This window comes from Pelorhabdus sp. sgz311001 (assembly GCF_055901755.1).
Window position 1 is genome coordinate 1,030,883 of the sequence record NZ_JBVXUT010000001.1, and the last position, 57,671, is coordinate 1,088,553.

A 57,671-nucleotide genomic window follows, 5' to 3' on the forward strand; every position below is an offset into this window, starting at 1 on the left:
CTAATGATTGTTTGTGACAGCTTTTCTTTGATGTTTACTGACGTGAAAATTGGCACAAGCGCAGCTGGATCAGTAGGCGCTATAATAGCAGCAAGCAAAAAAGCAACTGATAAATCGATGCCTAATAACCAATGCGCCGCATAACCTACAATTAAAATCATTATGAGTACAGATAAAGTTGCAGCCAAAACTAATGATCGCCATACTTGCTTTAAGATAGTAAATTGGACGCCAACGCCACCATGGAACAATAACACGGCAGCACCCAATGTTAAAAAAGCATGATTTAATGCGGAATCGGACGGAATCATTAGTAAATTTAAGCCCATCGGTCCTGTGAACATACCCATCAATAAATATAAGATAATATCGGGTAATTTTAATTTTTCAGCTACTTTAGCTGCTACAATACCAAGCAATAAAAGAAGTGCTATATTTACTAATGCTTGATTTGCTATTTCTAAAACTGTTTTTTCCATACCATATAAATCCTCCTAAAGATATTTATAAAACTAAAAATTCCCATAAAAAATCAGGAGGAGTCCTTGGTGCAGACTCCTCCTGATCAACTACTTACATCATATTCAAATTAAGTTTCTAAAATCATTTTCCGCATAAGACCTTATATAAAATATAATATAAGATCTTATGTTATAAGTAAAGAAAATTTTACAAATCTTACTGGGCAGCTACATCGCGAGTTGCCACAATATCAACACCCAAGTTAAGAATGTTTGAATAAACAATGTCGCCTTCTACGATTGGTGCTGTTACAGCAACAGTTGATAAGCAGCGTGCCGCAGCAATAACCTTATCTTTCGGTAAAGCTGGTTTTGAAATAACTGGCAAAAGATGCAATTCGCCGCCTGTTACTTTCACTGTAGTGGTTAAAGTTCTCTTTGGATCAGTAACCTCTTGTTTCGCATAGTTTACGCCCCGTTGGCAGGTAAATCCTACAACATCAATGATATTTTCATTATCAAAAATGACTTTTCCCTGACAGCTCATGGGGCAAACAATACAACTGATCGCTTGTTCTCTTTGACTCATTTGCTTGCCGCCTCCTTAATTTCAACAATTAATTCTTGAGCGTCAGCAGGAACCTTATTACTAGGTACCTGCATGATAATCATTTCGCCAGGTTTGGCAATCGCTAGCTTTTTGGAAGCAATGACTTCTTCCTGTATTTTCACTTCCAGAACCAATTGTCGTTTCGGCTCGCGCACACGCATAAAGAGTCGTAAAGGTTCAGACTCACCTGTTTCTTTGTGCACGGCGATTTGCTGCGGCACAACAGTTCTTACTTCGCCGACTGCTTTTACCTGAATCATATGGTCAGGCTTTTCCAAATTGTCTTTTACATAAAGCGCCGCATACCTTCCGGCAATTTCGCCTTCTTCAGAAACGAAGTCAACAAGATCATGAACGTGTACCACATTGCCTGCCGCAAAATAGCCTGGCCGACTTGTTTGGCGATGTTGATCCACGATCGGTCCCGAAGTAATGCGGTCAATAGCAACAAGATCACGAGATAGCTCATTTTCCGGAATTAAACCGACCGATAACAGTAGACAGTCACATTCAATATCAAACTCAGTGCCGGGAATCGGCTGCATTTTCGCATCAACACCCGCGCAAGTAACGCCAGTTACACGATCATGGCCATGAATCGCTACGACTGTATGGGCTAAATGCAGAGGAATATCAAAATCCTCTAGACACTGAACTACATTACGAGTTAAGCCGTTAGAATAGGGCATAATTTCTAGAACGCCTTCCACTTTAGCACCTTCTAGTGTTAGACGTCTAGCCATAATAAGACCGATATCGCCTGAGCCTAATATAACAATCTTTTTGCCAGGAATATAGCCTTCCATATTCGTCATACGTTGAGCTGCACCGGCGGTAAATACGCCAGCAGGTCGTTCCCCAGGAATACGAATTGCACCACGCGTTCTTTCGCGGCACCCCATTGTAAAAATAACAGCTTTAGCCGTAATTTGAAATAATCCAAGTGTAGGACTGATAGCGATGGCCGTCTTATGATCGCTAACCTCTAAAATCATCGTATCAAGCATAATATCGATGACGCTAGCATCTTCCTTTACCATTTGAATGAATCGTCGTGCATAACCAGGTCCGGTCAATTCCTCTTTGAAACGTTGCAAGCCAAATCCATTGTGGATACATTGCTGCAAAATACCACCAAGTTCTCTATCACGTTCCACAATAAGGATATTCTTGATTCCCTGGGCAGCAGCACTATGAGCAGCAGCAAGACCAGCTGGGCCGCCGCCAATAATTAAAATATCATACTCTTTGTTATTCATGATCAGCCACCTCGCAAGTTCCGGGAATTTTATCAAAAAACAGATAGGAATTTACCGTTTCCTTGCGAACCGCTGTAATCGGAATATTTAATTCCCTTGCTAAGATCGCTGTAACTCTCGGGCCGCAGAAACCGCCCTGACAACGCCCCATGCCAGCCCGTGTCCGGCGTTTTACAGCATCAACTGTTTTAGCACCGCAGGGAGAATGAATCGCATCAACAATCTCACCCTCGGTAATTGTTTCGCAGCGACAAATAACTCGTCCATAAAGCGGATTTTCAGCAATCGCTGCTTCCTTTTCTGGCAAAGAAAGCTCACGGAAAATTACTTTACGGGGATTACGCGCATTGAAATCTTCTTTTTTTACAAGCGTTACGCCTTGTTCAGAAAGAATTCTAGCAACTTCCTCCGCAATGGCTGGAGCTGATGTAAGACCTGGCGATTGAATTCCACCAGCATGAATTAATCCCTGTGCTGTTGAAGAAGGTCGAATTACAAAATCACCCACATCGGCGACGGCTCTTAAGCCGGAAAATTCAGTAATAGCCGCATTTAAAGGAAGACCTTCCAACAAGCGCTTTGCACCAGTAATGATTTCATTCATCCCTTCACTGGTGGTAGCCACATCTTCCTTATCAGCAATATTTTGTGCATTAGGACCAATAAAAATATTGCCATGAATCGTCGGTGCAATGAGAATACCTTTCGAGTCATTGCGAGGTACAGGGAAAATCACGGAGTTCACTAAATGACTGACGCTGCGATCAAACAGGATATACTCCCCTTTACGCGGTGTAATCTTAAAGCTAAGATCATCAGCCATCTTTGCTACATCATCGGCATGAATTCCTGCTGTATTAATAATATAGTCGGTTTGAATGATTCCCTGCGGGATGCTCACACTGACTACTTTACCATTTGTCATATTTATACCCATAACTGGCGACTCTGTAAATACTTTTACACCATTACGGACTGCATTTTCCGCAAAGGCAAGCGCAGCGCCAAAAGGAAGAAACACGCCAGCGGACGGTGCCCATAAAGCACCGCAAACCGTAGGATTTAAATGAGGTTCGCGTTCTAGCAATTCTTCTCTTGATAAAATTTCCAAACCAGGAACACCATTTTCTTTGCCGCGTTCATAAAGTGATTCCAGGGTTTTCATATCATCAGGCAAAGCTGCTACAACAAGAGAACCAGTCCATCGAATATCAAGATCCAATTCATCTTCCAACTGATGATACAACTCATTGCCTCGTACATTAAATTTAGCTTTTAACGTTCCAGGCGTAGCATCAAAACCAGCATGCAAGATGGCACTGTTCGCTTTTGTCGTCCCGACGCCGATATCGGTTTCCTTTTCTACTAATACTACATCAATTTTATATTTGGCAAGTTCTCTGGCAATAGCTGTGCCAACGATCCCTCCGCCAATTATAACGACATCAGTTTTTGCTATAACTTTATTTGGCATCCTATTCACATCCCATTGTTTTCAGTAATCAGGGGATGGGAAGAAATTAATCTTCCCAATCCATCGCGCGAGTTACGGCTTTGCGCCATTTCGTATACAATTTTGCTCTTTCAGCATCATCCATTTGGCATTCAAACCGTTGATTAAGCTGCCAGTTTTTCACTAGATCTTCTTTATTTTTCCACACTCCCACAGCCAATCCGGCTAAATAAGCTGCTCCTAAAGCTGTTGTTTCGGTAACTTGTGGCCGATCCACAGGAACTCCGAGCAGATCGCTTTGGAACTGCATCAAAAGGTTATTGCTTACTGCGCCGCCATCTACTTTTAAGGCCTGCAGAGTGATTCCTGAGTCTGCTTCCATGGCACTAAGAACATCTTTCGTCTGGTAGCACAAAGAATCCAGTGTCGCCCGAATGAGATGGGATTTGTTGGTTCCTCTAGTAAGACCTAAAATAGCACCTCTGGCCTTCATATCCCAATACGGAGCGCCAAGACCAGTAAAGGCAGGAACTACATACACACCGCCAGCATCAGGTACTTTTTGCGCAAAATATTCCGAATCAGCCGCTGTTTCAATCATTTTCAAACCGTCGCGCAACCATTGAATGGCAGCACCGGCAACAAAAATACTACCTTCAAGAGCATATTCTACTTTTCCATCAAGGCCCCAGGCAATTGTTGTCAATAACCCATTTTTAGAATCATAAAGATTAGAGCCCGTATTCATAAGCATAAAGCAACCAGTTCCATAGGTGTTTTTCGCCATACCAGGTTGGAAACAAGTTTGACCAAAAAGTGCTGCTTGTTGGTCGCCTGCAATACCTGCAATGGGCACCTCAACGCCATAGAAGAACTTGGCATCGGTATGACCATATACTTGACTTGATGGGCAAACCTGAGGCAGCATAGATTCTGGCACTGTTAATATATCTAAAAGCTCTTTATCCCACTTTAACGAACGGATATTGTACATTAATGTACGGGAAGCATTCGAATAATCAGTTACATGAGTTTTACCGGCTGTAAGTTTCCACACCAGCCACGTATCAATCGTGCCAAATAACAGATCACCTTTTTCTGCTTTTTCTCTGGCACCTTCCACGTGATCCAGTATCCATTTTACCTTTGTACCAGAAAAATATGCATCGACGACGAGACCGGTCTTTTCCCTAATCATAGGTTCTAAGCCACGTTTTTTTATATCGTCGCATATTTCAGCAGTTTGTCGGCTTTGCCAAACAATTGCATTATAAACTGGTTTTCCCGTATTCTTATCCCAAACAACCGTTGTTTCACGTTGGTTAGTGATCCCGATCGCAGCAATTTCATTAGGACTAATTCCGACTTTAGCAATAACTTCCGAGGCAACGCCCAGTTGTGTACTCCAGATTTCTTCTGCATCATGTTCTACCCAGCCTGGTTTAGGGAAAATCTGAGTGAATTCTTTCTGCGCTACCGTAACAATGTTTGATTCTTGGTCGAATAGAATAGCTCTTGAACTTGTTGTTCCTTGATCCAGTGCCAAAACATATTTTTTTGTCATGGTAAATTCACTTCCTATTCTTGTAATTTTGTTAGATTAGAGAGAATAACAAAAGCCCAATAAACACCCCTCCCCGATATGAAAGAATGCTTATTGGACTTCTCTATCACTCTCGTCCCCCCATATAAATTTGTATAATATTAGAAATTATACTTTTTTCACAGGAATCCTGCTTATTTAAAATATTATTTTGAATATTATTAAAAAATTATTGCCATAAAGCACGACAACTCGTACTTACAGCACAAATTCCTTTATTTGTTGCTGCTGTAATATCTTCCGGCAACGTTACAAGCCCACCAGCGAGAATCGGTAACCCCGTTTTTTTGATTAACTCTTTCACTACAAAATCGGGAACCGAAGCTGGTAAAACTTCAACTGCATCAGGTCTTGCTTTCGTTAAAAGGTGTAATCCCTGTTTTAATGCTTCTGAATCCATCACAAAAAGACGTTGAATAACTATCATACCTTCTTCTCTAGCCACTTTACCCAGATGACTTTTCGTTGTAATAATTGCCTTAATTCCCATGCGAGCGAGAAATCGTATTCCAGCCTCATCTTTGCCAATTCCCTGCAGCAAGTCTAAATGTGCCACAAGTCGTTTTTTATGTTGAAGCGAAAGCTGCAACAACTGAGGCAATACTAAAATATCACCAAATAAGACAAAAATACTTTCTGCCTGCGTTTGTTCTAAAGCATACTTAAAATCATCGAAGGTTCGAGCAGCTGGAATGACTGGTCCCGTTCCCAGCAATCGAAGAAAATCACTTTTTTCCATAACAGGTCTCCTTTTAATCCAATATATAATAATTTTCCACAAAATACAGATAAAATCCTGCCAATACGAACGAACGTTTGAAAAGAAGCAATTTCGTGCTATAATAGAGCAAGAAATATAGTTGGGGTGATAATCTGTGCATGGTCAAACAATTAAAGAAGGGTTATTGACGAATCGTCAAAAGTTAATCCTTTCTTATATACGGAAAAGTGTAAGAGAAAAGGGTTATCCTCCTTCAGTCAGGGAAATTGGCGAAGCTGTTGGCTTGAGTTCTAGTTCGACCGTTCACAGTCATTTGATTAAATTGCAAGAACTTGGTTTTATTCGTCGCGATCCTACAAAACCACGCGCCTTAGAATTAACGGAAGATAACAGTTGGCGACAAAAAAAAGTAATCCCAGTTCCACTGGTTGGCCGTGTTACTGCTGGTGAACCTATTTTTGCCGATGAAAACATTGAAGAGACTTATCCGATTCCCAATGCATTATTAAGAAACAACGAAAATGTTTTTATGCTTACCGTACAAGGCGAAAGCATGATTAATGCCGGTATTTTAGATGGTGATTACATTATTGTTCGCGAACAGTCCTTTGCTGACAATCATGATATCGTTGTCGCCTTGCTTGATGGCGAAGCGGCAACAGTAAAACGTTTTTTTAAAGAAAAAAACCGAATTCGCTTGCAACCAGAAAATGATGCAATGGAACCAATCTATGCTGACTCCGTACAAATTCTGGGCAAGGTGATTGGCGTGTATCGGCAAATCTAAAAAAAAACTTAAAAAAATCAGCCTGGATACTATTAAGTATTCGGCTGATTTTTATTTTATAACCAACTTGTCTTCACGATTGTCATCTATTTTGTTTTTCCTGCTGATTGCGTTCCCACGAGAATCACTCGATCTGTAGGTAAAAATTCATCCGTTGCCAAAAGTTCTCGGCTGATTTCCTGTTCATTTATTTTTTTGATGCGATAAGTAGATATTCGATAGCCGCGCTGCCCTGCTTCAAGAACCTTCTCAACACCAGAAGGCAATGAAGCATCTTGTTTCACAATGACATTTGGTTCAAGAATTTTTTTATTAGCTGATACAATTTCAATGGTCGGCGCCATCACATTTTTTTTACCGAAAACAGTGATTGTAAGAAAATTCCCATTCACTTCACTGGTAATATATATTGGCGTCGTCGAGGTGTTTTTAAAACGAAAATCTAATAAATTATCAGCTACTGTGGCATCAAGCCCTAAAGGAACATAGCTTGGCGGACTAAAATGAGTTGATCTTTCCACTACTGTCATATCAGCTAGGAGAATTGCATTATAAAGCGTGCTACTTACTTGGCATACGCCGCCACCAATATCAGGAACAAGTTTCCCCTCAACAAAAACGGGAGCTTCCTGAAAACCAAGTTCAGCTAACCGTGATCCTACTGCATCATTAAAGCTAAAAATACTGTCTGGTTTTACCAGAATACCGTTAATTTTAGCTGCCGCTAGTAATACATTTTGACTACGACCCCAGTCGGAGCTATTAAATTCGGTTTGATAAGAAGCTAAAATCCCATCTATCGACTGTAAATCAGTTGCTAAAATAGCTGGAGTTAAGGTATCGCAGACTAGCGCTGTTGTAACGTATCTATGCTTTTGCAGTTCCTCTTCCACCATATTAACTGTTTTATCAACATCAATCTTTTGACCCGTTTTTTCGGGTACAATACGAACTTCAGAGTTCTGCATAATAACAGTAGCATTTTTCGGTTCTTGATTCATTGCTTCAGCTGCCTTTTGTACAGCTAGCTGCAACTTATTTTGATTAAATTTTGCTGCCAAAAGAACCTCTTTGCCATAATTATTAGCAAGATAACGATCTTGCAGTTGCTGGAGAAAAGAGCCTTTACGGCCTACTGCATAGGCTTCATCAATAATCTGATCAATAGAAATGGAAAAATCAATTTCTTCAAGTGGAACTACAATACTTTTATCACCACTAACTAAAATAATGCCTTGAGGTAGTGTGGAATCGGACCAGACAGCTTCTAATTTATGACGGGCGGCTTGTTTTGACAAGCCGCCCAATTCAAGATGGTCCACTGTAACTCCTTGAAAAATCTCATCACTCACCCAAAAAGCAGTATTTGCAGCAGCAAAGCTTACAAGACTAAATAAGGAAATAATACTTAGAAAGAAAGCACCATAAACTACTCTTTGTCTTGAAAAAGATCTTTGCACAGTTTTCTGCACTTCCTTACTGGATGCTCATAGAAAGTTCAACGAATTTACCACCTAATTTAGCTTTTTGAATAACTTCTTCGGTAATTTCACCGCCTTGTTCTACAATAACTACCCCATTATCCATTTCAATGCGACGATTTGCTTTTTTCCCAAGCAAATATTTTCTTTGTCTTTCGTCAAACTTCTTTGAAGCTTCTTCAGAACGCGCATCTTTAGCAGGCTCTTTAGCTGCTGGAGCTTCTACTTTTGCTGGTTCTACTTTTACTGGCTCCGGCTCTGGTGTTGCTTTAACGACAGGCTCTGAGACTATGGCAGGTTCAACAATCGGTTCGACAATTGGTTCCGGTTCGGGAATAATTGTCGTAGGTTCTGTCTCAATCGAAGTGGGAACTGTTTCAACTGGAGTACTTACAGCCACAGCAGCTGTTCCGTCCGTAATAGTAACTTCCTTACCAAAAGTTACTACTTGTGCTGACGATATCGTTGTCATATTTCCATTCATATCCTCAACATCGCAAGTAACGATTTTTCCAGCCTCATCGACAATAATATCAACGACTTTACCTTGAATTTGGCCTGTTTTCGTCAAAATTTTAGATCCAATAATTTTAACATCAATATTTAATAATTCAAGTAATTCCGGAGAATCTAAAATGGAACTTACCGAATCGCCTTTTTCAATAGTAACGGCATATTGGCCAATTCCGCTGATCTGAGAAAAGGGAAATGTTTTTGCTCCCATAAACCATTTTACATCTTCAATTAATAGGGCTGTTACTTCTTTTGCTGTAGGATTAATAACTAAATCTTTTACAACGCCTAATTCGCGCCCTTCATCAATGCTAATGACAGGCAATCCAATAATTTCTACACTCTTTTTCATTCTTTACTGATCCTCCCAATTGTGGTGTGGCTTTAGTTTAAACTGTGCCATTGGCGAAAAGCTTCATCAATTTTATGCATAACATCGGAAGGAATTTGACCATAAGGCATGATTTCCAGCCGACTTGCTACCAAGTTTTCTTGAATAATGTTCATAAATGCAATCATTTGCTTAAATTGCTGCTGCATCATAATATCATCTGCAACTACAGCTAAAGTACAGCCCTGTTTCAATGTAGCGGCGGCTTCAGTATAGCGCCCAACAGATTTCAAAATATTACCTATCTCAAGGATAATGAACGGAGAATCATCTGTTTCTTTGTATAATTGTAAAGCTTTATGTAAAACTTGCAAAGCAGTTTCAAATTCAGCAGATTCTTTTAATTCAAAGGCATAATCAAGCAAATCATCTAATGAAACGAGCGAATCTAAATGTTCTGGCGCAACAACTGGTTCTCCAGTTGCTACTTCTTCAATAGCTGTTTCTTCAGATATTGATTCTTCAACTACTGCTTCCTCAGTTACTGCTTCCTCAGTTACTACTTCTTCAGTAACTACTTCTTCAGTAACTACTTCTTCAGTAACTACTTCTTCAGTAACTACTTCTTCAGATACTGCTTCTTCAACTACTGCTTCTTCAACTACTGCTTCTTCAACTACTGCTTCTGCAACTACCGCTTCTTCAGATACTGCTTCTTCAACTACTGCTTCTTCAATAGCTGTTTCTTCGACAACTGCTTCTTCAGTTGATGCTTCTTCAGTAACTGGTTCTTCAATAGCTATTTCTTCAATAGCTGCTTCTTCAATAACTGCTTCTTCAATAGCTGTTTCTTCGACAACTGCTTCTTCAGTTGATGCTTCTTCAGTAACTGGTTCTTCAATAGCTATTTCTTCAATAACTGTTTCTTCAATAACTGATTCTTCAATAACTGCTTCTTCAGTTGATGCTTCTTCAGTAACTGGTTCTTCAATAGCTATTTCTTCAATAACTGTTTCTTCAATAACTGATTCTTCAATAACTGATTCTTCAATAACTGCTTCTTCAGTTGCTGCTTCTTCAGTAACTGGTTCTTCAGCTACTGCTTCTTCAATAGCTGTTTCTTCAATAACTGCTTCTTCAACAACTGCATCTTCGACTACTTGCGAAATTTGGTTTTTCGCCCTCGCTTCTCTCTCTAACTCAAGTAAAGCAGCGCAAGTAGTTAGATCTGTTTGTACTGTTTCTAATGTAACAGGTAATAAAGAACTATCCGCTACATCTTGCATTTTTTTCGCAATAGACACATCGGGAAGGTCACTTGTCAGATCAGTAATAGCTTGTTTTTGCGGAAACTCTTCTAATAATTCATTAAAAGAAAAAGGTAACTGTGGCATTAATTCTTCGGGTTCTGGTGCTATTTCAGCCAAGCTAGACAATTCTTTTTCTTCTACTGGTTGTTGTATAGGTTCTGAAGAACATGGCAGGTCTTCTGCTGCCTCTTCAACAGGTAGTGCCATTTTTTCTTCTTCAATCGACGGACCTTGCATTCTAATCGAAGGTTCTATTAAAGAAAGCTCTTCATCAGCTACTGAAATGAGACCAGGGGAACAAGTGGCAGGCTGAGCTTTCGAAGCTTCCTCCCGCTCCACTTCTGTATGATAGGCCATAAAATACGAAAAAATCACAGCACAAACTGCCAAAATGCTAAGGGTTCCGGTAAGACCAGCAAAACCAACGATAAATCTTGGAATTACTACACTGATAAATAAAGAACAACAGGCACATAAAATCAGTGGTTTTATGTGAAGAGAAAAATGAAAGACCTTGTTAGCTACAATATAAATAAGATAAGTCGTGCTAGCAAGGGCAATTGTGGATATTAATAAATATTCCATAGTACCACCAATCACCGTCTTGTTGTAACATCAAGTTAATTTTATTCGACACAACCTACTCTTTTCCTGTCGTGAATTAAGTAATAGTTTTTATTTTGTCATTTTTTCTAATTCTTCTGCCGCTCCTAACGAACCAATAATGCAATGTTCAAAGGTAAGACCACCTTGCAAGTAGACAGCGTAAGGCGCTCGCATCGGTCCATCGGCACTTAATTCAATAGAAGATCCCTGAACAAAGGTACCACCAGCCATAATTACTGCATCAGGATACCCAGGCATAGCGCTTGGTTCAGGCCGAACATGGGCATCAACTGGCGAAAAAGACTGCAAGCCGCGACAGAAAGCAATCATAGCTTCCGGACTCCCCAGAGTAATTGCTTGAATAATATCGCTGCGCTTTTCTTCATACTTAGGGAATACATCATATCCCAGCGTGGAAAAGAAAGCTGCCGAAAAAATGGCGCCTTTAATGGCCTGTGCCGTTACATGAGGCGCTAAGAAAAGCCCCTGGTAAAAGAGCCGATTCCCTGCTAACGATGCTCCTAATTCTGCGCCCAACCCCGGTGAAGTAAGACGATAAGCAGCCAGATCCACATATTCTTGTTTACCGGCAATATAACCACCAGTAGGCGCAATTCCGCCGCCAGCATTCTTAATGAGAGAACCCGCCATGATATCAGCACCTACAGAAGTAGGCTCTAACGTTTCTACAAATTCACCATAGCAATTATCAACAAAGCAAATACAGTTAGGATTTACAGCATGAACAGCAGCACAAGCAGCCTCAATTTCTGCCACTGTTAACGTTTTTCTCAAGCTATAGCCGCGTGACCGTTGTAAAAGAACCATTTTTGTCTTATTTGTAATAATAGAGGGAATAGCACTTAGATCGATACCGCTGTCAATCATAGGTAGTTCTTTATAAGTAATCCCCCATTCCTTTAAAGAACCTGGCGTTTCTCTTTCCCAACCAATTAAAGTTTGCATTGTATCATAGGGTGAGCCCGTAATAGCGACAAGTTCGTCGCCTGGACGCAAAATTCCAAATAGAACACAAGATAAAGCATGCGTTCCGGAAACAAACTGTCCACGAAAAAGAGCCGCTTCGGCACCGCAAAGATCGGCCCAAATTGCATCCAGCTTATCACGTCCATTATCATCATAGGCATATCCTGTCGTTTGCTTAAAAGAATAATCAGAAACCTGATGTTGTCGAAAGCTTGCTAATATACGGCCCGTATTGATTGCTGCGACTTCGTCGATTTCTTTAAATAAAGGTTGTACGCTAGCCAAAGCTTCTTCTTTGGCAGCAAGAAGTTTTGACGAAAAATTTTGTTCCATCCAAGTTGTCATTTATTCATCTCCACAATATATTGACTGTACCGTTCCATATATTCTGACGGAATTGCCACGGTAACGACAATTCCTGTTTCTTCATAGGTCATAGATTCTACTTGGGCCACATCATGCAGTTTAGCAGCTTCACCGCCGGCACTATAAGGCAAACATAAAGTGCAACGCAAAAAATGCGTTGGTAGATGTTCTTCGATTAAATTTAAAAGCGGCGTAAGGCCAACAATAGGATCTGGGTTTAAAACAGATAAGGCAATACTATCAGGCAGTCTTGTCATTCGTTCGATCAAGTGCGGTTCAGTAATTTTGTCAATTTTATTAAATAAAGTTAGGGCTGGTTTTGTATCGCACTGGAGTTCTCGAAGAACTTGCCACACAGCTTCGCTTTGCTGTTCATACTGGGGATGGCTCGCATCAATGACATGAAGCAATAGATCAGCCTGAATGACTTCTTCTAAAGTCGCACGAAAAGCAGCTACCAGTTGATGGGGCAGTTTTTGAATAAATCCGACTGTATCAGTAAGTAAGATTTCGCGGCCGCTAGGAAGTGATATTTTTCGCGTCGTTGGGTCTAATGTGGCAAAAAGTTTATCTTCTGCTAAGACACCAGCTTCTGTCAGCTTATTGAGTAAGGTCGATTTACCAGCATTCGTATAGCCGATCAGTGCTACTGTTGATAATTTATTCTTATCGCGGCGTTCGCGGTGCAAAGAACGCTGTTTTTTTACTTTCTCCAATTCCCGTTCTACGTCAGTAATTCGCGAACGAATTCGACGCCTGTCTACTTCCAGTTTTGTTTCGCCAGGCCCCCTTGTGCCAATCCCACCGCCCAGACGAGATAAAACAAGCCCCTGGCCGCCTAGACGGGGAAGTCTGTAGCGAAGTTGGGCCAATTCTACTTGCAGCTTTCCTTCATACGTTCTAGCGCGTTGCGCAAAAATATCAAGAATAAGACCTGTTCTATCAATAATTTTTACACCAAGCATTTGTTCTAAATTTCTTTGTTGGGCCGGAGTTAATTCGTCATCAAAAATAATCAAATTAGCATTCAGTTCTTGTTTAGCAAGACTGATTTCCTGAACCTTGCCCTTGCCGATAAATAACGCAGCATCCGGTCGATCGCGTTTTTGCGAAAAGCCTCCTACGACAACAGCTCCTGCCGTAGCCGTCAGTTCAGCAAGCTCTTTTAAAGAATCTTCTACATTCCAACCTTTCGGCTGATCAAGGCCGACTAAAATAGCTCGTTCTTCTTCAATTAAAGCATGAGTCTTATCGCTTGCCGCCAAACGTCGTTCCAATAAACTGAGTAAATATACCAGATCAATTTGGCAGTTTTCAGAAATCGTCATCGGACCAATAATCTCGACCTGTTCTAAATCATCAATAAGACCTGTAATCATGCCAAAACTGATTTCAGCAGCTTCGCCATTTTTTACGCCGATTGCGGCCATAACATCAAAATGCATGTCCCGCAGGGACGCGGCATCGACCGAACTTAAACGACTATCGCCGCCGGGATGAGTATGGATACAACGAATTCCACTCAAACGATGTCTTGCTCGCCGCCCGGAAAATTCCGGCAGAGAAACGGTCTTTTGATCACCGACAGCTACAGCGGCAATTTGTCCGCGCCGATTTAGATATACTGCAATTTCACGATTTAGCACTTCTGTCAGCGCAGCCATAGAAGCGCTGAGTTCACTTGTAATCATCTGTCCATAAGGAACCGAAAATTCATAAAGAGCTTTTAATTCTTCCTGCCTATTTTGACGGATGCCTGTTAAATCACCCAGTACTTCTTTCACACCAAACACCTCTCTTGGCGAATGACAAAATAAGATAGAGACTAAATAGCCTCTATCTTATTTTATCTTTATTCATTAGAATTATCTCTATTTTACACTAGAAGAGACGACTTGGCAAAGAAATCTGCCTACTTACCAAAAGCTTGCAGAGTAACTTGTTCAGCAGCAAAGATTTCTGTGATCTTTTGGATCATTTCTACTGCGGAAGGAGTGTCGCCGTGTACACAAACTGTTTGAGCATTAATCGGAATGGTTTTACCATCAATCGTTTGGACCGTTCCATCCTTTACCATTTGCAATACTCGTTTAGCAACTTCATGAACATCATGAACTACCGATCCTTCTTGTTTGCGCGGTACAAGCTGTCCTTCTGCTGTATAGGCGCGATCCGCAAAGGCTTCTTCAACGTAAGGAATTCCTACTTCTTTTGCTGCTGTGACCATTAGCGAGTTAGCCAGACAAACCATGATTAAATTTTTATCAATGGCCGCCAAGGCTTCAGCAATCGCCTTGCCTACTGCTAAATCTTTTGCTGCTTGATTATAAAGGGCGCCATGGGCTTTAACATGCTGCAACGTAAGCCCCTCACTTTTACAAATACCAGCAAGAGCACCTACCTGATACATGACATCCGCTTTAATTTCCGCTGGGGAAGCCATGAGTACACGCCGCCCAAAACCAACTAGGTCCGGATATGACGGATGCGCACCAATCGCTACGCCATATTGTTTAGCCAACTTTACAGTTTTCACCATATTAACAGGGTCGGAAGCGTGAAAGCCACAGGCAACATTGATTGATGTTACATGAGGCATAGCTTGTTCATCATAGCCCAGCTTATAAGTGCCAAAACTTTCTCCCATGTCACAGTTTAAGTCCATTGTTTTCATGATAATCACCTCTCGCGAATTTGTACATTCATTTATATTAATTTAAAACTAGCAAGCAAGGCAAATATTTCACTTGAAACTGTGCTGTAAAAACTTTCCTTAATTATATCATACTTTCAGACTATAAACATAAATTATCATTTTGAAACTAATCTGCTCATTATTATCATGCCTAGTCTAGTTTCATTCTATATAAAAAGAAATATTTTCAAATTCAGAAAATAACATGGTAAAATAAGATGAATGAAAAAGGAGGGTAATTTCGACAAATCATGAAACGACTTTCAGACATTATTTTTTGGTCCCTTACAATTTTATGGTTATTTACCAGACAAACTACGGAAGATTCTACTTTAAAAACAGTCACTGATGTCGCTTTAACCATTGCAGCATCTATTTCGTTGTTCAATTATGGGCGACGCTATCGACAGAAGAAAGAAGAGCAGTTGCAAAAAAGTAGTTTACCAAAACGGACTACACCAAAAAGAAGTCCTAAAAAGAAAAAGCGTTCAACTAAACGCTAAAAATGAGTCAATAATATATTATAAAGACAAAAAGCTGCCTTTCAGCGAAGTGCCAACAAGCATATCGATGAAAAGTAGCTTTTTCATTATATCCTATAATACAGGGGCGTTTGGGGTAGTTGCGCCATACTAATTGTATGGATTTTTATTGCATTATGTAACCTCACAAATTTGTTGGCAACGCCATATTCTATAATTGTCAAGTGTAAATAAAATTCTGTACTACCTTTTCGTGGGGTGATTGCTGAAGAAAAAATAGGAGTGGGAGAAATTGAAAGATGAAAATTTCGTATCGAGTCCAATGACCAAACTGCCCGTTCTCTCAGATGAAGTAATCCGACAAAAAGCGCAAGGGCTATTTAAATATTTAGGGCCAGCTTTCATTGTGAGTGTGGCTTACATGGATCCTGGAAATTTCGGCACGAATATTAGTGGCGGATCGCAATTTGGCTATAACTTATTATGGGTCATATTATGGAGCAATTTTATGGCGATTTTTGTGCAAATTTTATCTGCTAAACTCGGTATTGCCACAGGAATGAATTTACCAGAACATTGCGGTAGATTTTTTTCCCGTAAAATGAACTGGATCTTTTGGTCAGTAGCAACAGTCGCAGCAATGGCCACGGATCTCGCTGAGTTTCTAGGAGGTGTTCTCGGCTTTAATTTGCTATTTGGCATCCCTTTAGTTTGGGCCGCAACCCTAACAGGCGTAATTACTTATTCAATTTGTCACTTACAAAAATATGGGCAAAAAATCATCGAACGAATCATCACGACAATGGTTGCTGTCATTAGTCTAGCTTATATTTGGGAAATGTTTATTGCCAAACCTGCTTGGAACGAGGTTTTCTATCATACAGCAGTTCCCTTCTTAAGTTCTGATAGTATCCTAGTAGCTGTAGGCATGCTGGGAGCCACCGTAATGCCTCATGTTATTTACCTGCACTCGCAGTTGGTACAAACGAGACGTAGAAATTGTCTGCAAGATTGTCTGCATCACTTCAAAATGGCTAAAATAGAAGTTTTCATTGCCATGAATATGGCTTTTATCGTAAATGCTGCCATGGTTATTGTTGCTTCCTCCGTGTTTAAAGGCAACGGCTTAGAAATCGGCGGAATAGAAGAAGCCTATCTTACCTTGCAGCCATTAATGGGAAATATGGCTGCTGGAGCCTTTGGCATTGCCCTATTAGCCTCGGGCCTCTCCTCTTCGACGGTTGGCACAATGGCCGGTGAAGTGATCTTAAAGGGCTTTCTTGGCTTTGATCTAAAGGCAAGTCTTCGTCGCCTTATTACAATGTTGCCAGCACTGGGAATCTTGATGTCTGGTATCAATCCTATGGAGGCGCTAGTCTATAGTCAAGTCATATTAAGCTTTGCTCTGCCTGCCGCGATTATTCCGCTTATGATTCTCACGAATCAAGCAAACATTATGGGAACCTTCAAAAATACATTCTTTACAAATGTGCTTGGTTGGATTGTGGTAACAGTCATTGTATTATTAAATATGATTCTCCTTTATCTTACTTTATCAAGTCGTTAACGTTAAATAATATCAATTAGGGTATCGCAAGGTATATGAGCAGTATAAAATTTGCTGCAACCCTTGCGATATTTCTTTGCATAAAATAAAGAGACCTTTACTTCCCTAACTGTAGATTGGGAAATAAAGGTCTCGCTATAGCAAATGTTCTGCCAAGTAGAACCGGGCTTGCGCCAGTATGTCGACTCTACTCACGGGTAATTCCCGCTAGCTACTCCCCTTTAGAATTATAAGGTTTTGATGCTATATTATATGTCTGAAAAACAAAAGTGATAATTTATTTTTCACTTGTTTCAACAATTTGCACATCATATCGATGATCATTTACTGTTATTACAAATTGTCTCGGTTTGCCGCTAGGCTCTTCTAAACTTTGTGTTGTAGCTACTTTCTCGGAACTAGCTAAAGGAAGTTCGTAAATCCGTTTTACTCGTTCGTCTTGCTCTGAATAAGCTTTTAAGGCGGTTTGTTCACTACAAACGGCAAATTTCACTTTATCGCCTGGTTTTAACTGCGCTAATTTCGTCCGATCGGCCCGAATAACCGTAGCCATCTTAGTATAACCGCCTGTTGTCTGACGATCAGCCATCATAATGATTGGACTGCCATGACCTGGAATTTGAATAGAGCCGAAAGCTAAAGCATCTGATACAATATCGGCACCAGAACAATGTTCGATTTTAGCGCCTTCAAAACGGAATCCCATACGGTCTGCTTCATTGGAAAGTGTATAGACCTCGCTTAAAAAAGTCTTAGTACCTTCTGGGGTAAATAAGTCATCCTGAGGTCCCAATAAAACACGAATTTCCGTAACCTCTTTATAAACCGGTAACCAGGTTTCAGGAACTTGGCGTACTTTTGCTTTTTTATCTTTACTGCAAGCCGAAAGTTGATCAGCAGCAGCTAAAGCACGTCCGCTTACACCACCAATTTTAGCTCTTGTATAAGTCGAGCGGCTTCCCATAACCAGAGGTACATCAAAGCCACCGGGCACCGCTAAATACGCACGGCAACCTTTTGTTACAGCGCCAAAAGAAAGGATCGAGTTCGCTGGTACAAGAAAACTAGACCAGTTTGCTACCGGACTGCCATTTAAAGAGGCTTGCATATCGGCACCGGCGATGGCAATACAAAGCTCCTCTTTGAATTCAAATTCACCACCGAAAAATGTCATTTCAAGCACTGCCGCATTGGCGTCATTATCTAACAGAGCATTTGCTGCTGCGGCGGCATAGTCATCCATTGCTCCTGCTACAGGCATACCGAAAGCTTGATAGCCAAAACGGCCTTTATCTTGAATCGTAGACAAAAGTCCCGGCTTACGTACTGTAATCATTTTTTCTCACCTGACTTTCTCAAATCCGCGATTTCTGCCGCTGTAAGTTCATCAATTTTAAGCTGATAAGATTTTTTTGTGACTTGATCAACAATCGCCTGATACTCTTGCTGCGAAACTGATTCAAAAAGCAGATAATCGCCTGCCGCTACCACAAATGGCTGCGACGATTCCGGCGCAAAAACGGGCAAAGGCGTACGTCCAATAAGTTGCCAGCCGCCAGGGCTTTCAATCGGATAAAAACCAGTCTGACTGCCCGCAATCCCCACGGATCCTGCCGGTATTGCCGTACGTGGTTTAGCCAGACGCGGTGTTGCGATTTTCTCGGACATACCGCCAAGATAAGGAAATCCCGGTGTAAAACCAAGCATATAGACAAGATACGGAACTGAAGTATGAATGGCGATTACTTCATCCTCCTTCATCTGATGATGCTCGGCTACAAAAGCAAGGTCAGGACCGTACTCACCACCATAGCATACAGGAAAGTGCAGCAAACGTACTTTCCCTGCCTGAGCCTCACCAGCCAGCTCCTCCTGCAAAGCTAGAACTGATTTTTGCAGGCTGTCTCTGGAAACAAGACTAGGATCAAAATCAATTAATAAAGATCGATAGGTAGGGATTAACTCTTTAACACCTGTTAGCGCTTTTGCCTGAAGCAATGCGGCTAATTTGTGCACTTGACGATTTGTCATTTCGTCAATTTCTTGACCAAATTCCACAACCAGCGAACATTCACCTGCTGTGAGAAAACGCATTTGATTCATATTATCAACTCCTGCTAGGAATAAAGTGCTTTTTTCTACTTCGCTGTAAAAGAATAATGTCCTGCCCCATCAGCTGTATAAAATTGCAAGTTCTTGTCCAAGTTTTATACTTTTTTGATTTCTAAAAAAATTGCCGATGCATCATCCCAGCGCCCAGCCTGTTCGGTTTTTGCTGTAAGCTGCTGGTATAATCGCTCATAAGAAAAACTTTTAATTTCTTCTTCCTTTAGCAAATCAAATAAGCCATCGCTGCCAAAAACAAAAACATTGCCTGTTTGCAAGGGGATTTCTACGGTAGAATATTCTACGTTTACAGGAAGTAACCCTACTAAGGAGCCAGGAAGCTTTACAACCCCCTGCTTCGATTCACAAGAAGCAATCATATAATAATTTCCGCCTGATACAATACGCAGCATCGCTGTCTTGAAGTCAATTTCAAAAAAGAGAATTGCAGCATAGCTAGACTCATCAAAGTAGCGCAACGCCTGTTGGTTTAAAGCAGCCATTTTTTCTGAGAGCGTTCCACCGTTTAAGTACATATCATGTAATAATCCATGCAAAATATGGGTGCGTAGCGCAGCAATTAAGCCATGACCTGATACATCAACAATAAAGCCGCACAATTTTTCATGATCCTCTAGCCAAATAAAATCTAATATATCACCGCTTAACTTTTCAATAGGCTTAAACAAATATTGCGCTCTTATAAATTCGTTTTCAAAAGGTTCCGGTAAAAAACCAAGCTGTACTTCAGCTGCAATATCATGAAGAGCATTTAATTCATTAAAACGTTTTACTGCCAAATCTTTTTCAGCCTTTAATTCGCCAGTACGTAAGGCTAATTTCTCATTTGCTTCTTCTAATTCAGCAGTTCGTTCGTAAATTTTCGCTTCTAAATGATTTACAAATTCATGAATTTGTTCAGCCATAGTATTAAAAGAATGCGCCAAAGTACCGACCTCGTCATCACGAAAAATAGTCGCCCGCTGTTTAAAATCACCAGCAGAAAAACGCCTCGTAGTTTCAATGAGATGATAAATGGGTTTTAAAACTTGCCCCGTACTTTTAATATACAATAAAATAGCCGTAAGAACTGCTAAGAGCGATACCCCCAAAGTCATTTTTATACTATTAGTAACGGCTGCAGTAAAAGGAGTAGCGGGAATTGCCGAAAGAATCAGCCAGTGGAGACCTTCTTTATTGTATTCCAAAACCGTTACATACAGTTTTTCACTATCATTTTCATCAAAAAGTGTAGCCCCTTGGGAATTCTTATAGTTTTCATACGCCTTAGTAATACTTTGCCGCCGCACCTCAGAGATTTGTTTTCGTTCCAAAACGGTTTGCCCATTTTCTGAGTATATTAAAAAGTTAGGTTCTCCCAGTGAATTAGCCACTAGATAACCCGTATCTTTTTCAACGATATATACAAGTCCCTTGTTGCTTTTCACCAAATCCTGTAAATACTGATTCATACGCGAAAGCGTTAGATGGGTTCCTAAAACCCCTTCAAAAGTTCCTGCTTTATTATAAATTGGATACGCTGCCGATATGGCCAAGTCATTCATAACAAAATGTTTATAAATCGGCGAAAAGACTGCTTTTCTTGTTTTCTTGGCAAGACTATACCAATCTCTTGTTCTGACGTCAAAAGGAGCTGTTTCCTGCACTAATAGAGTACTTTCGAAAGCTCTGTTTACCGCATAATAGCGAGTCCGTCCATTTGTTGACAAGGTATTTTCATAAACTTCAATCTCATTGTGGTCATTTCTTCTAGCACCAAAGTAGTCTCCCGTTTCAGAGCCATAGCTAAAACTGTAAATATCCTCTTGATTCGCTTCGATAACACTAGAAAAGTACACATTTCGTTTATGCCGATCTGATAAATCAATAATATTCTGTTCTAATAAACTGCGGTTCGCCTCATTAATAATCAGGGGATTATTAATAAACTGATCAATCTGCACGAGAAGACGCTGATTCGTATTACTTTGAATATCGGCAATGATTGTTTCTATTGAGCTGGTCCAGCTCGTAAAAACAACATAGCCAATTAAGCTGAAAGTTGTGAGGAGAATTATAATAAATAAATAGTTAATCGAATATTTTAGCAGTTTTTTTTGCAGCATTCATAAACTCTCCTATCAATTCAATGTTACAACCTTCGAATGGCTTGCTTGTTTCTTCCCTGTGGCTCCCCAAAACTCCTGCTACATAAAAAAGAAAGCGCTTTGGCTAAACCAAGCGCTTTCGCTTATTCCATAATATCAATGCTATCACCTGATTGAATCGATCCTGCCTGGACCACCTTGGCAAAAATACCTTCACGCGGCATTACACAATCGCCAGTCTGTTGCCGGATAGCACAACCACTATGACACTCTTTGCCAATCTGCGTAACTTCAAGTACAGCATTGCCAATTTTTAGGCAAGTTCCAATCGGCAATGTATAAAGACAAATTCCTTCTGTTGTAATATTTTCGGCAAAAACACCGGGAGAAAGATGGTGTCCGATCACAGCTTCTACTTTGGCAATACTTTCCCGCCCTAATAAACTTACTTGTCTATGCCAATTGCCACCGTGCGCATCGCCTTCGAGTCCATGATCCATTTTAAAGAAACCTTTCAGAATAGGTTTTTTAACAACGCCTTTTTTAGTGCTGCAATTTACGGCAATCACTGTAGCCAAAAACTCACCTCTTTCAAAAAACAGTCCCCTTAACCGCCGATTTGATACATCATGCGTCGATTATTTTTTCCCCAGCCAGACTGCATTTCATGTCTTAATGGTTTCTTGCGAATTGCCAGGCGAAATCGCTCAGCTAGATCCTGATCTTGTGCGCCCTGACGCAGCTCTGTCAAAAGATCAACCTCACCTTTAGCGAAAAGACAGCTCCGTAATTTTCCATCAGCTGTAAGGCGCAGGCGATTACACTCGGCACAAAAATGTTCACTTAATGCCCCAATGAAACCGATCGTTCCTTGGCCACCGCGTAAACGGACATATTCAGCAGGGCCGCTGCCCGTAACCTCAGCAAAAGGATCAAGCGTATAATGCTGTGCTAAAATTTGCTTCATGTCTCCAATTGAAACAGTTTTTTCTTGATCATAAAAAGTAAGATTGCCAATCGGCATACATTCGATAAAGCGAACATGTAGTGGCATTTTGTGAGCAAAGGCGGCAAAATCAAGAAGCTCATCATCATTAAAGCCGCGCAAAACGACTGTGTTGATTTTGGTTGGAGATAAGCCGATTTGAATGGACTGTTCAATTGCCGCTAATACCTTGTGAAGCTCATCCTGTCCCGTCATATAAGAAAACCGTTCGGGACGAAACGTATCTAAACTAAAATTTACTCTGTTTAAACCAACTGCCTTAAGCTCTTTGGCTTGCTCAGTAAAAAAAACGCCATTCGTTGTCACCGAAACATCTTCAATTTGAGGAATTCGATGGATATCATAAATAATTGCGGCAAGATCTTGCCGCAATAACGGCTCCCCACCAGTGAACCGAATACTGCGAATTCCTTGCTTAGCAGCAATCGCGGCGAAACGCACAATTTCTTGATGCGTCATACTCTTTTTTTGTCTTATAAATTCGTTGTCAGGCCGACAATAGCGGCAGTTCAGATTACAGTTCTCCGTAACAGAAATTCGCAAATAATGAATCGCCCTGCCATAGCGATCAAGCATATTAGCGCCCCACCCTTCATATATAAAACTTCAACTCTCTAAATCTAAAAGCCCTTTTTTAAGTGCATATTTTACGAGTTCGGGTCTTGTTTTCAAATGAAGTTTTTCCATGATCTTTGCTTTATAAGCCTCTACTGTTTTCACGGAAAGGCACAATTTTTCGGCAATTTCCTTATTGCCGTAGCCCATAGCCACAAGCCGGAGAGTTTGTTGTTCCCGATCACTTAATAAATTAAGCGATTCAAAGGTTTCGCTTTTTTTCCCTCGCTGCAAAAAATCTTCAATCAAACACTTAGCCGCTGAGGGATATAGATAGGATTCGCCCTTGGAGACAGAACGAATGGCGCGAATTACGTCAAAATCAAGCGCTGTTTTTAAAATATAGCCCGCAGCTCCAGCTTTTAAAGATTGGAACAAATATTCTTCATCATCATGCATGGTTAAAATCAGCACACGAATGGCTGGAGCCGCTTCTCGAATACGCGCCGTAGCGACAAGGCCATTTTCTCCCGGCGGCATCCTCAAATCCATTAGAACTACCTGAGGCTGTAGTTTAAGCGCTGCAGCAACGGCTTCTTGTCCGTCAGCCGCTTCCCCAACGACCTCCATATCGTCCTGCGAATTAATCATCATAGCCAGGCCAGCACGCACAACAGCATGATCATCAGCAATCAATACGCGAATCATTGTATTTTTCCCTTCCCTCTGCTAAAGGTATGGTAACCTGAATCGTTGTACCTTTGCCCAGCTCAGTTTTTAGCACAAAGCGTCCGCCCACTAGTTCTGCTCTTTCTTGCATGCTGTAAAGTCCTAAGCCAGTTCCCTGAATCGTAACATTTTCTAATGAAAATCCCCGTCCATCATCTTGAATGATAAGTTGCACGACCTCTGACGCATCTTGAAACTCAAGAAATAGTTGATCTACATTGGCATATTTAGCGGCATTCAACATGGCTTCTTGGGCAATACGATACAAGGCTGTTTCGATGGCCGGATCATAGCGCTTTTCTGCCGCGTTAATATTCAGCTCTGTTACTATACCGTAGGTTTGTTCAAATTGTTTGGCGAAAGAACGCAAGGCTGCAGTCAGACCCCAATCATCGAGCGAACAAGGGCGTAAATCAACAGCAATATGCTGCACCTCATGAAGCGCTTGAACAGCTAACTCTTTCGTCATAGCAAACTGAGACTGTTGGTTTGCCCGAACACCCCCAGCATGTTCCAGCGTATTCAGGCCAACAATTAAGCTATAGATCGTCTGACCAACGCCATCATGTAAATCCCGCGATACTCGCTTTCTTTCCAACTCCTGGGCTTGCATCATATAGCGAGTGATCTTGCGCTGAAAATATTCTTCTTCTTGCTCTTGATATTTTGTTACATCACGAAAAACTACAACAAGAGAGTTTCCTATTTCCGTTATTAAACGAGTGGCGCTAGCTGATAAACAAAGAATCTGGCCATTCTTATCCCGCAGCCGCCACGAGAATGCAGGCGTACTTTCCATAGTAGCAAAACAGTTCCGGCAAGCAGTAAATTCGTGACTTGTCGCCATTCCTTGGCACAACTCGCTCAATTTCAAAGGCTTTAACAGTTCGTCAGTTGAATATCCCGTTAATTGACAGGCTGCAGAATTACAATCAGTAATAAACCCTTGCGAATCAACTAGCACAACCGCATCGGTTAATTGAGAAAATAGATGTTTCCAAAATGCATCTGATCTTGCGTCTTCCATGAACAAAGCCTCCGTACTAAAAACCCTGCACCGCATACTGGGTGAAAAGAGCTTCTAATTCTTTTGCGTACCTTTGCGTCAAAGAAATTTCTTTTATAGTTAGATTCCAATCACTGCGATAGCCGATGAGTAAAACGCCGTGCACTCTTTTATCGATATATACAGGCACTCCTAAAGCTGTGCGAAGTTGTTCCGCATATAAGATAGGATATTCGCGAGGATCGTCATGTGGCATTGGCTGATAATTCACTACTTGCGTCGGGCGGCCCGAAAGAAGTACTTTGCCTGCAATTCCTTTGCCGCTATGAAGTACAATACGGCGAAAGCGTTCATTTTGATTGCCTACAGCATATTTCCAACGAATCACGCCTTGAACCGGCTCTTGGCAAGCAAGTGCTGAAAAATCAGCCCTTGCTTCGCTTCTTGTATTGTTTAATAAAGTTATAATTTTTTCTTCCAATTGGTTCATAGGGGGATGCTCCAAGCCATTAAAATTTATCGGCCAAGCCCGCTTTTCTTGCATCATCGACGCCAGTACTGAATATAAGCTCGCTGTAAGTATTCAACAGGTAGGCTCCAGACATGAACAAGACGCGTGAAAGGCCACAAAGCGAAAATAAAAAATCCTGCTAAAATGTGCAACTTAAATATCCATGGTACAGAAGACATAAGGGTGCTATCAGGGCAAAAGATAAAGAGACTTCGAAACCATGGCGCAATTGTTTGACGATAATCAAAATGGCTCGCATCAAATAAATTGCTAAAAGTAGCGCCTATACCTAGTAAAATCTCACCTAGCAACAGCAAAACGATCAGGCGATCGCTAACCGAACTTACCGCTAAAATTCGATCATTCCCAAAGCGACGCAAAGCAAGTAAAACCATTCCGGCAAAAGCAATCAAACCTACCGGGCCGCCGCCGTAGATAGCGCCTTGATGATACAATTCATTGGAAATACCAATTCCGTCAAAAAAAGCTTTTGGAACTAGAAGCCCGGCAATATGACCGCCTAATACCGCTACAATTCCAAAATGAAAGAGGAAACTTCCCCATTTCAATTTTTTCTGTTCTAATAGCTGACTTGATTGGGCTGTCCAGCCTAAGGGGTCAGAGCTATAACGATAGATATGACCTACTACAAACAAAGTCAAAGCGATATAGGGATATAAGATCCATAAGAATTGTTCTACAAAATTCATAAAACACCTCCTACAGGCAATGTTGTATCCGTTTTCTCTAAAGCGATCACTAGAGCTGCGAATAATTCTTTGTAAAAACTTTTCGCTTCTGCCAAGCGCTGATATAGCAGCTCAATTGCACCTTGTACCAACTGTAAAGCTTCCTTCGCTTTACTTTCTTCAGCGGCGCAGCAAAATTCCAATAGGGCCGGTAAATAGTCTGGCAGTTCCGTCTCGTCTAAGGCCAAGCCGGACTGTAGATAAATATTTTTTAAAGCAGTAAGTACTTCGATTCGTTTTCGCTCATCACCAAATAACAAGGCAGTGAGATACAAACTTGTTTGTTCATTAAAATCGAAAGTGCTCACATAATTTGCCGCAAGTTCGTCTGTTTGAAACGCTTGACAAGCTTGTAAAAAAACAAACAAATTTTTCGAAACTTCGCTGTCGGTTAGACTTGCAGCTTCCTGCGCGGTTTTTCTAAATATTTCGCCTCGCCCCTCAGGATACTGCAACAAGGGGATAATCAGCGCCAACGCTGCTTTATCCACGGCGTCCACCTCCTTGCATATTCTGACAGAAGCCACAGCTTCCCTGTTGCTCATAGAGTGATGCGCTGCTTTCTTCTCGTTTAGCTGTTGGCACAACAAAACGATCCTCATATTTCGCAATAGCCAAAAGTCGATATAAAGGCTCGATATCCTCAACTTTTAAATCGGCAGCGCGAAGCAGCTCTTGATCGACAGGCTCCTGCAAAGAAATAGAACGCATCGCTGAACGCATGGCTAAAAGCTTGCTTAACGCGCTCTCCACAGCTGTGAGATTGCCGCCTGTTAATAATTGCGCAAGATAGGTCATGGGAATCCGCATAGCGGAGAGTTCGGCAAAAAAGGCCGGTGATGCGTCTTGTTCGTGATGTAGGGCACTTACAATCGGACTGAGCGGTGGAATGTACCAAACCATCGGCAAAGTCCGAAACTCTGGATGCAGCGGTAAAGCCACGCCATAGCGGACGGCTAAATCATAAACGGGTGATTTTTGTGCAGCCTTCAGCCAGTCTTCCCGAATTCCCGCCTCTCTTGCCGCTTTAATAATCGCGGGAACGGTCGGATCAAGGAAAATGTTTTTCTGCGCTTCATAAAGCTGCTCATCTGATTTTAAAGCAGCAGCTTGTACTTGATCGGCGTCATAGAGAATTACGCCAAGATAGCGAACCCGACCGGAACATGTTTCTGAACAAATCGTTGGCTGGCCATTTTCAATGCGAGGAAAACAAAAAATACATTTTTCCGCTTTATAGGTCTTCCAATTGAAATAAACCTTTTTATAAGGGCAGCCGGAAATACATAAGCGCCAACTGCGGCAAGCAGTCTGATCTACCAGAACAATTCCGTCTTCTTCCCGTTTATAAATGGCACCGGAGGGGCAGGAAGCGACGCAGCCAGGATTGAGACAATGCTCGCACAAACGCGGTAAGTAGGCCATAAAAGTTTCTTCAAATTCAAAGCGAATTTTTTCCTGCAATTTCTTGACGATTGGATCACTGGGGCCAGTAAACGGAGTCCCGGCCAAATCATCATCCCAGTTCGGGCCTTGCGTAAGATTCATTTTCTGACCGGTAATAACCGATTCCGGTCTAGCTACAGGTTGGTGACGCTTGGATCCGCTATGAATCAGTGAATCATAGTTGTAAGTCCATGGTTCATAGTAATCTTCTAGTGTAGGCAGATCGAGGTTATAAAATAGCCGAAACAGTAGTTTTTGCAAACGACCGCCGCTCTTTAAAGCCAGGCTGCCGTTTTTTAGTTCCCAGCCGCCTTGATACTTCTCTTGATCTGCCCACGCTTTTGGATAACCTTCGCCTGGCCTCGTTTCTACGTTATTAAACCACATATATTCGGCGCCGCGGCGATTTGTCCAGGTATTTTTGCAAGTTACGCTACAAGTATGACAACCAATGCACTTATCTAAATTGATAACCATGGCAATTTGCGCTTTAATCTTCAAGCCAAGCGACCTCCTTTAACTTGCGGACAGCTACATAAATATCCCGCTGATTGCCGATGGGGCCATAGTAGTTAAAACCGTAACTCAGTTGGCCGTAGCCGCCAATACATTGTGTTGGTTTCACATGAATCCGCGTGGGACTATTGTGCGTACCGCCCCGTTCCCCCGTAATCACCGACCCGGGAACATTAATATGCCGATCCTGCGCATGGTACATATAGAGAGTGCCTCGCGGCATGCGATGACTGATTACAGCTCTAGCTGCCACCACGCCATTGCGGTTATATACTTCTACCCAATCATTGTCAGCTAAACCGGCTTTCGCAGCGTCCTGATGATTCAGCCAGACATGGGGCCCCCCGCGGAATAACGTCAACATATGGAGATTATCTTGATAGGTGCTGTGAATATTCCATTTGCCATGGGGAGTGAGATAGCGCAGAACGATTTCTTCTTTTGCTTGTTCTGGTTTCTTTTCTAAATCAGAAAAGACTAGCGGCGATAATGTTGGTTTATATACAGGTAAAGCTTCGCCGAACTCTAAGATGATTTCATGGTCTAGATAAAAATGTTGTCTTCCTGTAAGTGTGCGAAACGGCATAAGCCGTTCGATGCTTGTCGTAAAAGGCGAATACCGTTTATTGCCTTCATTGGAACCAGTGAATACAGGCGTGGGAATGACCTTGCGCGGCTGCGCTGTAATATCATCAAAGGTGATCTTTTCACCAGCTCGTCCAGCGCTGATATCATGAAGCGTAACACCAGTCTTTTTCTCTCCGTCCGCCCAAGCTTTCGTGGCCAAATCGCCATTGGTAGCACTTGATAAAGCTAGAATCGTATCAGCCGCCTTGCGAGCTGTAGATAAGTCAGGTCGGCCCAGCGCCGCTCCTGGCAAAGTAATTTCGCCGCTGGACTTTTTCAATTCGGCTACTGCTTCTTTCGCCGAGTAGGAAATTCCATGAGCCCCTAAAGCGTTTTTCTCAACTAATGGCCCTAATGAAATGAATTTATGGTAAACCTCTTTGTAATCCCGCTCGACTAGCACCAGATTAGGCATGGTTTTGCCGGGAATGGCCTCCACTTCTCCCTTGCTCCAATCCTGTACCTTTCCCAGCGGTTGAGCAATTTCTCCCGGTGAATCGTGCATAAGCGGTACGGCAACGAGATCTTTGATTGCCTCCGGTACATACTCTTTGGCCATAGCAGAAAAAGTCTTGGCTAAATTCTTAAAAATATCCCAATCGGACTGGGCTTCCCAGGGCGGATTAATTGCCGGATTAAAGGGATGGACAAAAGGATGCATATCCGTACTGCTCAAATCGGTCTTTTCATACCAAGTGGCGGCAGGCAGCACAATATCAGAGTACAGCGCCGTACCAGCCATACGAAAATCAAGATCAATTAGTAAATCGAGCTTCCCTTCCTCGGCATTCTCCCAAGCGATTTCTTCCGGTTTCATCCTTTCATTCGGCTCTGCTAATAAGCCGTGGGATGCTCCCAGTAAATGTTTTAGAAAATATTCATGACCTTTGCCGGAACTCGAAATCAAATTAGAACGCCAGACAAAAAGTCCCCGCGGAAAATTCTCTTTTTGATTGGGATTTTCCACAGCAAAATGAAGTTTTTTGCTTTTCAAAGCATCTACGGTATATTTTATAATGTCTTCATTTGACTTAGCGCCCTGCTGCTGCGCTTCTTGCACAAGGTGCAGTGAATTTTTATCAAATTGCGGATAAGAGGGTAGCCAGCCAAGCCGCGCCGCTAAGACGTTGTAGTCGGCAGGATGGCGATAGCGCGTTTTTTCTACCGCAGCAGACTTAAGCGTATCCATACCGTGCGTTTCATACTGCCATTGATTGGTAGCAAAGTAATAAAACGAAGTAGCATTTTGCAATCGAGGCGACATCGACCAATCGCGAGCAAAGGCAATCGTTCCCCATCCTTCAATGGGACGGCATTTTTCCTGCCCGACATAATGGGCCCACCCGCCGCCATTGACGCCTTGCGATCCTGTCAAAATAACGAGATTCAATATAGCGCGATAAATCGTATCACCATTAAACCAGTGATTAATACCCGCCCCCATGATGATCATGGAACGACCTTTCGTAACGGCGGCATTTTTAGCAAATTCCTGAGCAATTTGAATGACTAGCTCAGGATCAATACCCGTATGTTCTTGCTGCCAAGCAGGCGTATAAGGAGCAGTTTCATAATAATTTTGGGGGTAATTTCCCGCCAGACCGCGATCAATGCCGTATTGAGCCAACATAAGATCATAGACAGTTGTAACAGTCAGTTCTTTTTGACCAATGCGAATCCTTTTTGCCGGAACAGCACGCTGAAATAAAGTCGACTCATAAGAGGAAAACTCCGGAAATTCTACGAAAACGGTTGTATCTTCAGCTCCTAATAAGGTAAGCCGCGGTGCAATCTTTTCACCTGCTTCATCTTCCAGTTTCAAATTCCACTGACCGTTACCATCCCAGCGTTGACCTATTGTACCTTTCGGCACAACAGCCTTCTTGGTGTTATCATCCCAAATAAGCGGTTTCCACTCACTATGCTTATCAGCTTTATCAAAGTCGCTTTCCCGTAAAAACCGCCCTAGTCCGTAGGTTTGATCTGATTTCTCTTCTAGTAGAATAAGAAAAGGTAAATCCGTAAACTGCTTGGCGTAATCTAAGAAATAAGCTTCTTGTCGCTCTACATAAAACTCTTTTAAAATAACATGCGTCATGGCCTGCGCCAAAGCGGCGTCAGAACCAGGCTGCACGGCGAGCCAATGATCGGCAAACTTTACGTTTTCCGCATAATCAGGACTTACCGCTACCACTTTCGTGCCCTTATAGCGCACCTCCGTCATAAAATGGGCGTCAGGCGTCCGAGTTAAAGGAATATTGGAACCCCACATCATCAAATACCCCGCATTATACCAGTCGCCGCTTTCCGGCACATCCGTTTGTTCCCCCCATACCTGCGGCGATGCTGGCGGCAAATCGGCATACCAGTCATAAAAACTAAGCATTGGTGCGCCAACTAGCGATAAAAACCTTGCCCCTGCTGCATAGCTGACCATAGACATAGCTGGAATTGGCGTAAATCCGGCTAAACGGTCAGGCCCATAGGTTTGGATCGTATAAAGCATCATAGCGCTAATCAGTTCATTTACTTCTTCCCAAGAAGAACGTAAAAAACCGCCTTTGCCACGAGCGGACTTATAGGTTTTACTTTTATTAGGATCTTCAACAATCGATTGCCAGGCTGCAATCAGATTTCCGGTGTTTTTTTCTTTGGCTTCGCGCCATAAGGCTAGCAGTTGGCGACGAATATAGGGATACTTCACCCGCAACGGACTATAAACGTACCAAGAAAAGCTAGCACCGCGCGGACAGCCGCGTGGCTCAAACTCCGGCATGTCAGGACCAGTAGAAGGATAATTAGTTTGTTGATTCTCCCAGGTAATTAAGCCATTTTTCACAAAAACCTTCCAACTACAAGAGCCTGTACAGTTTACGCCATGGGTTGTGCGCACTTCTTTGTCGTACTGCCAGCGCTGTCGGTAAAGCTCTTCGCTGCTGCGATCTTTCGCTTCCTCCTGAGACCAACCGCCATTATATTTGGCGATTTCTTTGAAAAATGTAAGCTTTTTCTTTAAAGGATGTCCGTCTTGCATAATTTCGCCTCCTTATTAACAGCATACTTTCGCATTTTTGCGACTGTAAAAATACCAGATAACAAATAAACTAACGATATAAGCGCCAATAAACAGATACAGCGCGCTATCAGCTGATCCTGTCATTTTCATGGATAAACCAAAGGCCTGCGGCACAAAGTAAGCGCCATAAGCCGCAACTGCTGATACAAAGCCAATAGCCGGAGCGGCGTCTTTTGTCGTAAAAATCTTAGGCAGCATCCCAAAAGCCGAACCGCTGGAAATTCCGGTCATTACAAATAAGATGAGCGCTGTAAGAAAGAAAAATAAGAAATGCTCTATGTGCATAAAGTAAATGACAGCAAAGGTTGCGCCAATCATCACCGCAATGGACCAAAAAGTTACTTTGGCCCCGCCAAAACGGTCAGCGGCCCAACCGCCGATGGGACGAAATAAAGCGCCAACAAGCGGCCCAAGAAAAGCATATTTTAATGGATCAATCCCGGCAAATTGAATTTTAATCAATAAGGGAAATACGGCTGCGTAGCCGATGAAAGAACCAAAGGCCATCGTATAGATAAAGCTCATAATAAAAGTATGTTTATTTTGAAAAATGACGAGTTGTTCTTTTACTGAAGCCTTGGCCGTCTCTAAATTATTCATGCCGAAATATGCTGCAACGGTTGTGAGGAGAATGGGAATGACCCAGATAAACGCAGCATTTTGCAGCCAAATAGTCTTCGTAATTCCTTCCTTAACAAAGGTTTGCGGCTGGCCGCCAAGTAAGCCTGTGGTAATAATTAATGGGACAAGAAACTGCATGACGCTAACCCCTAAATTTCCTAAGCCACCGTTAATTCCTAAGGCCGTTCCCCGCTGTTTTTTCGGAAAAAAAGAATTAATGTTTCCCATAGAAGAAGCAAAATTACCGCCGCCAAAACCACATAAAATAGCAAGTATAACCATCGTCGTATAGCTTGTAGTGGGATCTTGTACAGCAAATCCAATTCCGACAGCTGGAATCAACAGCGACGCTGTACTTACGATTGTCCAATTTCGACCGCCAAAAACCGGTACGGCAAAAGCATAAAAAATCCGCAGCGTTGCTCCGGAAAACCCCGGCAAAGCGGCTAAGCTGAATAGCTGATCACTTGTAAAATGAAATCCAACACTGTTCAAATTGACAGCTACAGCCGACCATAACATCCAAATACAAAATGATAATAATAAAGCCGTTACGGAAATCCACAAATTTCTTGACGCAATCTTCTTCCCCTGTTGATTCCAAAAGTCGGGATCTTCAGGATTCCATACCTTCAACTTATAAGTTGACACAATAGCAAATCCTCCTTAAAATAATTAGTATTCAAATTCATTGTAATATTTTGCCGAATAAAAGTATTGCAGGGAATTCCCTCGATCTTCCGCGGAAATTCCCTGCAAATTCTCATAAAAAAGAAGCTGCGCTAAATGGCAGCTTCTTGTCGTTTTACTTTTTTTGTTAACCTTCGATCACAATACGGTGATAGGATTTTTTCCCTTTGCGAATCAATACACTCTGTTCTGTCAACAGATCCGCTGTGAGCACAAAATCAAGATCGGTTACCTTTTGATCCCCTACGTAGAGTCCACCTTGCTGCATCAGCCGGCGTCCTTCCCCTTTTGTTGCTACAATACCTGTGCTTGCCAAAATATCAAGCAGCTTCGTACCAAGTAAAGCGGCAGTAATCGTCACAGTCGGCGCATTATCAAGCGCCCCTTGGCCACCGAAAAGAGCTTCTGCCGCCTGTTGGGCTTTCTCGGCCTCAGCTTCGCCATGAACAAGCTTTGTTACTTCAAAAGCAAGTGCCTTTTTGGCCACATTGATTTCCTTATCGCGCAAAGCGCCAAGACGTCTTACTTCATCCATCGGTAAGAACGTGAGTAGCGACAGGCATTTTTCTACATCGGCATCATCTACATTACGCCAGTACTGGTAAAAATCATAAGGCGATGTTTTTTCCGGATCAAGCCAGAGTGCGCCGTTTTCAGTTTTACCCATTTTTTTGCCATCGCTCTTGGTTAAAAGGGTAAAAGTTAAGCCATAGGCAGGCTTGCTTTCTTTTCGACGGATCAGATCAGCGCCTGCTAAAATATTAGACCATTGGTCATCGCCGCCCATTTGCATTACGCAGTTGCAACGATGATTCAGTTCCAAAAAGTCATAGGCTTGCATCAACATATAATTAAATTCAAGAAAGGAAAGACCTTTTTCTAAACGTTGCTTAAAACACTCAGCTGTCAGCATGCGGTTTACAGAGAAATGAGCGCCAATATCGCGCAGCATTTCGACATAATTGAGTTCTAAGAGCCAGTCGGCATTGTTCATCATTAAAGCTTTACCATCGCTAAAATCAATAAAACGGGCCATTTGCTTTTTAAATTGTTCCCCATTATGACGAATGGTTTCCTTAGTCATCATTTTTCGCATATCAGTTTTACCAGACGGGTCGCCAACCATAGCCGTACCGCCGCCAATTAGGCAGACCGGACGATGACCATGCTGCTGCATATGAGCCATAACCATCATTCCGAGAAAATGTCCCACATGCAAACTATCTGCTGTGGGGTCAAAACCAATATAAAAAGTAATTTTTTCTTCTGCTAACAGTTTTGTAATTTCTTCTTCGTGGGTTAGTTGTTGCACATAACCCCGCTCTTTTAGTATATCAAGTACAGACATAATTTAAGAACCTCACCTTTATCCAGAATCAACACATTATTTTTAATATAGCGGAATAGGCGAAAAATGTCAACTCAGTAAGGAAACCCGGAAGCGCTTCAGCAGCTTCCGGGTTCGCTTTAATAATGATTTCCCTGCTCATAATAATTTACTTCTGAAAGCTCGACAAAATAAACCTCAATTTGGTCATAGCCAGCTTGTCGAAGGTGTTTATCAATCGCCTGAGCTGCCAAATCCTGAATCTCTTGCCCTCTAGCAAACCAATTCACCTGCACTAGGGGATTCCCTTTGGCAATTTCCCCATCGACAATCCGTGTTGTATGACAATAATCCAAGGTAAAATAGTCGCGAGGGCAACCAATAATTGACGTTAACTCGTCCACAAGCGGACGGCTAATCTTTTTTAATTCATCTATTTCGATACAGCGAAATAAAAGTTGTGGCATAAAATACTCCTCTCTTAACCAGGCATTTCCTGAACCGTTATTTTCATAGTCCGCTGGCGTCCATTTCGCTCTACGGTGAGCGTCACTTCACTGCCGACGGGAACTGCATCAAGGGCTGTTCTTAAGTCAGCTACTGAATTGACTTCTGTTCCATTAATTTTGGTAATGAGATCGCCCTCTTGCATGCCGCCTTGGGCAGCAGGGCCATTTTTTTCAAGCCGAGCCACATATACGCCATGATCAAGCTCTACGGACAACCCATAGCGCGCTGCGGAATTTTGATCCACAATACCAATGCCAAGATAGGCTCTTGATACTTTGCCTTTATCAACAAGAGACTCCAGAATGGGTCGTACCGAATTGATCGGAATGGAGAAACCCATCCCTTCTACGCCATTTGCTGATATTTTTGCACTATTGATGCCGATGACTTCACCATCGGCATTCACAAGAGCGCCGCCAGAGTTTCCGGGATTAATTGCCGCATCGGTTTGAATCAATTTAAATTTACGGTCTCCCACTTCAATGGTACGATTCAAAGCGCTGATTACACCGACAGTAACACTGCCACGAAATTCAAGACCGAGTGGATTGCCGATGGCAATCGCCGGTTCGCCTACCTGAATGGCATCAGAATTACCAAAGGTGACAGCAGGCAGATTCGCCGCATCTACTTTTACTAAAGCTAAATCTGTAGCCGGATCAGAACCAAGCACCTTGCCGGGAAGCGTACGTCCATCTGTTAGGGAAACTGTAATATCTTGGGCTCCTTCGACAACATGGTAATTTGTCACAATATAGCCGCTAGAATCAAAAATAACGCCAGAACCAACCCCCTGCTCCACAAGAACTTTTTGATCAAAATTATCCCGCATATAGGCTTTATTCGTAATGCCAACGACGGCAGGCCCTACTGATTTTACAGCCTGCACCACATAAGTATTACGAGCGTCAGAAGGGGTTTGACTGACAGCAGGAACATTTGTTAGATTGTTCATTGTCGGCGCTGCCTGTACATAGTTTAAGACAATAGACCCGCCGAGACAAATTCCTAAAACAGGAATAACGCAACGTTTCATCCATGGTTTCATGCTACCTACTCCTTTACTGATAATATGTCATCATAATTTCTTGTGTATTATTATAGGCGAAAAATATGACAAATTGATGACACTAGTAAAAAACAGCAAAAGCCCCAGTCCACGGCGGTCTGAGGCTTGCCTTATAATAAACGAAAACACTTATTGCTGCGGCTGTCTTTCGGCTTTAAAGGCTTCTTTCGTTTCGTCTTTGTGCAGGGAAGTAATCGGTCGGAAGGGTGTGATCGTAGAGATCGCATGCTTATAGACCAACTGCTGTTTGCCTTCGTTTTCGATAATTACGGTAAAGTTATCAAAACCTCTGACTGACCCGCGCAGTTGAAAGCCATTTACAAGATAAATAATGACAGGAACGTTTTCTTTGCGTACTTGATTTAGAAAGCTGTCCTGTAAATTGATTACTTTTGTTGTCATGACGCAACCCCTCCGAAATGTATTTACCTTATTATTCTACTTTAGATTAAACTTTTGTGCAATACGTTGGGAAATCTTTTCCACTAAATGCTCCGTTGTCTGCTTAGTTGGATCAAACCACTCAATGTAAGGCATCTTCCGATACCAAGTAAGCTGACGCTTGGCAAAATGGCGCGTGGTCTGTTGAATCTGCCGCACCATTTCCTCATAAGACAAAGCTCCATCAAGATAAGCAATAACTTCTTTATAGCCAATCGCCTGGAGCGCTTGGCACTCCCGTGGCAGACCTTGCTGCAAAAGTTGGCGTACTTCTTCTACCCAACCGGCTTCGAGCATTGCAGTAACCCGCTCATTAATCCGTGCATATAAGAGTGATCGCTCCATCTGCAGTCCAATGACTATCGCATCATAGCAAAGACTCAATTCTGTTGGTTCATGTTTCTCTGGCGTAGTAATTCCCTGCTCCTGTAAATGATGAATTTCAAGCTGACGAATAATCCGTCGTAAATCATTTGGATGATACCGACTAGCAAGCTGAGGATTCACTGCAGCCAGCAGGGAGAGAACATGTTCATTTCCTTGTTCAGCCGCTAAATCCGTTAAGTATGCGCGATACGCTTCATCACTTGGCGCCTCATGAAACTGATAATTTTCCAGGAGAGCCTTAACATAAAGCCCTGTGCCGCCTGCTAAAATGGGAATTTTTCCGTTATGATTGAGTGTTTCAATATAAAGTGCTGCCTGTTTTTGAAAGTCTACTACAGTATATTCGTCAGCAGGCGCTAATATGTCGATTAAATGATGGGGAATTCCCGCTTTTTCCGACTCTGTCGGCTTCGCCGTACCAATATCAAAACCACGATAAATCAACATGGAGTCGCCAGAAATAATTTCGGTATTAAGTCGTTGTGCCAGCTCAATACTAAGCTTGGTTTTACCTACAGCCGTAGGGCCTAAAATCACAATAAGCCGTTTCACTTATGTCACCGCCTTTTGCCACAAACCATACTGAATGCGACTATAGCGGCCGCCGACAAAATCAGTAAATCCCAGTCGACTAAATTCCTTGCTGCCTCGCGTTTCCTTTAAAACAACACGTTCTTTCGCCACACGCTTAGCTTCAGCTAAGGCCGCTATTGATAAAGGCGAAGGATTCGCCAAAGTACGTAGTGGTTTAAATTGAGAACTTTTCGTGACCGGATGGCGAAACATGGGATCAAAGTAAACTACATCAAAAGAGTTATCAGGCTGACTTTTAAGAAAAGTTTCGTAAGAAGCAGCCTGAACAGTGATCTGGCGCAGTGCCTGCGTAACATCCTGTTCATCAGCTGTAAAATGCTTAAGTCCGTATGTTGTTACAGCAGCTAAAGCCTTTTCGCTTTCTAAGCCTACTACCTGACCAACTGCGCCAAGGGCAAAGCTCGCTACAATCGCATCAGTGGCCAATCCCAGCGTACAATCAAGCAAACGAAGCCCCGACCGCAGATTCATCGCTGTTATCATATGGTCATGATTTCCTTTTTTTAGGTTTTTTATACGTAAATACGCTAAATTCAAATGAAAAGAATGAGCACCTGCCGGAGTATGCAGCACAGGTCCTTCTTTAGTGCAAACAAGTATAGCCGGCGCTTTCAAGAACATTTGTTCGATTGACTCTTTTTCGCGCCGCACAAAAGGAATTTTCCACTCTTTCGCAAGCGATTCAGCCATATCAACTACATCATTATTCGGCCGCTGGCCTGTTGTAATGAAAATATCTGTTACCATCTAACCACCTATTTATCTATTACCGGGGTATCTTTAGGTTCGTTTGAAAAAACGACTTAGATCCTGTGGGGTAAAACGAATCATAGCGGGACGCCCGTGAGGACAGGCATAAGGCAGCTGTGTCTGTACAAGCGAGCCGATGAGAGCCTGCATTTGGCGCATATTGAGTCGTTCGCCAGCCCGAATGGCGCCATGACAAGCGGCAAGCTGCAAGCAGGAATGACGCAATGCTTGCGGTGTGGGCCTTGTATCACTTTCTAACAGCTGCAAAATATCGCGAATATAAGCCTCGGCATAAGCCGAATGAATATCAGCCGGAACTTCTAAGAGACGAATTGTGGCAGGGCCCGCCGCTTCCAGGGAAAATCCAAGTTCATAAAAAAGTCCTTGATAATCAAGAATCAAGTCGGCTTCTACTTCCTGCACATCCAATAATTGCGGCACAAGCAGTTGTTGACTAGGAATCCGATCGGCAGCACTGCTCATTTTATCATAAAGAATGCGTTCATGCGCTGCATGCTGATCAATAATATACAGTCCATCATTGCCTTGGGCAATAATATAGCAGTTATCTACTTGTCCCAGTGGATAGAGTTCACCGGAAAAATCACTGCCTTCAGCCGCCGGGAGCGAATCAGCAACCGCTGCCGTCTGTGAAGCACGTTCTGCCTCCCTAGCAACTACTCCGATAGCCGCTGTTTCCTGCGAAAAGAAATCCTGCTCTTGCAGCGCCTGCCGCGCTTCGTCAAAGGAAACAGCAGCGGGGGCATCATGATAGGGCTGCCAATTCTCGCCAAAGCTTTCGCGAACTTCACTCCTGTGAGGAATAGCAGCAATATTTTCAAAGGAAATTTGTTGGATTTTTTCCGTGCTGTGCTGTGACATTTCTGGCACACTGGCTGCGGACGCTATGAGCGAGCCTGGATTCAATAAAACTGATTTTACGGCACGATATAATGCCTGATAAATCAACTGATCATTGCTAAATTTAATTTCCGCTTTTTGCGGATGTACATTAACATCCACTGTTTCTGGTGAAATTTTCAAAGATAAAACAGCTAGCGGATAGCCTGATTTTGGCAAAAGTGAGTGATAGGCATTGTCAAGTGCTTTAGCCATCATCCGATTTTGAATGACTCGCTCATTAACAATGAAGGTTTGCCACGACCGCGTTCCTTTGATGAGATTTGGTTTCGCTACAATCCCGGTAATTTCAATCCCTTCATAAGCAAAATCCACTGTCAAAATATCAGGAACAATCTTATGACCATAAAGACTCGCCGCCGCATCAGACAGTTTGCCTGTTCCCGGCGTTGATAAAACAAGTCGCTGTTGATTAATCAGCTTAAACGACACCTGCGGATGGGACAATGCAAGTTTGCCGACAATATCATGAATCTGCGAGCTTTCTGTTGCTACGGTCTTTAAAAATTTACGTCTGGCCGGCGTGTTAAAAAATAAATCTTTTATTATGACTGAGGTGCCGACAGAGGTTCCCGCTTCGATGACGTCAAGCAGCTGTCCACCGGAAATCTCAACTTTTGTGCCGAGTTCATCGCCAGGTCGTCTGGTGAGCAGCGTAAAATTAGAAACCGCGGCAATACTCGGTAAAGCTTCGCCGCGAAAACCGAGTGATGTAAGCTGCGATAGATCATCAGCAGAACGAATTTTACTTGTAGCATGACGCAAAATAGCGAGACGGGCGTTTTCTTGGCTCATCCCGCGCCCGTTGTCGGTAATACGGATGAATTCCGTGCCGCCTGCTTTAATTTCTACTTCAATGATAGTACTTTGGGCGTCAAGGGAGTTTTCGATCAACTCTTTGACAATCGAAGCCGGTCGTTCCACCACTTCTCCTGCCGCAATTTTATTGGCTGTATTTTCATCGAGAATTCGTACAACCGTTTCTTCCTGCATTTAGCGCCCCACCTCCTCCTTGGCCTGATTCTGTAGCTGATATAAGCGGTTTAAGGCTTCGATCGGCGTAAGGGACATGACATCAACAGCCAAAAGCTCTTCTATCACGGCTTGCGAAAAAAGATCTAAGACAGGCGCCGCTGCCTCTTTTATTTTCTTTGGCGGTTCTTCGGCGACAAAAGCCATTTCAGGTCGGCACTGTTCAATATCATTTAAAATCTCCTCAGCACGTGCAATCAGTTTTTTAGGCAGTCCGGCTAGCTGAGCTACATGAATTCCATAACTCTTATCAGCGCCGCCAGCAATAATGCGCCGTAGAAAAATAACATCTTTTCCCCGCTCTTTTACAGCAATGGAATAATTCTTTAGTCGCGGCGACGCTTCCGCTAGTCTAGTCAGTTCATGATAATGCGTAGCAAATAGCGTAAAGGCTTGGATCTTTTCTTCCATGAATTCAATCACGGAACGAGCAATACTCATACCATCATAAGTGCTTGTCCCCCGACCAATTTCATCAAGAATCACTAAACTGTTCTTCGTAGCATGGCTTAAAATATGAGCCACTTCACTCATTTCAACCATAAAAGTACTTTGGCCTGTAGCTAAATCATCACTCGCACCGACACGAGTGAAAATACGGTCAACAGGATAAATTTGCGCCGATGCCGCCGGTATAAAACTACCCGCTTGAGCCATAAGAGTAAGCAACGCTACTTGCCGCATATAAGTTGATTTCCCAGCCATATTGGGCCCTGTTAAGATAATCATTTCATGATCACGGTGGTTCAGCTTAGTATCATTAGGAACAAACATTTCCCCGCGCAATAACCGTTCAACAACAGGATGTCGTCCATCTTGAATGACAATTTGCTTTTCTTTCGATAAAGCTGGTCTTATATATTGATAACGGTGCGCCGCTTCAGCAAAGCTAGCCAGGGTATCACAGGCGGCAATCAGTCTGGCTGAAAGCTGCATAGCCGGAATATACGCTTTAATTTGTTCACGGATTTCGCAAAAAAGCTCATACTCAATCTGCACAATCTTTTCTTGCGCGCCAAGAACTTTTGATTCGTATTCCTTCAGCTCAGGTGTAATATAGCGCTCGGCATTTGCCAAAGTCTGCTTGCGCATATACGTAGGTGGTACAAGTGCCGACTGGGCGCGGCTTACTTCAATATAGTAACCAAAAACTTTATTATAGCCAATTTTTAAAGTTTTGATTCCAGTGACTTCTTTTTCTCTTGTTTCAACATCTTGAATCCACTGACGATTATCTTTTGCCAAAAGACGCAACGCATCAAGTTCTTCATGATAGCCGCTTCGTATCATCGCGCCTTCCCGTACGGAAAACGGCGGCTCATCGACAATAGCCGCTGCCAGCAGCGCCGCCAGTGATTCGTGCAGATCCAGCTGTTCATAAATTTGAATAAGCAGCGACGACCTCGTACGAGCCAATAAATTTTTCAAGTCAGGCAATGCCGCCAACGAGGCGCCAAGGGCCTTTAAGTCCCTCGCATTGGCTGTGCCAACCTCAATCCGTGTCAAAATTCTTTCAAAATCGTAAATATTTTGCAACGCTTCACGCAGTTCTAGCCGTAAAGCCGCTTCTTCGATAAATTCGGCTACCGCATCTTGCCGTTCCATAATTTTTTCTCGTTGCACCAGGGGATATTCGAGCCAACGTTTTAATAGACGCCCGCCCATAGCCGTCTGCGTGAAATCAAGGACGGAAAGCAACGTGCCTTTTTTTCCGCCTTCTTTCATATTGCGCGTAATTTCTAGATTGCGTAACGTCGAGGCGTCAAGAATTAAATGAGCCGATAATTCATATTGTGTCAGACGATTTACATGAGAACAATCATTTTTCAGCGTGTGATGCAAATAAGCTAGTAAATATTCTACCGCCTCGAGTGCCGTTCGATCAGCCGGGTGTTCTTCTACGGTAAAATGCTGCGTAACAAAAGGACAGCCTGTCGTATCAGCAGCTTGAAAGGACGATGCCGTGCAACCTGTCAGACGATCTTGCATAAAAGCTCGTACTTGCTTCTCTTCTAACAAAGAACTGGCGAAAATAACTTCTGAAGGCATTAGACGATAGAGAAAGTCAAAACAGGCAGAATAACGATCATCACTATTGAAGGCCGCCCAGAAACACTCCCCTGTTGATATATCAGCAGCGGCTAAGGCGAGTGTCAAGTCTTTTTCGTAAAGTACAGCCAAATAGTTATTATTTAAATCACTCAGCAAACTTTCCTGCGTCAATGTACCTGCTGTAATAATTTTAGTAACTTCCCGACGAACAATGCCTTTCGCTGCTTTGGGATCCTCCACTTGCTCGCAAATAGCAACTTTATATCCCTTGGCAATTAATTTAGCAATATAATTATCCGCAGCATGGTAAGGAACGCCGCACATGGGAATGCGATTACCGCCTCCGCCATCGCGGCCTGTAAGGGTAATTTCCAGTTCTCTCGAAGCCACTTTCGCATCATCAAAAAACATTTCATAAAAATCGCCAAGGCGAAAAAAAAGAATCTCTTCCTTATGTTGCTCCTTGACGGCAAGATATTGTTCAAGCATTGGTGTATAAGCCATAATGTGTCTCCTCTACTTACTTAGAGAATCAATGCGGGTTCCTTTAAGTACCCAAGTTTGCGCTTTATCAATTTTTACGGAAATAAAATCGCCAGCTTGTTCCGTAGCGCCCTTATCCCAAAGAACAATTTTATTCGTTCTCGTACGTCCTGTATACACAGTTGGATCATTTTTACTAGGACCTTCCACAAGTACTTCGACGACTTCGCCTGCTAGCTTTCGATTCAAAGTGAGACTGACCTCATTTTGTACTTCCATCAGGCGGTTTAGTCTATCTTTTTTTACATCTAATGTCACTTGTTCATCAAAGGTAGCTGCTGGCGTTCCCGAACGTTTCGAGTACAAGAATGTATAAGCCGCATCAAATTGAATTTCTTTAATAAATTCTAAGGTTTCTAAAAACAGTTCTTCCGTTTCGCCAGGAAAACCTACAATTAAATCGGTCGTAAGACTCGCGTGAGGAATCTTATGGCGAATTGTTTCTACAATCTTGCGATAGGTGTCGCGCGTATACCCTCGATTCATGCGACGCATAATTTCATTGCTGCCAGACTGAATGGGCAAATGAAAATGCTCGCAAAGAGTTTTGCCTGATGCAATCGCTTCAATAACCTTTTCATTCATGTCGCGAGGATGTGATGTCATATAACGAACTCTTGGAACAGAGCCGGCCTGATCCACCGCGGTAAGCAGATCCGCAAAGTCAAAGCCAAAATCAGCATCTTTTCCATAGGAATTTACGTTTTGCCCCAGCAGCATAATCTCTTTAAAGCCATCACGACCCAAATCGGCAATTTCAGCTAGAATATCTTCCGGTCGGCGACTACGTTCCCGTCCACGCACATAAGGGACAATACAATAGGTGCAAAAATTATTGCAACCGTACATAATAGGTACCCAGGCGTTTAGCTGGCCATGACGTACCGCTGGCCCTTCTTCCCCAAAGGCTGGCGATTGCTCCCAAACGGCTACAATTTTTTCTCTGGTTGTTTCGATTTTTTCGATCGCTGCAACAAGCTGGTCAGCGCTATTTGTTCCTAAGACAAGATCAACATGAGGCGCTTTTTTTAACAGTTTTTCTCGATCCTTTTGGGCCATGCAGCCAGCAATTGCTAGAATCAAATTAGGATTTAACGCCTTAAGGCGTTTAAACTCCCCGATTTTTCCGTAGATTTTCTTTTCGGCGCTTTCTCTAACACAACAAGTATTTATCAAAATTAAATCAGCCTGCTCCTGCGAATCCGTTGCTTCATAGCCAGCTTGGCGCAGCTGTCCTTCTAATTTTTCCGAATCCGCTTGATTCATCTGACAGCCATATGTATAAATGAGACTATATTTTGTCCCGGTCTGTTGATCCATGTTTATCCCTCAATTTCCTTTGTTTTATACTAAAAAACTAAACTATCACCTTATTATATATCAAGCTCTGCCGACAAAACAAGTTGCGAAGAATGATCATACGTCAGAACTGCGGCAAACTTTTAACTTGCTTTGCGCTTTCCTTGTTCTGGGAAAACGCCCAGTAGTCAAATAAACACCGCTGAACACAAGTAAACCACCAAGCCCTTGCCATACAGACAAGCTTTCGCCAAGGGAAAAACCAATCAGTGCCGTAAAGACAGGTATTAAATTTAAAAAGATACCTGCCCGACTTGCACCAATTGCTAGCACGGCCTGATTCCAAAACACGAAAGAGCATACAGAGGGAAACAGTACCATATACCCAATGCCAAAGAAAGTCACTGGCTGAAGTTGCTGCCATTGGGGAAAATCGCTTAATGCCAAAGGAGCCATAAGTGCAACAGCGAAAGTTGTCGATAGAGCCGTTGCCGTTATAGGCCCACTTTGCAAGTATTTTGCCAAAAAAGAATAAGCAGTCCAAACAAGAACGGCTCCAAACATGAGCAAATCACCTTGGTTGAACGTAAGTGAGAGTAATCGCTCCCATTGACCATTCAAGAGCACGCTAACTACACCACATAATGATAAAACAAACCCCAAAAACTGCCATAATGAAAAACGTTCCCGATATAAAACAATCGAAGCAGCTACTAGTACAGCAGGATTTAACGACGCTACCAGGGATGCATTTGTCGGCGTCGTATAAGATAAAGCGGAATAAAGAATCAAATTATAAAAGATAACACCGAACAATCCCATAGCTACGAGCAACGGCCATTGCCTTAAGGCTTTTCGCCAATTAGGCTGTTCCAAATACCCGGCTAAAGGAAATAAAAACAATAACGCCAAAAGCCAGCGAAGAAAGGTAATCCATAACGGTGATAAATCAGCTATAACCACTTTGCCAAAAACAAAATTACCGGCCCAAAGAAAATTACAGATGACCAGCATAATAAGTACGCGATAAGACTGCAGCAAGCGTAATCACTCCACTCTAAAGAGACTTTTTATTAATAAATAGAAAGATGTTATTTTTATTTATTATACTCTATCAAGTCAAGCTTCTTAAATGAAAGGATTGGCATAAAAAAACAATCTTACCGTAATGGCAAGATTGTTTTCTCAATGATATTTTAAAATGATATTTTCATAGGAGTTAATTATTTTTTAGCAATGCTTACTAACCCTAATGCTCCAATACTAGCTAGAGCAGCAACACCGCCTAACAGGTAGAAAGCGGAAAGAAACGTTCCAGAGCTGTCAACAAGCGATCCCATAACCGGCGGCAAAATCATAACAGCAGCAGCGCCCCAGGTATTTACAAAGCCCATTGATACGCCAGGATTTGTCGGGAAAGAACCAGCGGCTTGCGCAAAAATAGGTCCAAATGGAAGAGCAGCCATAATACCAGTTAGCAGTATCGCCAATACAGCGACGGTAATACTATCAACCATGCCGACCCAAATAAAGCCAACAGCAAGTCCTACATGGGATAGGCATAACAGTTGTTTCGCTGTAAGCCATTTACGATCTAAAATCAATCCGCCAACAGGACGGCCTAAAATCCCAATTAGTAATACAAGCGCGCCAATCATTCCGGCGGTTTTGGGATCCAGATGAATATTCTTCTGCAATACCATGTTAATCCAGACACTGCAAGAAGTAACCGTTCCGAAAGAACCAACCTGAGTCAGCGCTAACAGCCATACATTGCGGTTGCCAAGTAACTCGCCCCAGTTAATTTTCTTCGGTTGTATTGTAATTGGTGTCCCTGGAGCCAAGAGAACCCATAAAACAGCAAGAATAGCAGCCATAGTACCTGTTAAAAAGAAAATGCCCTGCCAAGCAAGCAGTCCTAAGAGTCTCGGAATGACATAAATGACAAAACCTGCTCCAAGTAAAATCGAACCGCCATACACACCTTGCGCTAAAGCAATTTCCTTACCGGCAAAAAAGGTTGGAACATAACGCAGACCAGCTTGAATCGCGGAACCAGTACCAATGCCAGTAATAAATTTAAATAAAAGAATCTGTTCATAACTGCTAGCCATACCTGTTAAGATATTGCCAATCGCAATTACAACAAGACCAAAGGTTCCTACCCGTTTTGCGCCGAACTTATCGGACATGGCGCCACCAGGCATTTGCAACAATGAATGAGTAAAAAACACCGCAGTGGTAAACAGTCCGGCCGCCCCTAAGGTAATACCGAGAAGCTGCACTAAGGTTGGAATAAGTGGTCCATGATTTGTATAGTTACAAGATAAAACAAAGCCTAGTAGGGTCGCCCAGAACAGTGCTGACCATCGTTGTTTCCAAAAATCCTCCTGTTGCATCAAGAGAATCAACTCCTTGTTTTCGAATAGACTTTACTGATTAGAGAACGCCCTGTTCCTTGAGAGCTGCTACTTCTTTTGCTGACAAGTTCAGCCATTCAGCTAAAATTTCTTCGGTATGCTGTCCCAATAGTGGTGCCGGAATTTCTACTGAACCAGGAGTTTCTGACAATTTAATCGGAAGGCCTGGCATTTTCAGACTACCAGCAATAGGATGTTCTACTTCTACGATCATTTCACGAGCCGCAATTTGTGGATCTTTCAATACGCGATCTACCGTATTGATTGGACCGCAAGGAATACCGGCTTCATCAATCACAGCCAACCATTCGTCAACTGTTTTATCAGGGAATATCGTATCAAGAATTGCTTTTAAGGCTTTTTGATTTTTCGTACGCTGTGAGTTTGATACAAAGCGTTCATCTTCGATTAATTCCACTTTACCAATCAAATTGCAGAATTTCGACCAGAGACGATCATTGCCAACAGCAATGATTACATAGCCGTCTTTTGCTTTAAATGCTTCAAAAGGCGTAATGGAGGGATGACGATTGCCGATTGGGCCGGGAGCAATGCCTGATGTTACATAACGGGCGATGGCGTTTTCCAAAATAGCTACTTGGCAATCGAGCATAGCAACATCGACCTTTTGACCAACACCGTTAATAGCGCGATGATAAAGAGCCGTCAAAGTTCCAATCACAGCAAAAAGACCGGCAGTAACATCGCCAACAGAAGCGCCTACCCGAGTAGGTTCGCCATTTTCCTGGCCAGTAATGCTCATAATACCGCCCATACCCTGCACAATAACGTCATAAGCTGGTTTTTTGCTATAAGGTCCCGTATGACCAAAACCGGAACAAGCTGTATAAATAATTTTAGGATTAATTTCTTTTAAAACATCATAGCCAAGACCAAATTTTTCCATGGTACCAGGACGATAGTTTTCCAAAACAACATCGGCCTTTTTGACCATTTCTTTAAAAATTTCTTTTGCTTTTTCTTCTTTCAGATTTAAAGTCATGGAGCGTTTGCCACGATTCAAGCTCATAAAATAAGCACTTTCTTTACCAACAAACGGACCGAAAGCACGCGAATCATCACCTGTATTCGGCGTTTCAATTTTAATAATGTCAGCGCCAAAATCAGCCATCATCATCGATGCATAAGGACCAGCCAGTACACGTGTTAAATCTAATACTTTTACATTTTCAAGTGGTTTCAATGAAAACTCCCCCATTCTATATTAATCCTGATAAAGCCTGAAAATTAAAGAGTTCATGGCTTTGTCTGAATTATATCAAAACTATTTTATGATAAAAGCGCTTTACGCATGAAATACCAAAAATCATGCGCAAGAGTTCATTTTTCACTACTAACATGCATTATAAAATACCCATAATTTGATTGAACTGTTTAATATAATGTCTCGCCACAGGAATATTTGTTTCCTTGCAGTCCTCTAGAGCTAGTACATAGGTATTATTAAACCAAGGAATAATCTCTTCTATTTTATCAAGATTGACTAAATAACTTTTATGGGTGCGAAAAAAGCGCTGCGGCTCCAAAATTTCAGCTAACTCTTTTAATGTCGACTTTGTATAATAGATTCCCTGCTCTGTATACAGCATCGTTTGGCGTTTTTCATCAGAACGAGCAAAGAGAATTTTAGCTGGGCGCAGCACTACGATACGATCCGAAGACCATACGCAGATATTCCCTGATTTTAAAACAGCAGTTTCTGTTTTATTATCCATAAAATTTTTAAACTTTTTCAGTTTTTGTACTGTCGCTTCCACTCGCTCTAGCGAGTAGGGCTTTAAAATATAATCAACCGCATTCAACTCAAAGGCTTTTACGGCAAATTCGCTAAAACCAGTGCAAAAGACAATTTGCGGTGGATTTGGCAAGTCTAGCACTTCTCCCGCTGTGACAAGACCATCTTGGGAACGCATCTGAATGTCCAAAAAAATAACATCCGGCGAAGTTGCTTCGATTATCGGTTTTACTTCTTCGCCATCATCACATTCTTTCACAATTTCAATACCGTCAATTTTACCTAAAATATATTTCAACTCTTCTCTTGCCGGAAGTTCATCGTCCACAATAATCGCTTTTAGTTGCATTTTCTATACCACCTTTTAAAGGAAAAGGAATACAAACTCTTGTTCCTTCGCCAATTTCACTCGTAATGATCACACCGTAATCTAAACCATAAATTGCCTGCAGCCTCTGGTGCACATTGGAAAGGCCAATACTTTTTCGATTTGGGTCACTTTTTAGACTTGCATCAATCAGCTCCCCGCTCATACCAACGCCGTTATCTTCAACAATCACCCACTGCTGTTCGCCATGTATTTCATAACGTAAAGTAATGGTTCCCCCTTTCCGTTTTGGATAGAGCCCATGACGAATGGCATTTTCGACAATCGGTTGCAATATTAAAGGAGGCACAGAAAGTCGAAGATCTGTCGGTAAGTCACAATACACATTCAATTTTCCTTGAAAACGAGCTGCTTCAATCTTAATATAAGCCTCTACATGCTGCAGCTCTGTTTGAATATCAACAAAGTGGTCCAAATGAGTCAAATTATTCCGATAAAATTCCCCTAAGCTAAGTAATAAACTGCGTGCTTCTTCGGGCTCTTTACGACAATAATAAGCAATCGTATTTAAGGCATTAAATAAAAAGTGAGGATTAATTTGCGCTTGCAGCGCTTTAATTTCCGCTTGCGCTCGTAATGCGGCCTGTTGCTCCCCATTGCTTAATTCAATTTGCGTAGAAATAAGCTGTCCTAAGCCCTTTATAAGCTCTGTTTCAAAGGGAGTACTGCTATTCGGAACTTCTTTGTAAAAAATGAGTTCGCCAATTTCTTTTTCTTGATTTTTTAGAGTAGATGAAATACTGGTACCATAGGCTGTCTCCGGCGTTTGCCTTGGGTTTTTAGCAACAAACGCTAACAACTCCTCTTGCGAACGGATCGCTACAGCATCAAGATTTTTCACTTGCTTCATAATAGTCTGGACCGTAACAGCTGCTGATGTTTCAGTTAGGCCTTTCCTAAGAAAATGAAGCGTCTCTTCAGCTATTTTTAAGGCGACAAAAGCAGCGTTTCCCTCAATATGAGCTTGTTCTGCCCGAATACTGTCAAGCATTGCCATAAAGGTGGCAATTCCCAAAGGATTGATAAAGAGCATATAGGGCGCTATTGTCATGACAAACACAGCCGACCTTTCGAAAGGCGGTGACAAAAGCAATAGAAGCATATGAATCGTTTCTAAACAAAATCCCACGAGTAAGGCAGCTGGCCAACGAATGGGCATAGTACGAAACGTAGAAGCCAACAGCCCCGCCAGAAGTCCTTCGATCACTGCCGATATGGCGCTAGTATACATGGTGAGACTATCCAGTCCCAACCGATGGATGCCAGCAATAAGACCGGCACCGGTTCCCACCAGCGGACCGCCGATCAGTCCGCCAATAATGACTCCGATCGCTCTGGTATTTGTAATTCCGTCAGGAATATAAAAGCCACTGTACGTCCCGAGAATTCCTAAAAAGCCAAAAAAAAGAATCTGGGGAATTTTTTCAGTAATTGTTGTTTTCTCTAGTAAAATGGAAAAACGGAATAATTTTGTTCGTGTCAATAAAAAAACAAGACCCAAAATAAAGGCCACGCCTGTTACTAAGTGACTAAAACTATAATCAATACTTTCTGGCATAAAAATCCTCCGCTAGACGCAATAAAAAAGATGTACTGATAGTAAGTACACCAAAAATAGCTTCATTGACAATTTAAGGAACAGTGCCTACAATCAAAGAGAAAAGAATGAAGAGATTTGCGGAAAAATTCGAATCAGGATGTGGTACTTATGGTCTTTATTCAAGCTCTAGAAGGTATATTCACTATTATCGCAATCGTAATAATTGGCTACTACTTAACAAAAAAGGGCTGGTTTCCGGAAGAAACCAGTAAAGTTTTTCCAAAGCTAGTAAATTTTATTGCCTTACCAGCTTACATGCTATGGAATTTAGCAACAGCCTTTAATCAAGAAAAACTTCTTGCTGTAATTTACGGGATTGCTGTTCCTTTTCTTTCCATGCTGCTTTGCTGTATTCTCAGCATTGTTGTTTCTTATTTATTAAAAGTTCCGCCAAAACGCCGCGGTGTCTTTCGCGCCGTATTTTTTTGTTCCAATTCCGTTTTCATAGGAATTCCGGTCAACTTAGCGCTGTTTGGTGATACGAGTATTCCCTTTGTACTATTGTATTTTATTGTAAATGCGCTCTTTTTCTGGACAGTTGGTAATTATTTTATTGGCAAAGACGGCGCCATGGCTGAAGTCCGTCTCTTTAGCCTACAAAGTCTTAAAAATATATTTTCACCGCCGCTCCTTGGCGCCCTTGCCGGAGTTGCTATTATAGTAAGCAACATATCGCTGCCCCACTTTGTCGTCAATACCACAAAATATCTTGGTGGCATGACAACGCCTTTATCTCTTTTGTTTATCGGCATTGTCATGAGTAGAATAAAGCGCAGTGACTTGCGTTTCGATCGAGATGTAGTAGCTATTTTAATCGGCCGTTTTCTCATTTCTCCGCTTACCGTTCTATGTATTACTCACTTTATTGCCATACCGGAATTAATGAAAAAAGTATTTGTAATTCAGGCTGCTTTACCAGCGATGACGCAAGTCACTATTATCTCTAAATTTTACGAGGCCGATTCAGAATATGCGGCTATTTTAACAGCCATTACTACACTCGCTGCAGCCATTGTTATTCCTTGTTATATGATGATTTTATAAAAATTAATCAAGCAGGCTAGGAATACTGCCTTCTTGAAAGCTACGCAGTTTATCATAAATAATCCGTACTGCCGTAATCAAGGCTTTTTTCGCACTGCCTTGATAGGTTTGATCAATCGTTCTTAAAATTTTATCAGGACCATTTTTAAGGGAACTGCCCACTAAAATCTGAGCCACATGTTTACGGGCTAGAGCTGTAGCTAAAGTACAATCAGCTTCCACAATAACTCCCGTATCTACATTAATTGTTACAATAATACCGACAACCTTATACATTTCACTTGCTGTAATTCCTGTAGGTAGCTTAGCATAGCCGGAAAATAAAATCACTTGCTGGGCAGTTTTTTTCTCCATATCCGTTCCCCCTAATGATTAATCAATACTTAAACGTTTTACGTCTACATTGATTTCTTCTACATTCATGCCTGTCATAAATTCAACCATATCTTTCATTTTATACTGCGCTGCCTTTACTACAGAATGAATTGAGCAACCATACTGTAATACCATATCCACTGTAATGGAAAGACCTCTTTCCCGATCATGGGAATTTTTAATTTGAATTTGCCCAGTGCGAGTAACACCGTCTTGTTCACTAGCTACTTGCTGCACAATACTGGCAATCGCAGCATCGGAAATCAACAATTTTCCATAATAGCTGAAAGTGGGGCGAATAATTGATTTTTCTCCTAGCTTATGCCGTTTAGATCGGGATTTTCTAAAAAAGATTTCTAATGGATCAATTAGATAGCCAGAAAAATGTGGTTTCAATTCAATCGTTGGAACAGGTATAATATGTTTTCCGTCGCGAATCCGACTTTCTCTGGCTTTAGCCATTTCAGCAGCTGTTGCAATCTCATCAATTTGGATATATTGCTCGACTTCCGGCAAGGCAAGAACATGGACAATTTTCTTAACCATGTTCTTAGAAGTTCCTAAAATTAGGATTTTTTCACAATTAGCTGCCTTTATTGCATCTCTTACTTCTTTGGCATGTTGCTCGTCCATAAAAATAGCGCGACGAACTGCCTGTATTTTACTTGCTTCCCGCTTCGCCGAATAACCCGCTAAAATTTTGCTACCTTTTATCAACAGTCCATCATCAATAATGGTATCCGCATGATGCTCGTGAGCCACAATCAAAGCCCGATGACTTTTTCCCGTTCCGCTGGGCCCGACTAAGGCGATCACCTTCATTCAATAGCCTCCTAATGTATAAATTAAAAGAATGGAAAGTTCGAATGACAAGAGGATAAGCGACAGAAACTCTGTCGCTTATTGTTTTATTATTGCTAGATTCTACATAAACCTCAAATTCCCTGTTTACAGGTTTAGGGAATGATTCAGAAAATTGACAGGTAGTTGTTCCGCTAAGGATTCTTCAATCATAAAAATGCCCAATTTTTCGGGAAAACGCCCTGGTATTCCATGAAAATCAGAACCACCTGTTTGCAACAAACCGTATTCTTCGGCAAGATTTTTATATTTTTCCACATCTTCCGCTCGATGGGTCGGATGATAAACCTCCAAACCGTCAATGCCCGCTTTGATGACCTGTTCCACCAAGGCGTCGTCATAAACCATAGCCGGATGGGCTATAACTGCAATTCCACCGCTTTGATGAATTAAATCAATGGCTTCCTGCGGCGTCATTTTATAGTGAGAAACATAAGCAGGCCCATTAGTATGAAGCACTTTATCAAAGACTTCAGAAATCGTTGAGAAATATTTCTTTTCCAATAAAGCCCTAGCAATATGTGGACGGCCAATTGCCGTACCGTCGCCTGCAATCTCTAATACTCGTTCATAAGAAACAAAGTAACCAAGATCAGAAAGTTTTCTGATCATCTTTTGCGCCCGCACAATACGATCATCTACAAGTAATTTAAGTTGTCTAGTTAGCTCTTCATGAAATAGGTGAATATGATAGCCTAAAATATGAATCTCATGGTTTGGAACATCTGTACTAAATTCAATACCGGGAATAATCTTGACTGAGGATTTTTGCCAAGAAGGCGACTCAACAAGCTGAAGTAGACCATCAATTGTATCATGATCTGTCAAGGCAATAGTGCTAAGGCCAGCGGCCTTGGCCGCTGCTAAAATTTCTTGCGGCGAAAACCGTCCGTCTGAAGCCGTAGTATGAATATGTAAGTCTGCTTTACTCATGGCTTAAAGACTCGAACAACTTGACTAATGTAAATACCCCGGCCCCGGTCGCCCCTTTTACTTGATAGCCTTGATTTTTTTTGGTTGTTACTACACCAGCAATATCAATATGAATCCAAGGTGTATCGCCAGCAAAATGTTGTAAGAAGCAAGCAGCTGTACTCGCACCGGCTTCCCGTCCGCCGGAATTTTTAATATCAGCTACTTGACTTTTAATCAAGTCCTCATATTCCTTAAACAAAGGCAGTTGCCACATTTTTTCGCCGGTTTCCTCTGAAGCATCTAAAAGTTTTTGACCCCATTCTTGCTTGTTGGTAAATACACCAGCTGCAACAGCTCCCAAAGCTACGACACAAGCTCCCGTCAACGTAGCTACATCAATTAACTTAGTAGCGCCTTTTTCTTTGGCATAAGTAATGGCGTCAGCTAAAATCAGCCGTCCTTCAGCATCAGTATTCACAACTTCAATTGTTTTTCCACTCATAGCAGTAATTATATCACCAGGTCGATAGGCAGAGCCTGAAGGCATATTTTCAGTACAAGGCATGATTGCCATGACATTAATCTTAACTTTCAATTCAGCAAGTGCTTTAATTGTGCCTAATACTGTAGCGGCACCGCCCATATCGTCTTTCATTTCTTCCATGCCACTGCTTGGTTTGAGCGAAAGTCCGCCACTATCAAAGGTAATTCCCTTGCCAATCAGGGCAATACATTCTGAATGATCAGGATTTCCCTTATACTCTAAGACAAGTAGTTTGGGCTTTTCTTCACTTCCCTGTGCTACAGCTAAAAATGCGTTCATTTTCTGCTCTTCCAATTGTTTACGTCCCAAACAATCAAAAACTAGGCCGCATTTTTTTGCTATAGCCTTGGCTTTTGCCTCCATAGCAGAAGGCGTCATAACTGCTGCTGGTTCATTGACAAGCTGCCTTACAAGCTTCACATTTTCGCTGAGAATAAGACCACGCTCTACTATCTGAGAAAAATCTGCCGGCTCTTCGCCGCCGACAAAAGAGCAGGTCTTCACAGTGGTACTTTCTTTTTTAGCCTTATATTGGTCAAACGAATAAGAACCTAAAATAAGCCCCTCGACGGCATGGGAAATTACAGTAGCGTCTGTCGTCAAAACATCGTCTAGCAGCAAAACAGTTACCTTTTTAGCCTGTTCCTTTTTTAAAGCTTTTGCTGCAATACCAAATAATTGACGCCATTCATTTGACTTTAAAGCCGTTTCACCACGACCTAAAAATAAGATTTGTTTTGCTTTAACCATACCGAAAGTATATAAAAAGGTGGCAGTGCCAAAATCCTTTTTGGTGCTATCTTCCTTAAGGAAAGAAAAAAGCTGATCATTCATTCGGCGATCAGCCTCCGGTAAAAATAAGAAATTCTGATCTATAGCCGCAGGAGGTATAATCACTAACGTATCACAAGGAATCGCTTCAGGATTTATGGTAGTCCATTCAAAATTCATCTTTCTCGCTCCCTTCTCTACTATATTATGCCACAAACATGACTAAAAAAACAACAAACCTGTTCATTCCTGAACAGGTTTGTCTCTTTTAACGAGGTTCTACGATCAATTTAATCGCGGTTCGCTCCTCACCATCAATCAAAATATCAGTAAAGGCAGGGATGCAAATTAAATCTACGCCGTGCGGTGCAACAAATCCTCTAGCAATGGCTACAGCCTTTACCGCTTGATTTAATGCGCCTGCGCCAATCGCCTGCATTTCTGCAGCGCCGCGCTCCCGCAAAACACCAGCCAACGCTCCGGCAACAGAGTTAGGATTAGACTTTGCTGAAACTTTTAAAATTTCCATTATTAAGTACCCTCCTTTAATTCGTCTAAATCAAACAATAACTATAATAGTTACATAAAACTTCGACGGAAGGAAGGTAAATCCTCTAAAAATTGTTATTTTTATTTATTGAAAACCATAACTTTCCCTTCTTCACGAATCCCAAAGAGCTTATGGCCTACTTCCTCCTTTTTTACACTAAGCAGCATATTCTCAATTAACTCTTCTTGAAACCGCAAATCTTCTTCTACTAGCGGCTGATTCGCTTCAACAATTAAAGCTTGACCTAGCTCTTGCCGTAAAAAAGCAACAACAAGATCAATTTCGCCCTTACCAAAGGAATAAATATCACGAACTAAAGTGAGAGTAATCAAAGAGGCTACCGTTTTAACAGATAGATTTACCAAAGGCTGCCGAAAACGTTCTAGGCGATAATAAGTATGAAGACTTTGCAATAAAGATTGTTTTAAAGCGGCAAAATCCTCTTGCTCCGGCAAATTATGAAACATAAAAGAAAGCTTTAATGTATGATGATCGGGATCAAAAGTAACTGTGCCAATTTCTGGGTAACGAATTAACAGCGATATTAAAAGATGAACACCGTTACTGACCGACTTTTCACTTTGATTAGTAGAATTCATTGTTTTCACCATCCACGTTATGACATAACAATAAAAGTTCGCTGATAAAGGGGGAAATCCTGCTCTAATAAATAAAAATAAAACCGACCTTATCGGCCGGTTTTATTTTTATTTGGCATAATCAACTGCCCTTGTTTCACGTATGACGGTCACTTTAATCTGACCGGGATATTCTAATTCATTTTCAATTCGTTTGACAATATCTCGTACAAGACGAACTGAAGCTAAGTCATCAATTTTTTCTGGTTTTACCATAATGCGGACTTCCCGCCCAGCCTGAATAGCAAAGGATTTCTCCACGCCGTCAAATGACTCAGCAATTTCTTCCAATCGTGTCAACCGCTTCAAATAGCTTTCTAAAGTTTCACGACGAGCGCCTGGTCTAGCGGCAGATACAGCATCCGCTGCAGCTACGAGTACAGCCTGTACAGTCGTCGGTTCTTCGTCGCCATGATGGGCGCCAATTGCATTTACTACTTCAGCAGACTCGCGATATTTCTTAGCCAAATCTGCGCCAATAGTTACATGAGGGCCTTCCACTTCATGGTCAATGGCCTTACCTAAATCATGAAGCAAACCGGCTCGCTTAGCAAGCATGACATCCACGCCTAATTCTGCAGCCATAATGCCTGCAAGATGAGACACTTCCACGGAATGTTTTAATACATTCTGTCCATAGCTCGTACGATATTTCAAACGACCTAATAATTTTATGAGTTCAGGATGAAGACCATGGACTCCGGTTTCAAAGGTCGCCTGCTCACCAGCTTCTTTAATCTTTTGCTCCACTTCTTTTTGCGCTTTTTCAACCATCTCTTCAATGCGAGCTGGATGAATCCGGCCATCAGCAATGAGTTTCTCTAAAGCTGTTCTGGCGACTTCACGTCGAACAGGATCAAAGCCTGATAAAATAACAGCTTCCGGTGTATCATCAATAATAAGATCTACGCCTGTAAGCGTCTCTAAAGTACGAATATTGCGGCCTTCACGACCGATAATCCGCCCTTTCATTTCATCATTAGGCAAAGCCACAACAGAAACAGTTGTCTCTGCCACGTGGTCAGCTGCACAACGCTGAATCGCTAACGAAATAATTTCGCGCGCTTTTTTATCGGCTTCTTCTTTTGCCTGCTGTTCAATCTCTTTGATCAACATAGCTGTTTCATGCCGAATTTCTTCCTCTACATTCGTTAGAAGCAACCTCTTAGCATCCTCTGATGTCATATTAGACACCCGTTCCAATTCAGAGAGTTGTTTTGCGTACAATTCATTTATTTTTTCTTGACTCTTTTCGATTTCGCCTTCCTTACGATTGAGAATATCCTCTTTCTTTTCCAGCGAATCAATTTTACGGTCAAGATTTTCTTCTTTTTGCAATAGCCGCCGTTCTAAGCGTTGCAGATCATTACGGCGTTCTTTGCTTTCTCGCTCAACTTCGCTTCTGAGTCTGTGAATGTCTTCTTTTGCTTCCACTAATGCTTCTTTTTTCTTTGCTTCGCCAATTCGTTCAGCATCTTCAATAAGTTTTTTCGCAGCAGCTTCTGCTGAAATCATTTTTGCTTCAGCAATCTTTTTGCGAATTAAATAGCCTATTCCAACGCCTAAAAATGCGAAAATTAGTGCGGCAATGAATATTTCGATTATTATAATTCTCCACCTCCTTTTATATATATAAGGGGGAAAGCCGAGTTTAACCCGGCTTTCATTTTCTACACTGACAACCCCTTTGCTGTCAGTTCATTTAAAACTTTAGCTGTTAACGGTATTTACTTTCACGATTGTAATATAATTGTACGTGTTTTTCCTGAGAGTGTCAAGTTTCTTGCCTAGCTAGCGCTATAGCTTTGCGAATCAGTTCTGACGAAAACCCGCGTGCTGCCAAATAACGATACATTGGCGCTGTTTCTCTGTCTTCAAGCTTCTTATAGCGGCGTTCTAACAGTCG

Annotated in this window: 51 protein-coding genes (2 of these 51 running past the window's edge); 4 read left to right on the forward strand and 47 right to left on the reverse strand. The window is 42.0% G+C overall.

All coding sequences use genetic code 11. The features are described 5' to 3' along the window. From AC0MXB_RS05360 to AC0MXB_RS05385, 6 genes are all read right to left on the reverse strand, one after another. Positions 1–479: the beginning of a cation:proton antiporter gene (locus AC0MXB_RS05360; RefSeq protein ID WP_474038577.1), read on the reverse strand. The gene continues 769 nt to the left of window position 1, outside the view; only the first 479 of its 1,248 coding nucleotides appear in the window; the start codon lies at positions 477–479; its stop codon lies beyond the left edge, outside the window. Between the two features lie 199 nt (positions 480–678). Beyond that, a complete protein-coding gene (locus tag AC0MXB_RS05365) occupies positions 679–1,050 on the reverse strand; it encodes a DUF1667 domain-containing protein (protein ID WP_474038578.1) in 372 nt (123 codons plus the stop codon). Then, positions 1,047–2,330 carry an NAD(P)/FAD-dependent oxidoreductase gene (locus AC0MXB_RS05370; RefSeq protein WP_474038579.1) on the reverse strand — a complete coding sequence of 428 codons (1,284 nt, stop codon included), beginning with the start codon at positions 2,328–2,330 and terminating at the stop codon, positions 1,047–1,049. Before AC0MXB_RS05370 ends, AC0MXB_RS05365 begins: the two co-directional genes overlap by 4 nt. Next, positions 2,323–3,804, reverse strand: a complete 1,482-nt coding sequence (locus AC0MXB_RS05375; RefSeq protein WP_474038580.1) for an FAD-dependent oxidoreductase — start codon at positions 3,802–3,804, stop codon at positions 2,323–2,325. Before AC0MXB_RS05375 ends, AC0MXB_RS05370 begins: the two co-directional genes overlap by 8 nt. Before the next feature lie 46 nt (positions 3,805–3,850). After that, positions 3,851–5,347 (reverse strand): glycerol kinase GlpK, encoded by a 1,497-nt coding sequence (glpK, locus tag AC0MXB_RS05380; protein WP_474038581.1) that lies wholly within the window; start codon positions 5,345–5,347, stop codon positions 3,851–3,853. Positions 5,348–5,555: 208 nt separating this feature from the next. After that, positions 5,556–6,125: a glycerol-3-phosphate responsive antiterminator gene (locus tag AC0MXB_RS05385; RefSeq protein ID WP_474038582.1), complete on the reverse strand. Its 570-nt coding sequence runs from the start codon at positions 6,123–6,125 to the stop codon at positions 5,556–5,558. Positions 6,126–6,261: 136 nt separating this feature from the next. Here AC0MXB_RS05385 and lexA point away from each other — a divergent pair, with 136 nt between their 5' ends. Beyond that, positions 6,262–6,894: a transcriptional repressor LexA gene (lexA, locus tag AC0MXB_RS05390; RefSeq protein ID WP_474038583.1), complete on the forward strand. Its 633-nt coding sequence runs from the start codon at positions 6,262–6,264 to the stop codon at positions 6,892–6,894. A gap of 86 nt (positions 6,895–6,980) precedes the next feature. On the opposite strand, the gene AC0MXB_RS05395 is transcribed toward lexA, so the two are convergent. The 6 genes from AC0MXB_RS05395 to AC0MXB_RS05420 all read right to left on the reverse strand — a co-directional run bounded on the left by AC0MXB_RS05395 (position 6,981) and on the right by AC0MXB_RS05420 (position 15,162). Next, complete coding sequence (locus AC0MXB_RS05395) at positions 6,981–8,216, reverse strand: VanW family protein (RefSeq protein ID WP_474038584.1); 1,236 nt, start codon at positions 8,214–8,216, stop codon at positions 6,981–6,983. A gap of 154 nt (positions 8,217–8,370) precedes the next feature. After that, positions 8,371–9,240 carry a PRC-barrel domain-containing protein gene (locus tag AC0MXB_RS05400; protein ID WP_474038585.1) on the reverse strand — a complete coding sequence of 290 codons (870 nt, stop codon included), beginning with the start codon at positions 9,238–9,240 and terminating at the stop codon, positions 8,371–8,373. A 32-nt stretch (positions 9,241–9,272) separates the two neighbouring features. Beyond that, entirely contained in the window at positions 9,273–11,114 is a 1,842-nt protein-coding gene (locus tag AC0MXB_RS05405; protein WP_474038586.1) for a hypothetical protein, read from the reverse strand. Between the two features lie 90 nt (positions 11,115–11,204). Further along, positions 11,205–12,467 carry a methionine gamma-lyase family protein gene (locus AC0MXB_RS05410; protein ID WP_474038587.1) on the reverse strand — a complete coding sequence of 421 codons (1,263 nt, stop codon included), beginning with the start codon at positions 12,465–12,467 and terminating at the stop codon, positions 11,205–11,207. After that, positions 12,464–14,272, reverse strand: coding sequence for a GTPase HflX (hflX, locus tag AC0MXB_RS05415; protein ID WP_474038588.1), 1,809 nt, complete (start codon positions 14,270–14,272; stop codon positions 12,464–12,466). The genes AC0MXB_RS05410 and hflX overlap by 4 nt, the downstream gene beginning before the upstream one ends. Before the next feature lie 128 nt (positions 14,273–14,400). Beyond that, on the reverse strand, positions 14,401–15,162 hold the full coding sequence (locus AC0MXB_RS05420; RefSeq protein WP_474038589.1) for a LamB/YcsF family protein: 762 nt from the start codon (positions 15,160–15,162) through the stop codon (positions 14,401–14,403). Positions 15,163–15,434: 272 nt separating this feature from the next. Between AC0MXB_RS05420 and AC0MXB_RS05425 the strand changes: the two genes are divergently transcribed. Further along, positions 15,435–15,686 carry a hypothetical protein gene (locus AC0MXB_RS05425; RefSeq protein WP_474038590.1) on the forward strand — a complete coding sequence of 84 codons (252 nt, stop codon included), beginning with the start codon at positions 15,435–15,437 and terminating at the stop codon, positions 15,684–15,686. Positions 15,687–15,957: 271 nt separating this feature from the next. Further along, positions 15,958–17,232, forward strand: coding sequence for an Nramp family divalent metal transporter (locus AC0MXB_RS05430; protein ID WP_474038591.1), 1,275 nt, complete (start codon positions 15,958–15,960; stop codon positions 17,230–17,232). A 277-nt stretch (positions 17,233–17,509) separates the two neighbouring features. Here AC0MXB_RS05430 and AC0MXB_RS05435 read toward each other — a convergent pair whose 3' ends face one another. The 27 genes from AC0MXB_RS05435 to AC0MXB_RS05565 all read right to left on the reverse strand — a co-directional run bounded on the left by AC0MXB_RS05435 (position 17,510) and on the right by AC0MXB_RS05565 (position 50,025). Next, positions 17,510–18,568 (reverse strand): 5-oxoprolinase subunit C family protein, encoded by a 1,059-nt coding sequence (locus AC0MXB_RS05435; protein WP_474038592.1) that lies wholly within the window; start codon positions 18,566–18,568, stop codon positions 17,510–17,512. After that, a complete protein-coding gene (gene pxpB / locus AC0MXB_RS05440) occupies positions 18,565–19,335 on the reverse strand; it encodes a 5-oxoprolinase subunit PxpB (RefSeq protein ID WP_474038593.1) in 771 nt (256 codons plus the stop codon). The genes AC0MXB_RS05435 and pxpB overlap by 4 nt, the downstream gene beginning before the upstream one ends. 104 nt (positions 19,336–19,439) lie before the next feature. Further along, positions 19,440–21,464: a SpoIIE family protein phosphatase gene (locus AC0MXB_RS05445; protein WP_474038594.1), complete on the reverse strand. Its 2,025-nt coding sequence runs from the start codon at positions 21,462–21,464 to the stop codon at positions 19,440–19,442. A 125-nt stretch (positions 21,465–21,589) separates the two neighbouring features. Beyond that, complete coding sequence (locus tag AC0MXB_RS05450; protein WP_474038746.1) at positions 21,590–22,015, reverse strand: MOSC domain-containing protein; 426 nt, start codon at positions 22,013–22,015, stop codon at positions 21,590–21,592. A gap of 38 nt (positions 22,016–22,053) precedes the next feature. Beyond that, positions 22,054–23,028, reverse strand: a complete 975-nt coding sequence (moaA, locus tag AC0MXB_RS05455) for a GTP 3',8-cyclase MoaA (RefSeq protein ID WP_474038595.1) — start codon at positions 23,026–23,028, stop codon at positions 22,054–22,056. A 30-nt stretch (positions 23,029–23,058) separates the two neighbouring features. Further along, positions 23,059–23,715: a response regulator transcription factor gene (locus AC0MXB_RS05460; RefSeq protein WP_474038596.1), complete on the reverse strand. Its 657-nt coding sequence runs from the start codon at positions 23,713–23,715 to the stop codon at positions 23,059–23,061. Next, complete coding sequence (locus AC0MXB_RS05465; protein ID WP_474038597.1) at positions 23,693–24,763, reverse strand: sensor histidine kinase; 1,071 nt, start codon at positions 24,761–24,763, stop codon at positions 23,693–23,695. The genes AC0MXB_RS05460 and AC0MXB_RS05465 overlap by 23 nt, the downstream gene beginning before the upstream one ends. Positions 24,764–24,779: 16 nt before the next feature. Next, a complete protein-coding gene (locus AC0MXB_RS05470; protein WP_474038598.1) occupies positions 24,780–25,232 on the reverse strand; it encodes a GAF domain-containing protein in 453 nt (150 codons plus the stop codon). A gap of 53 nt (positions 25,233–25,285) precedes the next feature. Then, positions 25,286–25,963, reverse strand: a complete 678-nt coding sequence (narI, locus tag AC0MXB_RS05475) for a respiratory nitrate reductase subunit gamma (protein ID WP_474038599.1) — start codon at positions 25,961–25,963, stop codon at positions 25,286–25,288. After that, positions 25,960–26,493: a nitrate reductase molybdenum cofactor assembly chaperone gene (gene narJ, locus AC0MXB_RS05480; RefSeq protein WP_474038600.1), complete on the reverse strand. Its 534-nt coding sequence runs from the start codon at positions 26,491–26,493 to the stop codon at positions 25,960–25,962. The genes narI and narJ overlap by 4 nt, the downstream gene beginning before the upstream one ends. Next, positions 26,486–27,949 carry a nitrate reductase subunit beta gene (narH, locus tag AC0MXB_RS05485; protein WP_474038601.1) on the reverse strand — a complete coding sequence of 488 codons (1,464 nt, stop codon included), beginning with the start codon at positions 27,947–27,949 and terminating at the stop codon, positions 26,486–26,488. Before narH ends, narJ begins: the two co-directional genes overlap by 8 nt. Beyond that, positions 27,939–31,625 carry a nitrate reductase subunit alpha gene (locus AC0MXB_RS05490; RefSeq protein WP_474038602.1) on the reverse strand — a complete coding sequence of 1,229 codons (3,687 nt, stop codon included), beginning with the start codon at positions 31,623–31,625 and terminating at the stop codon, positions 27,939–27,941. Before AC0MXB_RS05490 ends, narH begins: the two co-directional genes overlap by 11 nt. Positions 31,626–31,640: 15 nt before the next feature. After that, the gene (locus AC0MXB_RS05495; RefSeq protein ID WP_474038603.1) at positions 31,641–32,939 is read right to left on the reverse strand and encodes an MFS transporter; all 1,299 of its coding nucleotides are present in this window, start codon (positions 32,937–32,939) and stop codon (positions 31,641–31,643) included. 166 nt (positions 32,940–33,105) lie between these two features. Next, entirely contained in the window at positions 33,106–34,326 is a 1,221-nt protein-coding gene (gene tyrS, locus AC0MXB_RS05500; RefSeq protein WP_474038604.1) for a tyrosine--tRNA ligase, read from the reverse strand. 119 nt (positions 34,327–34,445) lie between these two features. Continuing rightward, complete coding sequence (locus AC0MXB_RS05505; RefSeq protein WP_474038605.1) at positions 34,446–34,772, reverse strand: DUF1904 family protein; 327 nt, start codon at positions 34,770–34,772, stop codon at positions 34,446–34,448. Between the two features lie 14 nt (positions 34,773–34,786). Beyond that, positions 34,787–35,863, reverse strand: coding sequence for a S1C family serine protease (locus AC0MXB_RS05510; RefSeq protein WP_474038606.1), 1,077 nt, complete (start codon positions 35,861–35,863; stop codon positions 34,787–34,789). A 150-nt stretch (positions 35,864–36,013) separates the two neighbouring features. After that, positions 36,014–36,286 carry an RNA chaperone Hfq gene (gene hfq / locus AC0MXB_RS05515; protein WP_474038607.1) on the reverse strand — a complete coding sequence of 91 codons (273 nt, stop codon included), beginning with the start codon at positions 36,284–36,286 and terminating at the stop codon, positions 36,014–36,016. A 36-nt stretch (positions 36,287–36,322) separates the two neighbouring features. Then, on the reverse strand, positions 36,323–37,264 hold the full coding sequence (gene miaA / locus AC0MXB_RS05520; RefSeq protein WP_474038608.1) for a tRNA (adenosine(37)-N6)-dimethylallyltransferase MiaA: 942 nt from the start codon (positions 37,262–37,264) through the stop codon (positions 36,323–36,325). After that, positions 37,265–38,053 (reverse strand): class I SAM-dependent methyltransferase, encoded by a 789-nt coding sequence (locus AC0MXB_RS05525; RefSeq protein WP_474038609.1) that lies wholly within the window; start codon positions 38,051–38,053, stop codon positions 37,265–37,267. A 33-nt stretch (positions 38,054–38,086) separates the two neighbouring features. Further along, entirely contained in the window at positions 38,087–39,970 is a 1,884-nt protein-coding gene (gene mutL / locus AC0MXB_RS05530) for a DNA mismatch repair endonuclease MutL (RefSeq protein ID WP_474038610.1), read from the reverse strand. Beyond that, positions 39,971–42,565 (reverse strand): DNA mismatch repair protein MutS, encoded by a 2,595-nt coding sequence (mutS, locus tag AC0MXB_RS05535; RefSeq protein WP_474038611.1) that lies wholly within the window; start codon positions 42,563–42,565, stop codon positions 39,971–39,973. A 12-nt stretch (positions 42,566–42,577) separates the two neighbouring features. Then, entirely contained in the window at positions 42,578–43,924 is a 1,347-nt protein-coding gene (miaB, locus tag AC0MXB_RS05540) for a tRNA (N6-isopentenyl adenosine(37)-C2)-methylthiotransferase MiaB (RefSeq protein WP_474038612.1), read from the reverse strand. 96 nt (positions 43,925–44,020) lie between these two features. Next, positions 44,021–44,944, reverse strand: a complete 924-nt coding sequence (locus tag AC0MXB_RS05545) for a DMT family transporter (protein ID WP_474038613.1) — start codon at positions 44,942–44,944, stop codon at positions 44,021–44,023. A 182-nt stretch (positions 44,945–45,126) separates the two neighbouring features. Continuing rightward, on the reverse strand, positions 45,127–46,302 hold the full coding sequence (locus AC0MXB_RS05550; RefSeq protein WP_474038747.1) for an MFS transporter: 1,176 nt from the start codon (positions 46,300–46,302) through the stop codon (positions 45,127–45,129). 40 nt (positions 46,303–46,342) lie between these two features. Then, positions 46,343–47,527, reverse strand: coding sequence for a CaiB/BaiF CoA transferase family protein (locus AC0MXB_RS05555; RefSeq protein ID WP_474038614.1), 1,185 nt, complete (start codon positions 47,525–47,527; stop codon positions 46,343–46,345). Positions 47,528–47,687: 160 nt separating this feature from the next. Then, complete coding sequence (locus tag AC0MXB_RS05560) at positions 47,688–48,428, reverse strand: LytR/AlgR family response regulator transcription factor (RefSeq protein ID WP_474038615.1); 741 nt, start codon at positions 48,426–48,428, stop codon at positions 47,688–47,690. After that, positions 48,397–50,025 carry a LytS/YhcK type 5TM receptor domain-containing protein gene (locus tag AC0MXB_RS05565; RefSeq protein ID WP_474038616.1) on the reverse strand — a complete coding sequence of 543 codons (1,629 nt, stop codon included), beginning with the start codon at positions 50,023–50,025 and terminating at the stop codon, positions 48,397–48,399. The genes AC0MXB_RS05560 and AC0MXB_RS05565 overlap by 32 nt, the downstream gene beginning before the upstream one ends. Positions 50,026–50,175: 150 nt before the next feature. Between AC0MXB_RS05565 and AC0MXB_RS05570 the strand changes: the two genes are divergently transcribed. Then, complete coding sequence (locus AC0MXB_RS05570) at positions 50,176–51,111, forward strand: AEC family transporter (RefSeq protein ID WP_474038617.1); 936 nt, start codon at positions 50,176–50,178, stop codon at positions 51,109–51,111. A 3-nt stretch (positions 51,112–51,114) separates the two neighbouring features. Here the strand turns inward: AC0MXB_RS05570 and AC0MXB_RS05575 are convergent, their stop codons facing one another. The 8 genes from AC0MXB_RS05575 to AC0MXB_RS05610 all read right to left on the reverse strand — a co-directional run. Further along, a complete protein-coding gene (locus tag AC0MXB_RS05575; RefSeq protein WP_474038618.1) occupies positions 51,115–51,465 on the reverse strand; it encodes a DUF3870 domain-containing protein in 351 nt (116 codons plus the stop codon). Between the two features lie 18 nt (positions 51,466–51,483). After that, the gene (locus tag AC0MXB_RS05580; protein WP_474038619.1) at positions 51,484–52,308 is read right to left on the reverse strand and encodes an Asp23/Gls24 family envelope stress response protein; all 825 of its coding nucleotides are present in this window, start codon (positions 52,306–52,308) and stop codon (positions 51,484–51,486) included. Positions 52,309–52,434: 126 nt separating this feature from the next. Next, the gene (locus AC0MXB_RS05585) at positions 52,435–53,280 is read right to left on the reverse strand and encodes a PHP domain-containing protein (protein ID WP_474038620.1); all 846 of its coding nucleotides are present in this window, start codon (positions 53,278–53,280) and stop codon (positions 52,435–52,437) included. Next, entirely contained in the window at positions 53,273–54,757 is a 1,485-nt protein-coding gene (locus tag AC0MXB_RS05590) for a leucyl aminopeptidase (RefSeq protein WP_474038621.1), read from the reverse strand. Before AC0MXB_RS05590 ends, AC0MXB_RS05585 begins: the two co-directional genes overlap by 8 nt. A gap of 88 nt (positions 54,758–54,845) precedes the next feature. Beyond that, positions 54,846–55,106, reverse strand: coding sequence for a stage V sporulation protein SpoVS (gene spoVS, locus AC0MXB_RS05595; RefSeq protein ID WP_474038622.1), 261 nt, complete (start codon positions 55,104–55,106; stop codon positions 54,846–54,848). A gap of 101 nt (positions 55,107–55,207) precedes the next feature. After that, positions 55,208–55,726 (reverse strand): hypothetical protein, encoded by a 519-nt coding sequence (locus AC0MXB_RS05600; protein ID WP_474038623.1) that lies wholly within the window; start codon positions 55,724–55,726, stop codon positions 55,208–55,210. Between the two features lie 108 nt (positions 55,727–55,834). Then, a complete protein-coding gene (rny, locus tag AC0MXB_RS05605; RefSeq protein WP_474038748.1) occupies positions 55,835–57,376 on the reverse strand; it encodes a ribonuclease Y in 1,542 nt (513 codons plus the stop codon). A gap of 163 nt (positions 57,377–57,539) precedes the next feature. After that, on the reverse strand, positions 57,540–57,671 hold the end of the coding sequence (locus tag AC0MXB_RS05610; RefSeq protein ID WP_474038624.1) for a regulatory protein RecX. Its footprint extends 333 nt past the window's final position; 132 of the gene's 465 nt are visible here — the last part of the coding sequence; its start codon lies beyond the right edge, outside the window; its stop codon occupies positions 57,540–57,542.

Coding starts and splice junctions, on each gene's coding strand:
- AC0MXB_RS05365 (WP_474038578.1), bottom strand. CDS start 1,050: ATGAGTCAAAGAGAACAAGCGATCAGTTGTATTGTTTGCCCCATGAGC.
- AC0MXB_RS05370 (WP_474038579.1), bottom strand. CDS start 2,330: ATGAATAACAAAGAGTATGATATTTTAATTATTGGCGGCGGCCCAGCT.
- AC0MXB_RS05375 (WP_474038580.1), bottom strand. CDS start 3,804: ATGCCAAATAAAGTTATAGCAAAAACTGATGTCGTTATAATTGGCGGA.
- glpK (WP_474038581.1), bottom strand. CDS start 5,347: ATGACAAAAAAATATGTTTTGGCACTGGATCAAGGAACAACAAGTTCA.
- AC0MXB_RS05385 (WP_474038582.1), bottom strand. CDS start 6,125: ATGGAAAAAAGTGATTTTCTTCGATTGCTGGGAACGGGACCAGTCATT.
- AC0MXB_RS05400 (WP_474038585.1), bottom strand. CDS start 9,240: ATGAAAAAGAGTGTAGAAATTATTGGATTGCCTGTCATTAGCATTGAT.
- AC0MXB_RS05405 (WP_474038586.1), bottom strand. CDS start 11,114: ATGGAATATTTATTAATATCCACAATTGCCCTTGCTAGCACGACTTAT.
- AC0MXB_RS05410 (WP_474038587.1), bottom strand. CDS start 12,467: ATGACAACTTGGATGGAACAAAATTTTTCGTCAAAACTTCTTGCTGCC.
- AC0MXB_RS05420 (WP_474038589.1), bottom strand. CDS start 15,162: ATGAAAACAATGGACTTAAACTGTGACATGGGAGAAAGTTTTGGCACT.
- AC0MXB_RS05425 (WP_474038590.1), top strand. CDS start 15,435: ATGAAACGACTTTCAGACATTATTTTTTGGTCCCTTACAATTTTATGG.
- AC0MXB_RS05435 (WP_474038592.1), bottom strand. CDS start 18,568: ATGATTACAGTACGTAAGCCGGGACTTTTGTCTACGATTCAAGATAAA.
- pxpB (WP_474038593.1), bottom strand. CDS start 19,335: ATGAATCAAATGCGTTTTCTCACAGCAGGTGAATGTTCGCTGGTTGTG.
- AC0MXB_RS05445 (WP_474038594.1), bottom strand. CDS start 21,464: ATGCTGCAAAAAAAACTGCTAAAATATTCGATTAACTATTTATTTATT.
- moaA (WP_474038595.1), bottom strand. CDS start 23,028: ATGCTTGATCGCTATGGCAGGGCGATTCATTATTTGCGAATTTCTGTT.
- AC0MXB_RS05460 (WP_474038596.1), bottom strand. CDS start 23,715: ATGATTCGCGTATTGATTGCTGATGATCATGCTGTTGTGCGTGCTGGC.
- AC0MXB_RS05465 (WP_474038597.1), bottom strand. CDS start 24,763: ATGGAAGACGCAAGATCAGATGCATTTTGGAAACATCTATTTTCTCAA.
- AC0MXB_RS05470 (WP_474038598.1), bottom strand. CDS start 25,232: ATGAACCAATTGGAAGAAAAAATTATAACTTTATTAAACAATACAAGA.
- narI (WP_474038599.1), bottom strand. CDS start 25,963: ATGAATTTTGTAGAACAATTCTTATGGATCTTATATCCCTATATCGCT.
- AC0MXB_RS05490 (WP_474038602.1), bottom strand. CDS start 31,625: ATGCAAGACGGACATCCTTTAAAGAAAAAGCTTACATTTTTCAAAGAA.
- tyrS (WP_474038604.1), bottom strand. CDS start 34,326: ATGTCTGTACTTGATATACTAAAAGAGCGGGGTTATGTGCAACAACTA.
- AC0MXB_RS05505 (WP_474038605.1), bottom strand. CDS start 34,772: ATGCCACAACTTTTATTTCGCTGTATCGAAATAGATGAATTAAAAAAG.
- AC0MXB_RS05510 (WP_474038606.1), bottom strand. CDS start 35,863: ATGAAACCATGGATGAAACGTTGCGTTATTCCTGTTTTAGGAATTTGT.
- hfq (WP_474038607.1), bottom strand. CDS start 36,286: ATGACAACAAAAGTAATCAATTTACAGGACAGCTTTCTAAATCAAGTA.
- AC0MXB_RS05525 (WP_474038609.1), bottom strand. CDS start 38,053: ATGGTAACAGATATTTTCATTACAACAGGCCAGCGGCCGAATAATGAT.
- mutL (WP_474038610.1), bottom strand. CDS start 39,970: ATGCAGGAAGAAACGGTTGTACGAATTCTCGATGAAAATACAGCCAAT.
- mutS (WP_474038611.1), bottom strand. CDS start 42,565: ATGGCTTATACACCAATGCTTGAACAATATCTTGCCGTCAAGGAGCAA.
- miaB (WP_474038612.1), bottom strand. CDS start 43,924: ATGGATCAACAGACCGGGACAAAATATAGTCTCATTTATACATATGGC.
- AC0MXB_RS05550 (WP_474038747.1), bottom strand. CDS start 46,302: ATGCAACAGGAGGATTTTTGGAAACAACGATGGTCAGCACTGTTCTGG.
- AC0MXB_RS05560 (WP_474038615.1), bottom strand. CDS start 48,428: ATGCAACTAAAAGCGATTATTGTGGACGATGAACTTCCGGCAAGAGAA.
- AC0MXB_RS05565 (WP_474038616.1), bottom strand. CDS start 50,025: ATGCCAGAAAGTATTGATTATAGTTTTAGTCACTTAGTAACAGGCGTG.
- AC0MXB_RS05570 (WP_474038617.1), top strand. CDS start 50,176: ATGGTCTTTATTCAAGCTCTAGAAGGTATATTCACTATTATCGCAATC.
- AC0MXB_RS05575 (WP_474038618.1), bottom strand. CDS start 51,465: ATGGAGAAAAAAACTGCCCAGCAAGTGATTTTATTTTCCGGCTATGCT.
- AC0MXB_RS05580 (WP_474038619.1), bottom strand. CDS start 52,308: ATGAAGGTGATCGCCTTAGTCGGGCCCAGCGGAACGGGAAAAAGTCAT.
- AC0MXB_RS05585 (WP_474038620.1), bottom strand. CDS start 53,280: ATGAGTAAAGCAGACTTACATATTCATACTACGGCTTCAGACGGACGG.
- AC0MXB_RS05590 (WP_474038621.1), bottom strand. CDS start 54,757: ATGAATTTTGAATGGACTACCATAAATCCTGAAGCGATTCCTTGTGAT.
- spoVS (WP_474038622.1), bottom strand. CDS start 55,106: ATGGAAATTTTAAAAGTTTCAGCAAAGTCTAATCCTAACTCTGTTGCC.
- AC0MXB_RS05600 (WP_474038623.1), bottom strand. CDS start 55,726: ATGAATTCTACTAATCAAAGTGAAAAGTCGGTCAGTAACGGTGTTCAT.